41 protein-coding genes, 1 tRNA gene and 1 rRNA gene are annotated in these 53092 nt (G+C 36.7%); 38 read left to right on the top strand and 5 right to left on the bottom strand.

Annotation, left to right across the window (positions count from 1 at the left end; genetic code table 11):
* From rrf to tsaD, 7 genes are all read left to right on the top strand, one after another.
* Positions 1 to 68 (top strand): 5S ribosomal RNA (gene rrf, locus ACFQU5_RS20320); the annotation flags it as partial.
* Positions 69 to 501: 433 nt separating this feature from the next.
* A tRNA-Asp gene (locus tag ACFQU5_RS16985) sits at positions 502 to 577 on the top strand.
* 160 nt (positions 578 to 737) lie between these two features.
* Positions 738 to 1094 (top strand): hypothetical protein, encoded by a 357-nt coding sequence (locus ACFQU5_RS16980; protein ID WP_390290483.1) that lies wholly within the window; start codon positions 738 to 740, stop codon positions 1092 to 1094.
* A 143-nt stretch (positions 1095 to 1237) separates the two neighbouring features.
* The gene (tsaE, locus tag ACFQU5_RS16975; RefSeq protein WP_390290480.1) at positions 1238 to 1687 is read left to right on the top strand and encodes a tRNA (adenosine(37)-N6)-threonylcarbamoyltransferase complex ATPase subunit type 1 TsaE; all 450 of its coding nucleotides are present in this window, start codon (positions 1238 to 1240) and stop codon (positions 1685 to 1687) included.
* Positions 1687 to 2388: a tRNA (adenosine(37)-N6)-threonylcarbamoyltransferase complex dimerization subunit type 1 TsaB gene (gene tsaB / locus ACFQU5_RS16970; protein ID WP_390290477.1), complete on the top strand. Its 702-nt coding sequence runs from the start codon at positions 1687 to 1689 to the stop codon at positions 2386 to 2388. The genes tsaE and tsaB overlap by 1 nt, the downstream gene beginning before the upstream one ends.
* A 3-nt stretch (positions 2389 to 2391) precedes the next feature.
* Positions 2392 to 2841, top strand: coding sequence for a ribosomal protein S18-alanine N-acetyltransferase (gene rimI / locus ACFQU5_RS16965; protein WP_390290474.1), 450 nt, complete (start codon positions 2392 to 2394; stop codon positions 2839 to 2841).
* Entirely contained in the window at positions 2834 to 3850 is a 1017-nt protein-coding gene (gene tsaD / locus ACFQU5_RS16960; RefSeq protein ID WP_390290471.1) for a tRNA (adenosine(37)-N6)-threonylcarbamoyltransferase complex transferase subunit TsaD, read from the top strand. The genes rimI and tsaD overlap by 8 nt, the downstream gene beginning before the upstream one ends.
* A gap of 517 nt (positions 3851 to 4367) precedes the next feature.
* Here tsaD and ACFQU5_RS16955 read toward each other — a convergent pair.
* Positions 4368 to 6323, bottom strand: coding sequence for an ABC-F family ATP-binding cassette domain-containing protein (locus tag ACFQU5_RS16955; protein WP_390290469.1), 1956 nt, complete (start codon positions 6321 to 6323; stop codon positions 4368 to 4370).
* A 254-nt stretch (positions 6324 to 6577) separates the two neighbouring features.
* Here ACFQU5_RS16955 and ACFQU5_RS16950 point away from each other — a divergent pair, with 254 nt between their 5' ends.
* The 3 genes from ACFQU5_RS16950 to tatC all read left to right on the top strand — a co-directional run bounded on the left by ACFQU5_RS16950 (position 6578) and on the right by tatC (position 8363).
* On the top strand, positions 6578 to 7210 hold the full coding sequence (locus ACFQU5_RS16950; RefSeq protein WP_390290467.1) for a redox-sensing transcriptional repressor Rex: 633 nt from the start codon (positions 6578 to 6580) through the stop codon (positions 7208 to 7210).
* Positions 7211 to 7291: 81 nt separating this feature from the next.
* Positions 7292 to 7516 (top strand): twin-arginine translocase TatA/TatE family subunit, encoded by a 225-nt coding sequence (locus ACFQU5_RS16945; RefSeq protein ID WP_390290465.1) that lies wholly within the window; start codon positions 7292 to 7294, stop codon positions 7514 to 7516.
* A gap of 19 nt (positions 7517 to 7535) precedes the next feature.
* Positions 7536 to 8363, top strand: a complete 828-nt coding sequence (tatC, locus tag ACFQU5_RS16940; protein ID WP_390290462.1) for a twin-arginine translocase subunit TatC — start codon at positions 7536 to 7538, stop codon at positions 8361 to 8363.
* 58 nt (positions 8364 to 8421) lie between these two features.
* Here the strand turns inward: tatC and ACFQU5_RS16935 are convergent, their stop codons facing one another.
* Entirely contained in the window at positions 8422 to 9132 is a 711-nt protein-coding gene (locus tag ACFQU5_RS16935; protein ID WP_390290458.1) for a CPBP family intramembrane glutamic endopeptidase, read from the bottom strand.
* A gap of 299 nt (positions 9133 to 9431) precedes the next feature.
* Between ACFQU5_RS16935 and groES the strand changes: the two genes are divergently transcribed.
* The 22 genes from groES (at position 9432) to ACFQU5_RS16825 (ending at position 39765) form a co-directional block, all read left to right on the top strand.
* Positions 9432 to 9716: a co-chaperone GroES gene (groES, locus tag ACFQU5_RS16930; RefSeq protein ID WP_390290455.1), complete on the top strand. Its 285-nt coding sequence runs from the start codon at positions 9432 to 9434 to the stop codon at positions 9714 to 9716.
* A gap of 107 nt (positions 9717 to 9823) precedes the next feature.
* Entirely contained in the window at positions 9824 to 11455 is a 1632-nt protein-coding gene (gene groL, locus ACFQU5_RS16925; RefSeq protein ID WP_390290452.1) for a chaperonin GroEL, read from the top strand.
* 628 nt (positions 11456 to 12083) lie between these two features.
* Complete coding sequence (locus tag ACFQU5_RS16920) at positions 12084 to 12812, top strand: nuclease-related domain-containing protein (RefSeq protein WP_390290449.1); 729 nt, start codon at positions 12084 to 12086, stop codon at positions 12810 to 12812.
* 668 nt (positions 12813 to 13480) lie between these two features.
* A complete protein-coding gene (locus ACFQU5_RS16915; RefSeq protein ID WP_390290446.1) occupies positions 13481 to 15703 on the top strand; it encodes an FtsX-like permease family protein in 2223 nt (740 codons plus the stop codon).
* Positions 15704 to 15779: 76 nt separating this feature from the next.
* Positions 15780 to 16547, top strand: a complete 768-nt coding sequence (locus ACFQU5_RS16910; protein WP_390290443.1) for an ABC transporter ATP-binding protein — start codon at positions 15780 to 15782, stop codon at positions 16545 to 16547.
* Between the two features lie 765 nt (positions 16548 to 17312).
* Entirely contained in the window at positions 17313 to 18713 is a 1401-nt protein-coding gene (locus tag ACFQU5_RS16905; RefSeq protein ID WP_390290440.1) for a UDP-N-acetylmuramoyl-tripeptide--D-alanyl-D-alanine ligase, read from the top strand.
* Positions 18714 to 18726: 13 nt separating this feature from the next.
* A complete protein-coding gene (locus ACFQU5_RS16900; RefSeq protein WP_390290437.1) occupies positions 18727 to 20142 on the top strand; it encodes a Mur ligase family protein in 1416 nt (471 codons plus the stop codon).
* Positions 20143 to 20156: 14 nt separating this feature from the next.
* The gene (aepX, locus tag ACFQU5_RS16895; protein ID WP_390290434.1) at positions 20157 to 21764 is read left to right on the top strand and encodes a phosphoenolpyruvate mutase; all 1608 of its coding nucleotides are present in this window, start codon (positions 20157 to 20159) and stop codon (positions 21762 to 21764) included.
* Positions 21751 to 22881, top strand: a complete 1131-nt coding sequence (aepY, locus tag ACFQU5_RS16890) for a phosphonopyruvate decarboxylase (RefSeq protein WP_390290430.1) — start codon at positions 21751 to 21753, stop codon at positions 22879 to 22881. The genes aepX and aepY overlap by 14 nt, the downstream gene beginning before the upstream one ends.
* Positions 22874 to 24730: a 2-aminoethylphosphonate aminotransferase gene (locus ACFQU5_RS16885; protein WP_390290427.1), complete on the top strand. Its 1857-nt coding sequence runs from the start codon at positions 22874 to 22876 to the stop codon at positions 24728 to 24730. The genes aepY and ACFQU5_RS16885 overlap by 8 nt, the downstream gene beginning before the upstream one ends.
* A 1-nt stretch (position 24731) precedes the next feature.
* The gene (locus tag ACFQU5_RS16880; protein ID WP_390290424.1) at positions 24732 to 25139 is read left to right on the top strand and encodes an NUDIX hydrolase; all 408 of its coding nucleotides are present in this window, start codon (positions 24732 to 24734) and stop codon (positions 25137 to 25139) included.
* A gap of 17 nt (positions 25140 to 25156) precedes the next feature.
* Positions 25157 to 25870 carry an NlpC/P60 family protein gene (locus ACFQU5_RS16875; protein WP_390290421.1) on the top strand — a complete coding sequence of 238 codons (714 nt, stop codon included), beginning with the start codon at positions 25157 to 25159 and terminating at the stop codon, positions 25868 to 25870.
* A 134-nt stretch (positions 25871 to 26004) separates the two neighbouring features.
* Entirely contained in the window at positions 26005 to 27081 is a 1077-nt protein-coding gene (locus tag ACFQU5_RS16870; RefSeq protein WP_390290419.1) for a YheC/YheD family protein, read from the top strand.
* A complete protein-coding gene (locus ACFQU5_RS16865; RefSeq protein ID WP_390290416.1) occupies positions 27062 to 28435 on the top strand; it encodes a YheC/YheD family endospore coat-associated protein in 1374 nt (457 codons plus the stop codon). The genes ACFQU5_RS16870 and ACFQU5_RS16865 overlap by 20 nt, the downstream gene beginning before the upstream one ends.
* On the top strand, positions 28419 to 29765 hold the full coding sequence (locus ACFQU5_RS16860; RefSeq protein ID WP_390290413.1) for a YheC/YheD family endospore coat-associated protein: 1347 nt from the start codon (positions 28419 to 28421) through the stop codon (positions 29763 to 29765). The genes ACFQU5_RS16865 and ACFQU5_RS16860 overlap by 17 nt, the downstream gene beginning before the upstream one ends.
* Entirely contained in the window at positions 29762 to 31087 is a 1326-nt protein-coding gene (locus tag ACFQU5_RS16855; protein ID WP_390290410.1) for a YheC/YheD family protein, read from the top strand. The genes ACFQU5_RS16860 and ACFQU5_RS16855 overlap by 4 nt, the downstream gene beginning before the upstream one ends.
* A 252-nt stretch (positions 31088 to 31339) precedes the next feature.
* The gene (locus ACFQU5_RS16850; RefSeq protein ID WP_390290407.1) at positions 31340 to 31513 is read left to right on the top strand and encodes a hypothetical protein; all 174 of its coding nucleotides are present in this window, start codon (positions 31340 to 31342) and stop codon (positions 31511 to 31513) included.
* 39 nt (positions 31514 to 31552) lie between these two features.
* The gene (locus tag ACFQU5_RS16845) at positions 31553 to 32305 is read left to right on the top strand and encodes a YqcI/YcgG family protein (protein WP_390290404.1); all 753 of its coding nucleotides are present in this window, start codon (positions 31553 to 31555) and stop codon (positions 32303 to 32305) included.
* A 719-nt stretch (positions 32306 to 33024) separates the two neighbouring features.
* The gene (locus ACFQU5_RS16840) at positions 33025 to 35076 is read left to right on the top strand and encodes a methyl-accepting chemotaxis protein (RefSeq protein WP_390290402.1); all 2052 of its coding nucleotides are present in this window, start codon (positions 33025 to 33027) and stop codon (positions 35074 to 35076) included.
* Between the two features lie 63 nt (positions 35077 to 35139).
* Complete coding sequence (locus tag ACFQU5_RS16835; RefSeq protein ID WP_390290399.1) at positions 35140 to 37320, top strand: amidase family protein; 2181 nt, start codon at positions 35140 to 35142, stop codon at positions 37318 to 37320.
* 395 nt (positions 37321 to 37715) lie between these two features.
* Positions 37716 to 38324 carry a TetR/AcrR family transcriptional regulator gene (locus ACFQU5_RS16830; protein WP_390290396.1) on the top strand — a complete coding sequence of 203 codons (609 nt, stop codon included), beginning with the start codon at positions 37716 to 37718 and terminating at the stop codon, positions 38322 to 38324.
* Positions 38317 to 39765 carry a DHA2 family efflux MFS transporter permease subunit gene (locus ACFQU5_RS16825; RefSeq protein ID WP_390290489.1) on the top strand — a complete coding sequence of 483 codons (1449 nt, stop codon included), beginning with the start codon at positions 38317 to 38319 and terminating at the stop codon, positions 39763 to 39765. Before ACFQU5_RS16830 ends, ACFQU5_RS16825 begins: the two co-directional genes overlap by 8 nt.
* 115 nt (positions 39766 to 39880) lie before the next feature.
* Here ACFQU5_RS16825 and ACFQU5_RS16820 read toward each other — a convergent pair whose 3' ends face one another.
* From ACFQU5_RS16820 to ACFQU5_RS16810, 3 genes are all read right to left on the bottom strand, one after another.
* Positions 39881 to 41137: a right-handed parallel beta-helix repeat-containing protein gene (locus tag ACFQU5_RS16820; protein ID WP_390290393.1), complete on the bottom strand. Its 1257-nt coding sequence runs from the start codon at positions 41135 to 41137 to the stop codon at positions 39881 to 39883.
* A gap of 280 nt (positions 41138 to 41417) precedes the next feature.
* Entirely contained in the window at positions 41418 to 43100 is a 1683-nt protein-coding gene (locus ACFQU5_RS16815) for a methyl-accepting chemotaxis protein (RefSeq protein WP_390290390.1), read from the bottom strand.
* Between the two features lie 268 nt (positions 43101 to 43368).
* On the bottom strand, positions 43369 to 44283 hold the full coding sequence (locus tag ACFQU5_RS16810; protein ID WP_390290387.1) for a TetR/AcrR family transcriptional regulator: 915 nt from the start codon (positions 44281 to 44283) through the stop codon (positions 43369 to 43371).
* Positions 44284 to 44458: 175 nt separating this feature from the next.
* Between ACFQU5_RS16810 and ACFQU5_RS16805 the strand changes: the two genes are divergently transcribed.
* From ACFQU5_RS16805 to ACFQU5_RS16780, 6 genes are all read left to right on the top strand, one after another.
* A complete protein-coding gene (locus tag ACFQU5_RS16805) occupies positions 44459 to 46003 on the top strand; it encodes a DHA2 family efflux MFS transporter permease subunit (RefSeq protein ID WP_390290384.1) in 1545 nt (514 codons plus the stop codon).
* A gap of 273 nt (positions 46004 to 46276) precedes the next feature.
* Positions 46277 to 47488, top strand: coding sequence for an EAL-associated domain-containing protein (locus ACFQU5_RS16800; protein ID WP_390290381.1), 1212 nt, complete (start codon positions 46277 to 46279; stop codon positions 47486 to 47488).
* Positions 47489 to 47672: 184 nt separating this feature from the next.
* Positions 47673 to 48962: a glycoside hydrolase family 18 protein gene (locus ACFQU5_RS16795; protein ID WP_390290486.1), complete on the top strand. Its 1290-nt coding sequence runs from the start codon at positions 47673 to 47675 to the stop codon at positions 48960 to 48962.
* A gap of 191 nt (positions 48963 to 49153) precedes the next feature.
* The gene (locus ACFQU5_RS16790; RefSeq protein WP_390290378.1) at positions 49154 to 51385 is read left to right on the top strand and encodes a YcdB/YcdC domain-containing protein; all 2232 of its coding nucleotides are present in this window, start codon (positions 49154 to 49156) and stop codon (positions 51383 to 51385) included.
* A gap of 200 nt (positions 51386 to 51585) precedes the next feature.
* Entirely contained in the window at positions 51586 to 52059 is a 474-nt protein-coding gene (locus ACFQU5_RS16785) for a DUF2243 domain-containing protein (protein ID WP_390290375.1), read from the top strand.
* Positions 52060 to 52061: 2 nt separating this feature from the next.
* On the top strand, positions 52062 to 52880 hold the full coding sequence (locus ACFQU5_RS16780) for a cytochrome c oxidase assembly protein (RefSeq protein WP_390290372.1): 819 nt from the start codon (positions 52062 to 52064) through the stop codon (positions 52878 to 52880).
* The last annotated feature ends 212 nt before the right edge of the window (positions 52881 to 53092 follow it).

The raw sequence follows: 53092 nt of genomic DNA, 5'->3' as shown, positions 1-53092 counted from the left end.
GAAGTTAAGCTCTTTAGCGCCGATGGTAGTTGGGGGCTTCCCCCTGTGAGAGTAGGACGTCGCTAGGCAAACGGAAATCGCTGAGTATTCAGCGGTTTTTTTATTATTCCAAATTATAATAAAAGAGTATTCGTCCACCATTAGAAGTAATAGAGGTAAACCAAATCGAATGAATCAGCTTTACGGATACTAAAGATTTTCTGAGAAACGCTTTCAGGTGAATACAATTGAGCAAATCAAATAAAACTAGTTGGCAAAGAAGATGCTCCTTGGACGCAAAATAATCACAAAAAACTAACATGTGCCACCTAACCTGGTCTTATGGACAGGAATGATTTTTAAGTAAACCGAAAAAAATGAACATCTTAAGGAATTCTTACCTATTGTTAAAATTTCAGATTCCACCAAATTAAAAAGATTCAAATCCTAATATGTATAGTAAATATAAAAAAATATTGTAAATCTAACCAATAAATGATATTCTTATATAAGAATATCATTGGTCCCGTGGTGTAGCGGTTAACATGCCTGCCTGTCACGCAGGAGATCGCCGGTTCGATCCCGGTCGGGACCGCCATATTAAAATATATATACGCTCATGTAAAGCATTGCTTTATATGAGCTTTTTTCTTTTTATCAAAATTTGAAACTAAATATTTTACTTTTTTCATTAAAGTTACATGATGTTACTCCCGTATAAATATAGTGGTAGTAAGTCATTTCGTGGGGTGATTTTAATGAATAAAACTCGATTTCGAAGAAATTTATTAGCATTATTATTGATTGCGATAGCTGCTACCATGGTTCTCCTTTCACAGTGGTATTATAAAGTAAATAAATATTACGATATTGAAGATTTGAATTCATTTCGCTGGCAAATGAATATGAATATTGAAGAGTTCGAAAAACTTGAAAAAGGGATGTCTTATCTAGAGGTTGTGGAAGTTGCAAAGGGAAAAGGGGAGCCCATAGATGACGGGGTATATGTTTGGGATGATGAAATACTCATGACTCAAAGTTATGAAATACACTTTCAGGATGGGAAACTGGAAAAGAAGAAGGTAGTTGAAAAACGTGGTTATTCTACACGATGAAAACCTCAATTTTTTTTTTAAGGTGACCAGTATACATATCTTCAAGAATTAAGCATTATTTTAGAAGGGCAAGGTATAGACTTTGAACATTTAACTAGGTTTAGGTAAACTAATGGTAATGTGACTGTGAGAGGATAGTTAAAATGGAATTTGAAAAAGAAGTTAGGTCCTTAGAGGAAACACAAAGCTTAGCACAGAGTTTGGCTCAACTTTTAGAAGCCCAAGATACAATTACGCTTGAGGGTGATTTGGGAGCAGGGAAAACGACATTTACCCAAGCGCTTGCTAAGGGTCTAGGGATTACAAGAACAGTAAATAGCCCGACTTTTACAATCATGAAGCAATACGAAGGAAGGTTGCCATTCAACCATTTAGATGTTTACCGTTTAGCAGATAGTGATGAAGATCTTGGTTGGGAAGAAATCTTCTATGGCGAAGCAGTCAGTGTTGTGGAATGGGCACATTTAATAGAAGAATATTTACCTAATGAACGATTAGCCATTGAAATTTATCGGATTGATAACGATAAAAGAAAGTTTGTATTAAAACCAATCGGTAAGCGATACGAACAGTTGTGTGAGGAGTTATTTTAATGATTTGGTTAGGAATTGAAACAGCGAATTCACCTCTATCTATAGCCATTGTAAAAGATGGACAGATTATAGAGGAGATTGTACAAAACGAAAAACTAACGCATTCCGTTACAGTGATGCCGACAATAGAAGTGCTTTTACAGAAAGCGAATTTGAAGCCTGTAGATATAGATGCAATTGCTGTCTCGGAAGGGCCAGGTTCTTATACTGGCTTACGTATAGGTGTCACGATTGCAAAAACATTAGCTTGGACGTTAAAAATACCATTAGTCGGAGTGTCGAGCTTGCAGGTGTTAGCAGCCAATGGACAAACTTTTAATGGTGTAATCTGCTCGCTGTTTGATGCAAGAAGACAAAATGTATATGCAGCAGCCTATCATGGCTCTACATTAGAACCCGTGATAAAAGAACACCACAACTCCATCGAAGGACTATTGGAACAGTTAAAGAAATTGAATGAACCTGTGCTATTTGTTGGGATAGATGTGGAGACTTTTAGGGAAAAGATAATTGCTCAACTTAATAATCAAGCAAGTTTTGTACCGGTTTCACTTGCATTACCAAGAGCCTCATTATTAGTTGAGTTAGCACAAAAACAACCACTTCCAGGTGTAGGCGAAGTTCACAATTTTGTTCCGCAATATCATCGAATCTCAGAGGCAGAAGCAAATTGGATTAAGGATCAGAAGAAGGGGCAGTAAAAAATGATACTTTATCGTAAAATGACCCCAGAGGATGTCGAGGCTGTTTATTCAATTGAAGTAGCATCGTTTCCAACTCCTTGGACATTAGATTCATTTCATTATGAAATGAGAGAAAATAATTTTGCTTACTATGTTGTGGCGGAGAATGATGATAAAGAGATTCTGGGCTTTTGTGGGATGTGGCTAGTGTTTGATTCGGCTCAAATTACAAATGTAGCTGTTGTTGAATTGGCACGTGGTCTTGGCATTGGTGAAGGATTGATGAAAGAAGCAATACGCATTGCTAAAGAACGGGATGTTGATGTTATGAGTTTAGAGGTTAGAGTTTCGAACAATGTTGCACAAAATCTTTACAGAAAACTCGGATTTCAAGATGGTGGAGTTCGTAAAGGATATTATACAGATAATCAAGAAGATGCTCTTGTAATGTGGGTGAATTTAAATGAATAATCAATATATATTAGCAATTGAGACAAGCTGTGATGAAACAGCAGCTGCTATCATTCGCAATGGTACAGAAATTGTCTCCAATGTCGTAGCTTCACAAATTGAAAGTCAAAAGCGTTTTGGAGGGGTAGTTCCAGAAGTGGCTTCGAGACACCATGTCGAACAAATTACAATTGTGATAGAAGAGACTTTAGAAAAAGCGAATATGGAACCTTCTGATTTAACAGCAGTCGCGGTTACGGAAGGCCCAGGTTTAGTAGGGGCACTATTGATAGGCATTAATGCTGCAAAAGCCTTTGCCTTTGCACACAGCCTGCCACTTATCCCGGTGCATCATATTGCTGGTCATATTTATGCAAATGCATTAGTCGAGCCGATGGAATTTCCACTATTAGCTCTGGTTGTTTCAGGTGGCCATACGGAACTGGTATTAATGAAAGAGCATGGGAGTTTTGAAGTAATCGGAGAAACGCGAGACGATGCAGCAGGAGAAGCCTATGACAAGGTTGCACGTGTTCTGAACATGCCTTATCCAGGTGGACCACATATAGACCGTCTTGCACATGAAGCAGAAGAAGGGGTCCAATTTCCTCGAGCTTGGTTAGAAGAGAATTCATATGATTTCAGTTTTAGTGGTTTAAAGTCAGCGGTTATTAATTATAAGCATAATATGGATCAACGTGGGGAAGAAATTATCCCTCAAAAGGTTGCTAAAGGCTTCCAGGACAGTGTAATAGAAGTATTAACAACTAAAACCTTACGTGCAGCGCGAGAATTCCAAGTGAAGCAAGTGATTGCCGCAGGAGGGGTATCTGCGAACAAAGGGTTAAGAACAAGCTTGGAACAGGCTTTCGAAAAAGAAAATATCACTTTCGTAGTTCCCCCTCTAAAGCTTTGTACCGATAATGCAGCAATGATAGGAGCTGCGGCAGCCTATATGTATAATGTAGGAGTTCGTGGTGACTTAGCCATGAACGGTATTCCAGGTAAGGAATTAAAAAGTTGGATATAAGTTTCTGAGGGCATTCTAACTTTCGAATAACCCAAGAAACGAGTAGAAAGTTAAACGACATTTTCTATATTTAGAGCTGTTTCAAATCAATTTGAAACAGCTTTTACTTTTTTAATAAAATAAGTCAATCTAACTTAGGCGAGTTTTTTCTAAGATATTCAGTTATTCATCTTTTGTAAAATTTTTCTGAAAACTTATCCACAGGTTAACAATATTTCTTTAAAAATGTCAAGGCGAACATTCGTACTTATGCACAAATTGTGGATAACTTGGGGATAACGTGTGGTAAAACTATATATAGTATTATTTTTTACACACCGCATTGTGGATTAATAAAATTAAAACTGTGGATAATGTGGAAAAGTGTGTTGATATGTTGATATTACTAAATTGTTCATGTGAATAAATTTGTGGAGATATTTTATCGAAATTTGTCTATTGACCAAGATATATGTAAATTATTAAGTAATAATAAAAATACCATGTGTATATACACATGGTATTTTTAGGTTATCGATTAGGATGAAATAATATTCTCAAGCTCATCATTGAGTTCGAGCCATTGTAGTTCGAGTTCGTCGTGTCCTGTTTTAAGTGAATCAAGTTTTGTTTGGTACTTCATCACTTGTTCGTGATCCTTGAATATATCCGGTTCACAAAGCTTGGCTTCAATGCTTGAAATTTCTTCACTAAATTCAATCATTTTCTTTTCTAGTTCTTCAACTGTACGACGGATTTGTCGTTCGCGTTTTTTTGCATCTTTATCAATTTGAGATGTGGAGGTTTTTGATGTTGTTGTCTCGCTTAATTTTAAAGAGGCTTTTTCAGCTTCTGTTTTCATTTCTGCTAATTCTTCAAGTTCTTGTTTTTTTTCAAGATAATAATCATAGTCACCTAAGTATTCAAATGAACCAGTTCCTGATAATTCGACAACCTTTGTAGCAATACGATTGATAAAATAACGGTCATGGGATACAAATAGCAATGTACCAGGATAATCGATTAGTGCATTTTCTAAAACTTCTTTGCTATCTAAGTCAAGATGGTTTGTCGGTTCATCCAACACGAGTAAATTTGCTTTTTGCATCATGAGTTTGGCGAGAGCAACACGTGCTTTTTCGCCACCAGATAATGAACTAACTGGCTTTGTAACGTCATCTCCACTAAATAGGAAACGCCCCAGAATCGTACGGATATCTTTTTCATTTAATAATGGCCATTCATCCCATAATTCTTGAAGAACAGATTTATTACCAGACAACTTAGCCTGTTCTTGATCATAGTAACCAATTTGAACGTTTGCACCATATCGAATATCACCAGATTGAATAGGTAAATCCTTAACGATCGTTTTAAGCAAGGTTGATTTCCCAACGCCATTTGGTCCGACAAGTGCTATACGGTCTTCACGGAAGATGCGCATATTTATATTGTTTGAGATGCTTTTCCCTTCATAGCCAATCATTAATTTGTCAACAGATAAAACATCATTACCGCTTTGACGTTCGATTGTAAAGCCGAAGTTTGCGGAACGCTCATCACCATCAGGAGATCCCATCCATTCTGTTCGTTCAAGAACCTTCCTGCGGCTTTGGGCCATTTTTGTTGTCGAAGCACGGGCAATATTCTTCTGGATAAATGCCTCTAGTTTAGCTTTTTCATCCTGTTGCCGTTCAAACATTTTCAAATCTCGCTCATAGTTTTTTGCCTTTTCATCTAGATATGCACTATAGTTTCCAACATACTTTGTCACGTGGGTTCTTGATACCTCATAAACAATCGAAACAACCTGGTCTAAGAAGTAACGGTCATGGGAGACGATTAAAATTGCTCCTTCATACCCTTTTAGATAGCTTTCCAACCAGCTCAATGTTTCGATATCAAGATGGTTGGTAGGCTCGTCCAGTATTAATAAATCGGGCTTACTTAGTAGAAGCTTTGCTAATGCTAATCGGGTTCTTTGGCCACCGGAAAGGGAGAGAATCGGTTTTTCGTAATCCTCCGGGAAAAATTGCATGCCGTGAAGCACCGAACGTGTATCTGCTTCATATTGGTACCCTCCAGCATCCTTAAAGTCATGCTGTAATTGATCGTACTCCGCCATTACGCGTGAATAGTTTTCAGCATTCTCGTAAACTGCAGGATCAGCCATACGTTGTTCAAGAGTACGTAATTTTTTTTCTTGATTACGCAATGAGTCGAATATTGTCATCATTTCGTCCCAGATCGATAAGTTTGACTCGAGCCCTGCGTGTTGCTCTAAGTAGCCAATTTTCACGTCTTTTGGAATGATAATTTCTCCAGAGTCATAAGACATTTGACCAGCGATAATTTTGAGTAATGTCGATTTTCCTGCACCGTTACGCCCTACTAACGCAACTCGATCTCTATGTTGAACTTCTAATTTTACACCACTAAGTATTTCATCTGTTACAAAAGATTTATATAATTGATTTACTTGTAAAACAATCATTACTACACCTCAGTTCTATCTTTAGTGTAATAGATGAAGATTCCTTGCGCAATGCGGATGCTTTACTTATTTCTGCATGTTTAGTAAGATGAAAACGATTTTGAATTATATTAATTTCACAAGCGTTTCATTGAACCTGCACAAAGGAATATTGAGTTCCGAGAGATAAGGATATAAATTTAGTATGTAGATAATAATCACTTATACAGATCAGGTAAAACAGTCAGTTTGAGAAATAGATTGGGGGATAATGTGTGAAGCAAGACATGAAAATTCCTCAAGCAACTACAAAAAGACTTCCACTCTATTATCGTTTTTTGCAAAACTTTGCCAATGAAGGAAAGAGGAGAATTTCATCACAAGAATTGAGTGAAGCCATGAAAATTGATTCGGCAACAATTCGAAGGGACTTTTCTTATTTTGGTGCGCTTGGTAAAAAGGGATATGGGTATGACGTACTTTATTTGCTTGAGTTTTTTAGACAAACGCTTGATCAAGATGAAGGAGCAAATGTTGCGTTAATTGGTGTGGGGAACTTGGGAAACGCATTTTTAAAATACAACTTCCACAAAAATCACAATACAAGAATCGTAGTGGCATTTGACTCAAAAGCACCACACGATGGTATGGAGGTTAATGGGATACCTGTATATCATCCAGATCGGTTAGAGGAAATGTATCATGAATTCAACGCGGAATTAGCTATATTAACGGTATCTAGTCGTTCTGCACAAATCATGGCAGATCGCTTAGTTGAAATTGATGCAAAGGGAATATTGAACTTTACGCCAGTAAGGTTAAATGTTCCTGATTCCATGAAGATGATGAATATTGATTTATCCGTTGAACTAGAAGCGTTAATCTATTTAATACGCAATAGTGATTGACACAAAGTATTTAAAATTTATCCATTAGCAAATTCCGACAAGATGAGATAAAATGTACATATAATAGAGGAGGTGGCTACAATGGTTGTGCATTTAAATGCAATTTCACCATTTGCCGTAGTTATTATTTGTGTAGTAGCCCTATTAGTTTTTGGACCAAAGAAACTGCCTGAACTAGGTAGAGCGATGGGAACAACATTACGTGAGTTCAAAAAGGGAACTAGTGGGTTATTGGATGATGAAGAGGACAAGAAAAAGAGCGCCAATGTCATCGAGCAAAAAGATCTAGAAAAAGAAAACAAGTAAGTTAAGGATGTCTATTTCAATGAATCCAAAAGAACTCACTGTTATTGAACATATAGAAGAATTAAGAAAACGTCTATTCATTTGTGCCATTTTCTTTATTCTGTCCTTAATTGTGAGCTTTTATTTTGCAAAGCCGATTATTAAATATATTCAGTTAAGCGAACAAGCAGAGCAATTTACTTTAAACGCTTTCAATGTAGGTGACCCACTTACTGTGTATTTGGAAGTTACATTCATTGTCGCGCTGATTATTACTTCGCCGATCATTCTGTACCAGCTTTGGGCCTTTATCACACCTGGGCTGCATGAAACCGAGCGAAAAGCTACGCTAAAATACATTCCGTATGCCTTTTTATTATTCGTTGCTGGACTAGCGTTTGGCTATTATATTTTATTGCCAAACGTTATGAACTTCATGATGCAGCTATCTGATGATCTTGATATTCAACAAACAATAGGGATTAATGAATATTTCGGATTTCTATTTAAATTAGTGGTCCCATTCGGCATCATCTTCGAATTACCGGTTGTAATGCTGTTCCTAGCGAGATTGGGAATTATAAATCCTCAGCTTATGGTGAAATTCCGTAAGTATGCTTATTTTGTGCTATTCGTAATAGCGGTATTAGTAGCACCGCCAGATATAATCTCATATATTTTGATTTCAATCCCATTGTTTGTATTATATGAAATCAGTATTATAATCGCTCGGATCGGCTATAAAAAATATCTAGTGGCAGAAGAAATGCGCTTGAAAGAAGAAGAGGAAATCGCTAAAAAAATCCAGGTAGAAGACTTATTGGCTGAGCAACGCCGTCAAATCGAAGAAATGACAAATAAACAATAATAATAAAGCCTATTTTCGAAAGAGAACTCTTTTGAAAATAGGCTTTTTCTTATCTTAACTATTGAAATAAGTGAGCGTTCATCTGAACAATTGTCACAAAACCATTTAACAGCATATGGGCAATGATTGAAGTAAGTAAACGACGTGTTTTATAGTATAAAAATGCAAAAATAAACCCACTAATCGTATATAAAATGATGTGTGTAAAGTCTAGATGAATCAGAGCAAAAATGATAGAACTGATTAGACCGGCAACCCAGAAATTTTGTGTTTGGACAATAGAACCAAAGACGACGCGGCGGAAAACAAATTCTTCTAGTATAGGCCCTAAAACTACTGTAGCTAAAATCATAATAGGGGCAATTTCAGTAATTTGAATAATGGATTCAGTATTCGCCGAACCGTTTTGAATACCGAGTCCGTACTCAATCATAGCTCCTATCGTTTGACCAAGAAATACTAAGAAAAACCCAATAACGCCCCAACCGATTGATACAGGAATAGAAGCTTTTTCTCCTTTAAATATATTCCAGAAGTTCTTATTTTGAGAGATTAAGAATATACAAACTAAGAATGCAATTGCAAAAGAGATTGTAGACCACCATCCTGCCAAAGCAACCTCTTGATTTCCATCTTGCGGAAAATATTGCAGGAAGAATGACTTGAGAGGTGGAATTCTTAATAGGAAGCCAGATAATTGCATTGCTATGTAAGTGATTAAAACATAAAAGGCGGTTTTTTGTGTTTGAACTTTTGTAGAGTTACTCAATAGAAAAATTCCCTCTTTCTAAATCTAGTCTTTAAATTTTGTAATTCTATACCATTAAAAATCAAATTAAAGGTATATAAGGAAAAATAAGTAGCTAAACTATCACCGGCAAGTTTCAAGTTTACCTTATAATACGCTATGCATCTATTGTAGATGAATATGGATAGAAAACAAAATTTTTTGGGCTTGTGACTTGCAAATGGTAAAGTAATTCATTATTATAATAATTGTGTTAGCACTCATAAGTAGAGAGTGCTAATAAGATTATATAAATTATAACTTGTAGGAGGTTGTTTCACTTGTTAAGACCATTAGGTGATCGTATCATTATCGAACTAGTTGAGGTGGAAGAAATTACAGCATCAGGACTTGTACTTCCAGATTCAGCAAAAGAAAAACCACAAGAAGGTAATGTAGTTGCTGTGGGAACTGGTCGTGTACTAGATAACGGCACACGCGTCGAGCTTGATGTAAATACGGGAGATCGTATTATTTTCTCTAAATACTCAGGCACAGAAGTGAAATATGAAGGCAAAGAATATTTAATTCTACGCGAAAGTGATGTACTAGCTGTTATTGGCTAACAATTAAAAGTTAATCTTAAGCAACAAGAGCGCCATACATAATCTAGAGGGCGCTCACATGCTACTTTTGATTTTGAATAGAATAATTAAATTTGGAGGTAGGCAAAATGGCAAAAGATATTAAATTCTCTGAAGAAGCTCGTTCTTTAATGCTTCAAGGTGTTGATAAATTAGCAAATGCAGTAAAAGTAACATTAGGACCAAAAGGACGTAACGTTGTTTTAGAAAAAAAATTCGGTTCTCCATTAATTACAAATGATGGTGTAACGATCGCAAAAGAAATCGAGCTAGACAACCCATATGAGAACATGGGTGCAAAACTAGTAGCTGAAGTTGCTTCTAAAACAAATGAAATCGCTGGTGACGGTACAACTACTGCAACAGTATTAGCACAAGCAATGATTCGTGAAGGACTTAAAAACGTAACTGCTGGAGCTAATCCGGTTGGTATCCGTAAAGGGATGGACAAAGCGGTTGCTGCTGCATTAGTAGAGTTGCAAGCAATTTCTCGTCCAGTAGAAAACAAAGAGGCAATTGCTCAGGTTGCTGCAATTTCTGCTGCTGATGAGGAAGTGGGTGACTTCATCGCAGACGCAATGGAACGTGTTGGTACTGATGGTGTAATCACAATCGAAGAATCTAAAGGTTTCACTACAGAATTAGATGTTGTAGAAGGTATGCAATTCGATCGTGGATATGTATCTCACTACATGGTAACTGATACTGACAAAATGGAAGCGGTATTAGACAATCCTTATATCTTAATAACAGATAAAAAGGTTTCAAACATCCAGGAAATCTTGCCTTTGCTTGAACAAGTTATTCAACAAAGCCGTCCATTGTTAATCATTGCTGAAGATGTTGAAGGGGAAGCTCTTACAACATTAATCTTAAATAAATTACGCGGCACATTCAACGTAGTAGCTGTTAAAGCTCCTGGTTTCGGTGACCGTCGTAAAGCAATGCTAGAAGATATTGCTGTATTAACTGGTGGTCAAGTAATCACTGCTGAACTTGGCTTGGAGTTAAAAACAGCGGATGTAACAACATTAGGTCGTGCTGGTAAAGTAGTTGTATCTAAAGACAATACAACAATTGTTGAAGGTGCTGGCAATGCCGATGAAATCGAAGTTCGTGTAAACCAGATCCGTTCTCAAATTGCAGAAACTACTTCTGAGTTCGATAAAGAGAAATTACAAGAACGCCTTGCTAAATTAGCTGGTGGTGTAGCGGTAATCAAAGTTGGTGCTGCAACTGAAACTGAGTTAAAAGAACGTAAACTACGTATCGAAGACGCATTAAACTCAACTCGTGCTGCTGTTGAAGAAGGTATCGTATCAGGTGGTGGTACAGCTCTTCTAAACGTATATGGTGCAGTAGAACAAACTCTTGATACAGTAGATGGCGACGTAGCGACTGGTGTACGTATCGTATTACGTGCTCTAGAAGAACCAGTACGCCAAATTGCAAACAATGCAGGTCTTGAAGGCTCAATCATCGTGGACCGCTTAAAACGCGAAGAAATTGGCGTAGGCTTCAACGCGGCTAATGGCGAATGGGTAAACATGATTGAATCAGGTGTTGTTGACCCAGCGAAAGTTACTCGTTCAGCATTACAAAACGCTGCATCTGTAGCTGCTCTATTCCTAACAACTGAAGCAGTAGTAGCAGACATCCCTGAACCAGCAGGCGCTGGCGGCGGAATGCCAGATATGAGCGGTATGGGCGGCATGATGTAGGCCAACACGATGTTGGTCACTCGGACGTTGCCACACGATGTGGCGCTTTTAGTCCGAGTTCCGCTAACCGTCTTATCCCTTGATATATAAGGATTTGTATGTAAGGTGAAAGTGAAATGCTAACATTTTGCTAACATAGAGGATTTTATTAGAGGCTTCTCATTAGTTGTGAAAACTTTTGGGAAGCTTCTTTTTTCATTTCTTTTTAACGTAGTGGCTTTTTATGGGGGTAGCTTACGGGTATTAGTATATCCTCTAAATAATTTATGGTGGAGTACCTCGAGCTGAGAACTGTGTGTAAAAAATGTTTCGGATGCGAAATTATTAACAAACATGTATTTTAATCTAAACAGTAAAATTGTTAAAATGGATATAGGAGTATTCTGTATATTTATATTGACATTGGAGAAGAAGCAGTTGTTTCATACTTGAAATGTTGAAGAGGAGATTAATATAGTGGTGATTAACTTGAACACAAATGAAGCATACATCTGTGAATCTACTAACACACTTAAAAAAAGGTTTCCTCTAAGCGGTGTTAAAAACCTCGATTAAATAGTACGTAGTTTTCTAATGATAAAGATAGTGAACTATGAAAAATTTTAGAAACGATAAGGAGTAGTAAAACATGTTATCAAAAATTCTAAAGAAGTTTTTTGAAAATAACTCATCCACATGTCAAGATGCAACTACTGAAGCTGATGATAATAATAGAGAAAATAAAAATCTTGAAACATCTCAAAGAATTGGGAAACCGGGTGAATATAATTTTAATATTCACCCCGACCAACTTCCAGCAGAGTTTAGATATATAAAAGATATTTTGATTTCTAATAGTAATATAAAATCAGGTTATTCTCAAATTGACCAGGTTGTCATTACTCCTTATGCAATATTTATAATTGAGATCAAAAACAATTCGGGAACGATTAATGGTGACAAAAATAGAGAAATATGGAGTGTAAACGATAAGTTGCCAATGACGAATCCATTTAACCAGAATGACTGTCATATTGAGGGTATTAAATCGATTTTGGAAAAATGGGATAAAATACAATATGTATCAATGGTATCTTTTAATAAAAGTTGTACATTAAAAGTGAATGAAGAACTAAGAAAAATTCAATCAAATGATTTAGTTGTTTATGATACCGAGTTTTCGGAGTTTGTAACAAGAAAGATTAACGTTCTTAAACATCAAAATCCAGAACCAATACTTTCAAATAATGATATAGAAGATATTTATAATAAATTAATGTCTGCCAACATAAAAGATATGCAAATAAGAGGTATGCTTGTTGATAAGTTAGAAAATCTCAACAATATAGAGACTACTAGTAACGAGAGAAATTTATAAACATTGAGGGTTAGCTGCTCTATTGTTAACAATAGAAGCAAACGTTCCAGCAATGCCTGATATGGACGGAATAGGCGGCATGATGTAATTAGCAGCTCAGCAATGGAGGATAAAATGAATTAAATGTAGCTTCCCATGAGTAAGAAACTTGTGGGAAGCTTTTTTGTTTGGTGACATGAATATATACAACTTTCGTTTATATCTACATGGCTATGCCTATCCAATTTTGCTTAACCCCTGAGTAACAAGCTTTTTTCTTTTTGAGTGTGAGAGGATGATATTTCACTAATAAAATTTTGGAGTTCAATCGTACCTTACTACTACCAGAGGCCAGTGATCCACCCCATTCCCTCCATTTTGATTAATTTTTCCAATACTCTTCATAAATAAATTAATAAATAGGGCTGTAGGCTTACTAAAGAATTAGGCTCAAGTTGGTTTTTCTAATAATTTCCATTTATTATACTTACTCTGTAAGTTCAATAATCATACAGTTCAAATCTACAAAGAATCCTAATGGAAGGAGATAATATAATTTTGTTCTTAAAAATTGTAAAAAACGATTTCATCAGGAATAAGGTTTCAACTATATCAGTCTTACTATTCATAACGATGGCAGTTATTTTGGCAACTAGTGCAATTAATAATATTACCACTTTGATTCAGTGATGTCGAAACTTGAGGAACGTGCGGCACCATCCGATATTTCGCAGATGCATAGCGGAGAATATGACCAGGCAGAGATTGACCAGTTCACAGCCCAATACCGTAATCATATAGCGATGCAGGAGACGATGATTCTTCAAAATGTTGATGGAAGCAATATTCATTTTGGCCAAAATCAAACATTTGCTGGCACGATACAGGATATTTCATTTGTTGTTCAGAATAGGAAATTTGATTTTATATTGGATCTCGATAATGAAAAGCTGGATGTAAAGGCAGGATTCGTTGCTGTTCCCATCTATTTCATGGAACAATATGACTTGAAAAATGGTGAGAGAATCACGGTAAAAAGCGGCGGGTATGAAAAAGAGTTTGTCATTTCGGATTATGCAAGAGATTTTGAAATGAACTCTCCACTTACTTCTTCGAAACGGTTTGTTATTAATCAGAATGACTTTGATGAAATGTTTGAGATGCGTGCTGGGGAAATTGAGTTTCTGATTGAATTCAAAATGAATGAAAACGGGGATTCCAATGCTGTTCAGAATGCATATCTCGAAGCAGGTCTTCCTGCGAACGGTCCTACAATCGGAGGAAAGATGTTTCTGTTGTTTAATGCTATGTCAGATGTTGCAGTTGCAATGATTATCATACTTATCAGTATTCTACTGATTATAATAGCTTTGCTCTGTATTAGACTTACATTTTTGGCAACGATTGATGAAGATTTAAAAGAAATCGGGATTATGAAAGCAATGGGAATATCCAAAGAAGATATTAAGAAGGTATATCTAAGCAAATACAGAGCCATGTCAATAGTTGCAGGTATTATCGGTTATCTGCTTTCCTTTGCAACGGTAAATCTGTTAAACGGTAATATAAGGCTATACATTTCTTCGGATTTCTCAGGCAACTTAAAATACTTGCTATCGCTTATAGCTCCAATACTTGTATATTACATGATTGTCATGTACTGCAAGCGAGTATTGAAAAGAATCGATAAGATTTCTGTGGTGGAAGCATTACGGAGAGACTATATGGCGCGCGGAAAGAACAGAAAACATGATTTCCCACTGCTAAAGAATAAATTCTTCAGCACTAATATTTATATGGGGCTGCGGGATGTTGGGAAACGTTTCATATTATATAGGCTGCTGTTTGTTATTTTTATTGTATGTACTTTTATTGTCATACTCCCTGTAAATGTTTATAACACCATAAATTCACCAGAATTTTCTACGTATATGGGAATAGGAAAACAGGACATGAGAATCGATCTTCGAAGAACCGATCGTATTACAGAAGATTTTATAAAACTGTACAAAGAGTTAGAAAATGATAATGATATTAAAAAGTTCGCAACCTACATCACAAGTTCCTACCCGGTTAAGAACTCAGAAGGTTCCTGGAACCATATTAATATTGAAATCGGGGATTTTTCCGTATTTCCATTAAAATATTTAGAAGGCAGAGCACCAGAGGGGGAAGGAGAAATCTCGCTTTCTTTTGCTAATGCAACAAAAGACGGACTAAACAAGAAAGTAGGAGATGAAGTAACCGTCCAGGCTGACGGGAAAGAACAGACTTTGACAGTTACGGGTATTTATCAGGATATTACAAACGGAGGAAAAACAGCAAAGGCGCATTCGAGTCTCGGTGTAAATGTAGAGGCCGTACTTTGGTATATTGTGAGTATTGATTTGGCCAATGGTGTTGATCAAAGCGTGAAAATGGATTACTACCAGAATGCTTATAGCACGGCACAGGTAAATGATATCAAGGAATATACACAGCAGACGCTTGGAAATATTATAGAGCAGATGAGGACTGTAGTGATAGGAGGAATTGCCATCGCGATTATCATAGCAATATTAATCACGGCATTATTCCTTAGAATGATACTAAATAAGGATTTATCCCAGATTGCCATCATGCGAAGTTTGGGATTAACCTCAAAGCAAATTAGTCATCAATATATGGCAGGTACGATGATGGTTCTGGTAGTGGGAATCATGCTTGGCGTGGTAATCTCAAATTATTTAGGGGAGATCTCTATGAGCATGGCACTGAATTCTATGGGAGCTGCAAAAATTGAATTAGTTCACGTCGTTTGGCAGACTTGGCTGCTATGTCCGTTAGCGCTGATCGTAGTCGTTGGAATTACTATTTATGTGTGTTGCAAGGTAAGGGTAGAAGATGATATATCTAACGTTTTAAGGAGTTAGAACTGCCAAATAATGGCACGGCAGATGGCATGATACCCTCAAGGCGCTTTTGATTAAACACATTGGAGGAATATATTTGAGCAATATATTAGAAGCAAGAAATATGAACAAAAAAGTAGAATTAGGGAAAGGTCAGGAAATTCATATCTTAAAAGATATTAACTTGGATATTAAAGAAGGGGAATTCGTTTCGGTTATGGGACCATCTGGAAGTGGGAAAACTACACTCCTATACAATATAAGTGGTATGGATAGAATTACTTCTGGTAGTGTGGAATTTAATGGTCGTGAAATAGATAATCTAAAAGAAGAAGAATTGGCCAAGATTCGACTGAATTATATGGGGTTTATCTTTCAGGATATTAATTTATTAAAAAATCTATCATTGATTGACAATGTTATGTTCCCTGCTCTTATTAAAAAAAATGCGGATAGAAATACGGTAAATCTCAAAGCCAAAAAACTTTTACAAATGACAGGTATTGAAAAGCTAGCAGATTATACTGTTACTCAAGGCTCTGGTGGGCAGCTGCAAAGAGTTGCCATTTGCAGAGCATTGATAAATAATCCAGATATCATATTTGGAGACGAACCGACTGGAGCATTAGATTCCAAATCGACAGCAGAGATTATGTCAATTCTTGCAGAGATTAATAAAAACGGGACAACGGTAATGCTTGTTACGCATGATGTAAAGGTGGCGGCAAAAACAGAAAGAATACTGTTTATGGTAGATGGAAAGATTGTTGCACAAAAGAACATGCGTAAATACGATGCACGCCAAGACGATAGTAAGCAAAGAGAAGAAGATCTTCTGAAATGGTTAGTGGATAATGGGTTCTAATTTTTTATGAATAATTTAAGAAGTAAGTTCAAAGGGAAAAGTTAAGCATGTTTTTAAAGACGAAGAAAAGAGTAGGACCCTAATAAAGATATTACATTTCGATTTATTAATAATCTTGGTATTTTCACCTTACGGAAGGCATGATGTAAATCATATCTTACTCATTTCGAGAAAGTTATGGTAAAAAAACTTTCTAAAGTATAGGCTACTTCCTAAAATTTCTATAGGAGATAGTCTTTTATATTATATTGTAATTTGCATTTCAAGAATTTTGGGATGACAAATTTCAAAAGTACAACAGCATCCTTACACTTGTAGGTGCTGATGAATTATACGAGAACTAATCATTTTCACAAAGCCAGATTCACCTATTATAGTAAGATCTGTCCCTGCCATGCCAGTTCCTCAGCTTTTCTCCATTTTGATAATTTTATATTTTCCATTTAGTGTCCTTATTAATTGTCCTATGTTGAATTCACCCATTGATTAACAACAGCCTTCTAGACAGAATGACTTATCACCTCAATCTGATGGCTACTGGAGCTTGTCCGAAATCTAAGTTCAAAAGTTAAATTTTATTATAAAGCAAAAATAGAACTAGTCCTTTCATTAATTGTGACATATATTGGATTTTTAAGGTATATACATAATAATAATCTGCTTCTTTGAATAATGGAGAATGCCCATTTAAAATGAATCTTTTTCGAACACTTTAGATACGAAGTGAACACGACTCGAAATTGGCTGAGAAGAAGGGAGCGAAAAATGAAAGCTCTTTATCTAAACGAGATTATTTCCCAAATTGGTGGAATATGGATACAAGGAGAGGGCAATCCGCTAATAAAAGATGTTGTTACAAAACCTTCAAGGATTAGCCATCATACACTAATGCTTGATTTATATACAAAATCAAGAATAGATTCAAAACTCTTTAAAAAATATTCGCCAGTTGCAGTTGTAACAGAAAAACCAAATGATTTTTCCAAGCTCGGAGATGAAGTTATTGTCATAAAAGTGGACGACATAGAAGAAACCTACTGGAAATTCATTGATTACTATCGCGGTCTTTTTGATATCCCGATTATTGGAGTAACAGGGACTTGCGGTAAGACGACTACGAAGGAAATGATCAAACATATACTTGAAAGCCGCTATCCAGTTCTGGCTACTTATAAAAGCTTTAACGGAGGCCATCGAAATCACCGCTATCTACTTGGAATAGATGAAAATACAGGTGCATCTGTCATCGAAATGGGGGTTGACTCCCCGGGAGATATCCTCTTTTATTTGAAATATTTTCGCCCGCAAATTAGGGTGTTATTAAATATAGACGTGTATCATTTGGTAGGTTGTAAAACCCCGGAAGGATACTTAAATGCCAAAGCGGAAATGCTGCATGGTTTGGATCCGGTAAACGGCTGTCTTATCTTAAATGCGGATGATGAGAATATAAAAAAAATAGATAATAGCAAACTTGCAAATATTACTCAATCGTTTGGATTCAGTGAAGGCTGTCATTTTCGTGCGACGGATGTAACTTACGATCAGAGGGGAATCCATTTTACACTTCACCATCAAAAGCAAACCTATCCTGTATTTATCCCTGCATTCGGTGAACATAATGTCTATAATGCTCTTGCCGCAATTGCTGCAACATGGAATGCAGGAGTGCATATAATGGAAGCGGTAGATCGGCTATCTACATTTCAACAAGTAAAAGAACATTTGGAACTTAAAATTGGATTTGGAGAATCTACAATTATTGATGATACCTGGAATGTAGCTCCTCTTTCGATGGCTTCAGCTCTTAAATCAATGAAAGAAATGGCAGGTACGAAAAGGAAAATTGCTCTTTTGGGATATATGCCTCAGTTAGGAGACGGACTCTTCGCACAACAGCAGTACGCCAAGATGGGTGAGAAGGCAGTGGAAGCTCAAGTAGATATACTTGTTGTTGTAGGAGATGAAGCACAGGAAATTGGAAGAAAAGCATTGGAAATGGGAATGGACCAAAGTAAGGTGTACTTTTCTAACAATCCAAAAGAAATTTATCAAATACTTCATCCTTACTTAAATCAGGATTCCATTATACTCCTAAAAATTCCTCATCGGGTGATGGTCCTGGACACATTTAAAGAACTAAAGGAAAAAATAATCGTTACGTGAATGGAGGGACTGCATGAAAAGTTTATTTCTCCAAGATATTGTTGAACAAATAGGAGGAAATATTGTTCAGGGATCAGGAAACCCGCTCATTCAAAATGTAGTCTATCGGCCAAAAAAGATAGTAGACCAAACTGTACTGTTTTATCGATATCCGGATATGAAAGTTGAAAATAAAGTCATACAAAAATATGCATCTGTTGCAATTGTTACAGATAGGCTTGATTTGATAAAAAATTTACCCGAGGAAGTTATCTTAATCCAGGTGCCAAATATCGAAGAAGCTTACTGGAAGTTTGTACACTTTTACCGCCATCTTTTTGAGATCCCGGTGGTTGGCATTACAGGTACTTGTGGAAAGACGACAACAAAACAAATGGTAAAACATATTTTGAGAAAATACTACAAAGTTCACTCCACCTTTCTAAGCAATAATCAGCGATCACTTAATTTACAATATTTGCTTGGCATCAATGATGAAACAGAAGCAGCAGTCTTTGAAATGCCAGTAGCTTCTCCAGGCTATTTAACAAATACCATTCGCTATTTTCAACCCCAAATACGAATCCTTCTAAACATAGATGTCTACCACCTAACGGATAGTAAAACTCCGGAAGCCTATATGAAAGCCAAAGCTGAAATAATAAATGACCTAGATCCAAATACGGGAGTCATTATTTTAAACGCTGATGACGAAAACATTAAAAAGGTTCTTGATGTAAGTTCATTTAAGAATGTTGTCTTTATTGGGTTGTCTGAAGACTGCGACTATAAAGCGAAAGATATTAGATATTCCAATGGAGGAATGAAGTTTACTCTCGAACATCAGGGTCAATCCTATCCAGTCTTTGTTCCGGGTTATGGAAAGCCAAATGTTTATAATGGGCTTGCTGCGATTGCTGCGGCTGTTGCTGCAGGAATGAATGTAAAAGAATGCTGTGAGCGGCTTGCATCATTTGAACAAATGAAGGAACATCTCCAATTCCTTGAAGGGCAGGGGGGGTGCACCATTATTGATGATACATGGAATGCAGCTCCATTGTCCATGGCTTCTGCCTTGGAGGTTCTTCAGGAAACCTCAAACGCTAAAATGAAAATAGCTCTTCTAGGCTATATGCCTCAATTGGGAGATGGTAAATATGCAGAAGAGCAGTATGCCAGAATGGGCGAGAAGGTAGTCGAAACACAGGTAGACCTCCTATTTGTTGTAGGGCAGGAAGCCATTGAAATCGGAAGGAAGGCTCTTGGACTGTTAATGGATCCAAGCAAAGTTTTTTTTTGCGACAGTGGAACAGAAATCTACTCATTCATTAAACCTTATTTAAACAAAAAGACAACAATCTTATTGAAAATCCCACATCGAGTAATGGTTCAGGAATCTTTTAAAGAGTTGAAACGAAACCTCATCCCTAATAAAAATAAAATTGAATAATGAAAGGGAGAGCAATGAAAAAGACAACAAAACTGAAGGAATTAATAACTTCTGACTCATTGGAATTTATTATGGAAGCCCACAATGGTCTAACAGCAAAAATTGTGGAGGAAGCGGGTTTCAAAGGAATATGGGGGAGCGGATTGTCCATCTCGGCCTCTTTAGGAGTAAGGGATAATAACGAAGCCTCCTGGACCCAGGTGCTGGACACACTGGAATTTATGAGTGATGCCACCAGCATTCCTATTTTACTTGATGGCGATACAGGGTATGGAAACTTTAATAATGCAAGAAGATTAGTGAAGAAATTGGAATCAAGACAAATTGCTGGAGTGTGTATCGAAGACAAATTATTCCCCAAAACAAACTCTTTTATCAGCGGGGATACACAGCCTCTTGCAGACATAGAAGAATTTTGCGGGAAAATTAAAGCGATGAAAGACAGCCAGACGGATGATGATTTCGTGGTTGTTTCCAGAGTAGAAGCCTTTATTGCTGGTTGGGGACTGGAAGAGGCACTTAGGAGGGCAGAGGCCTATCGCCTTGCTGGTGCAGATGCAATCCTCATGCATAGCAATAGAAAGGATAGTAAGGAAATAGAGGCTTTTATGAAGGAATGGAGCAATAGACTTCCAGTTGTACTCGTACCCACAAAATACTATACTGTTCCAACTGATAAATTCAGGGAATTAGGTGCTAGTGTCATCATTTGGGCTAATCATAATTTAAGGGCAGCGATTAAAGCCGTCCAAGAAACTACCAAGCAAATCTACCAGGAAGTAAGTCTCCTCAACGTAGAGAAAGAGGTTGCTCCATTAGACGAGGTGTTCCGCCTACAAGGAGCGGATGAACTGAAGGTCGCGGAAAAACGATATCTGCCTGCCACAGGAAATAACGTTAACGTAGTAATATTGGCAGCAAGCCAAGGGGAAATGGAGGGGCTTACAGAAGAAATCCCTAAGACTTTGTTGGAAGTTGGAGGGAAAACCCTGCTCTTGACACAGATACATGAATTTAACAAAGTTGGTATAAAAAATATAAGCGTGGTCAGGGGTTTTGCGAAAGAAAAAGTAACCTCCACCAGTTTTTCGGTCATTGACAATGATTTGTTTGCAGAGACAAAAGAACTTTATTCATTATACCTTGCAAAGGAACAATTGAAGGAAAATACTATTATTAGTTATGGAGATATCATCTTTAAAAATTATATTTTGAATGACCTCCTTAATGATATGAGCGATATTACGCTCATCGTAGATGCTGATGTGGAAAACGCCGCAGCTAATGATAAAGATTACGTAACCACAAATATCCCGTACTCTAAAAAACTTTATTCCAGTACAGTTCAATTTGTCAAAATGTCTGGAGACTTAAAAGGAAAAGAAGTACACGGGGAGTTTATAGGTCTCTGGAGAGTAAATAAAAACGGTGCTGAAGTGGTGAAAAATGCATTGATGGAACTATCAGATAGAAAAGATTTTAAACAGCTGACAATGGCAGATCTTTTCAATCATATTAGTAAAAATCACCCGATTGGGGTGAAATATATAAAAGGTTCTTGGCTTGATATCGATACAATCATAGATTTAAAGCAAGCAGGTGATATGTTTGATCAGCACTAAAGCATTTGGAAATGAGTTGAAAAAGCTTGGCTTTGATTTTTTTAGTGGTGTTCCATGTTCCTTTTTAAAAAATTTAATCAACTACGCAATCAATGAATGTGATTACGTTGCAGCTACGAACGAAGGTGAAGCAGTAGCCATTGCTGCTGGTGCTTATCTTGGTGGCAAGAAACCGGTCGTTCTCATGCAAAACTCTGGATTGACCAACGCTGTCTCGCCATTAGTGTCTCTGAATTACCCATTTCGACTTCCGGTGCTTGGGTTTGTCAGCTTGCGGGGGGAGCCCGGGATTCCCGATGAGCCCCAGCATGAACTAATGGGCTGTATCACTACAGAAATGCTTGAACTTATGAAAATAAACTGGGTGTACCTTGCTGACGACTTGGACCTAGCCAAACAGCAATTGATCCATGCTAATTCATGTATTGAAAAAAATCAGTCTTTCTTCTTTGTTGTGAAAAAAAATACCTTTGAGAAAGAAATATTAATGGATCAACCACAACTAGTAAATGGTAATACTCAAAAGGTTGGTCAAACCAAAGAAAATCAACTTCCCACACGATTTGAAGCTCTAGACCTCATTAATTCTTTAAAGGATAAAAAAACCGTTCAATTGGCTACGACCGGTAAAACAGGGCGAGAGTTATACGAAGTTGAAGATGCAGCAAATAATCTGTACATGGTTGGTTCAATGGGATGTGTTAGTTCCATCGGTCTTGGTCTTTCCTTGACGAAGAAAGAGCATGAAATTATTGTGATCGAAGGAGACGGGGCATTATTAATGCGGATGGGCAGCCTTGCAACAAATGGTGCCTATGCTCCGAATAATATGCTACATATCCTTTTAGATAATAATGCTCACGATTCGACAGGAGGACAGCTGACTGTGTCCAACAATGTTCATTTTGTAGACATTGCAGCTGCCTGCGGCTACACCAAATCTATCCATATTCATAACCTTATAGAATTAGAATTCTATATAAAAGAATGGAAACGGGAGAAACAATTAACTTTTTTATATATGAATACCTCAAAGCAATCCAAGGAAAATCTAGGGCGCCCCAAGATGAAGCCGAATGAAGTTAAGGAGCGATTGATGGTGTATCTGAATGATTAAAAAGGCTGTTATTTTAGCCGGTGGAATGGGCACGCGCTTGGGAGAGAGAACAAAAAACCATCCGAAAGGCTTCATCAAAATTGATAATATATCCATCGTTGAACAATCCATCTTAAAATTAATAGAGGCAGGGATAGAAACAATTATCATCGGAACAGGCTATCTCTCCGATCAATACGATCAATTGACAATGAAATACCCTCAGATTCAATGTGTTCGGAATAATGATTATAAACATACGGGCAGTATGTATACTCTGTACAATCTAAAAGACCATGTTTCAGAAGACTTTCTTTTACTTGAAAGCGACTTAATATATGAAAAAAAAGCGTTAAGAATTTTAATCAAGCATACGGAACCCGATGTAATTTTGGCAAGTGAGTTTACTCATTCCAATGATGAAGTTTTTATTGAAACGGATGAAAATAATTTACTAGTGAATATGTCAAAAAACAGTCGGGACTTAAGGGATTTCAATTCAGAATTAACTGGAATGACAAAAATCTCGATAGAAACGTTCAAGGTGATGTGTAATTTTGCAGAGTCCGTCTTCCCGGAAAATAAGCAGCTTGATTATGAAACTGCATTAGTCGGTATTTCAACCCAAAGGAATATCTATGTTCACAAGTTACAGGATTTTGTCTGGTGTGAAATTGACAATGAAGACCATTTACTGCGCGCAGAGAAGTATATTTATCCAATGATCACACTCAAAGATAAAGATTTACCTCCGGTAAAGAGAAATGTTTTAATGAATCCGGGACCTGCTACCACAACAGATACTGTTAAATACGCACAGATAGTGCCGGATATCTGTCCTAGAGAAGAAGAATTTGGAGCAGTAATGGAGATGATTGCTGGAGAGCTTACACGATTAGTTGCTAACCCCAAAAACTATTCATGCGTTTTGTTTGGGGGATCAGGCACTGCCGCGGTTGAAGCTACATTGAGTTCGGTCATCGGAAATGAGGCCGTTCTTATAATCAATAATGGCGCCTACGGTAAAAGGATGTGCCAGATTGCTGAAGTATACAAGTTAAACTATATTGAATATAAAAGCAGCAGTTACGAGGCGATTGATCTTTTATCATTGGAAGAAACGATTCAACGTTCTTCAATGGAAATTTCTCATCTATGTGTTGTCCATAACGAGACAACAACAGGTTTGCTCAATGATCTAAATGCAATAGGCAGTCTTTGTAAAAAATATCAAATTCAATTAATTGTAGATGCAATGAGCTCATATGCAGCTATTCCAATTAATATGGATGTGACGAATATTAGTTATCTAGTAGCCTCTTCTAATAAAAATCTGCAAGGAATGGCTGGCGTTAGTTTTGTGATTGCCAGGACTGAGGACCTAGTTAAGACACAACACATTCCTGCAAGGAATTTCTATCTTCATCTTTATTCACAGTACAAATATTTTCTAGAAACAAAACAGATGCGTTTCACTCCCCCTGTTCAAACACTTTATGCACTTAGGCAGGCAATTATCGAAATAAATATAGAAGGTATTGAGCAGAGGTACGAAAGATTTTCAAAAGCTTGGGAAGTCCTCATTAATGGGATTACACAATTAGGCTTAACTTATTTAGTTCAAAAAGAACATCAATCCAAGATTATTACCGCTATTGTAGAGCCATCTATTAAAACCTATAACTTTGAGGAAATGCATGATTATTTTTATAGGAAAGGATATACGATTTATCCGGGTAAACCGGGTGTACAGGATACTTTTAGGGTAGCAAATATAGGGGATATAACCTATAAGGATATGGAATTATTTATTATAATGCTTGAAAACTATTTAAGAAGTATTGGATATTTTCCTGAAAGGAACGAATAGAATGGGTTTTCCAAAGCATAGATTAGCAGCATCCGTAGCTGTTATTAATGATCAGAACGAAATCCTTTTGGTCAAAAACTGGAAAAGAGGATGGGAATACCCAGGTGGTTACGTAGAGAACGGGGAATCGATCGAGTCGGCTGCCATTAGGGAAGTGAAAGAGGAAGCAGGGATAGATATTTCCATAACTAAGTTATGTGGATTGATTCAAGATGTTAAAAACAGCAGATGCACCGTTTTGTTTTTGGGGACTCCGATAGGCGGTAAATTGGCTGGGAGTGATGATGCCCTGGATGCAGGGTATTTTTCAATCGATGAAGCCCTCAAGAAAGTTACTTGGAAAACATATAAAGAAAGAATCCTTAAGTGTTTAAATACAGAAGAGCACCCTTTTATCATTGAATCTTAATATTAGGGGGCTAAAAGATGAGTGTCTCTTATGTCTCATTAACAACAGAAGAAGCCATCGCTAACTACAAAGCGAATTATGATATGTATTTCAAGAAGGAATTAGTAAAAGTGGATCAGTATCGAAAAAACGTTAAACATCTGAAGGGAAGTCTGGCTGACCAAATTGTAGAAAGAGCGATATGGTATATGAATCATGGCTATACGGTTTACGGCCATGGCTACAATACGTATCACTCCGACGCTGTAGTAGATTGTTCTGGGTTTACTAAATTAGTCTATGGCGACTTTGGTTTTGAATTAACAGGTGTCTCGAGAAACTATGAATCTATTGGAACTAAAATTGATGGTGTATATAGTAAACACGTGGATTCTGAAGATTCCAAAGATTCCCATTGGTACCTAGAAGGGGTGGAAAACCTTCGAATCGGTGACATATTAACCTGGTGGAAAAAGGAAAAGGGAATTCGTTTTATTGTCCATGTTGCTATATATATGGGGGAAATCAATGGTAATCCATCGGTAATAGGTACAACTTCGGGAACTCCTACAGCGCTCGGCATTATCAGCAGCTTTAGGCGATGGTATGGATCACATTTCTACAACGCACAACGTATTTTACCGGAAGGATCATGGACACCCGGAACCGTTATTGCCGGTCATGAAGATAGGGGTCCTGTTATCCCGGAAAGATATGTACTTCCCCCTCAAAATCCAATTGTCATGCCTTAACTATAGAGAACTAAAAACTAGCTTACTATTCCTGAATATTGCTATTTTAGAAGCTATATCTGTTTAAGTTTTATAGGTTCATAAATAATATAGATAGTGATTTAGTGCAGGTGGAAATGAAAGAGGTGAAGTTAGTGCAGAATTATACCGCTGATTTCGGTTTTATATACAATGATAAAAGGCAGCAGAAACTTATTTCACATTTAATAACCCAATTAATGCCATTATCAATGGAACACAAAAGGAAGATTGTACTATTTCCTATAGAGAATTTGGATTTGGATGGGGCGATTATCAGTGGAACAATAATAGAAGGAAACAATGTTCATAAAGGACAATGTGATATCCCTCCTTTTATTTATAATCTTGCCCTCCATTCAATCGCGGATAAAATGGATAAAATGAGAAGTTTAAGAAAAATGGAAAATACATTAATTATTAATCCGATTAATCGATTCATACAAGGAATTATCTTCGAAATGCTATCCTCTTTAACAGACTTACAACCATATCTTTTACCAGCGGTATCTTTAAACACTACTACCTTAATGGATTATCTCGATAAATATGATTCTTTTTTTATACTCCCGGAAAAATCATTCCACAAGCCAAAAGCAGTCACAATCAAAAAAAATCATGACGAATATATAATTTATATCGGAGCAAATGGGCAAAGGTGCAAAAAGGAAGACATCCTATCCTATATAAAAAAGATGACTCATAAAAAGAATCATCTCCTTATAAAGGGAATCGATCGGCTGAATAATGGAGAAGTCCCTTTGGAGATGAAGATTTTTCTGCAAAAAAATTGGGAGGCAAAATGGTCCATCACGGCAACTATAGCCAATCAAGGTATTTTCTCCAGATATGAATCTCCTTTTGAGAAAACAAGATATCCCTCTAACAATCTTTGTATCGAGGAGATTGAAGATTATACAAATTGCTTGGATGCTGTATCAAAGCAGATTGGGAGATTTTTAGATTATTATATTCCCTTCGTAGGTAGTCTTACTTTTGACTTTATTTTTGATGATACCCGTTCTCCCTACCTCATTTATGTAAGCGGATTTGAGCAGGATCAAAACATCATTGGGCAAATGGATTCGGAATCTCAAATAAATCTCCTCCAAAATGCTTTTTACTATCTATTATTTCTCATGAATAACTCTGGCATGGAAAAGGGTGCACACCATGAATTGGATAAAAGTTGAGCGAAGTGAGGATGCTTGGGAATCATCCCAAAATATTCTTTTTACTTCGCACGAATTGGCAAATAAGTTAAAATCTCAGACCATACTGAAATTTGGCCAAAAAGAGCTACCTATATTGGTGAAAGAACTGCCCTCCATACAAGAAAGCGATAGAGCTAATTTTTATCAACCTGCCATTATCCAGTTATCCGAAGAGATGATAGACGAACTACTAATCCAAACATCCGCCACCTACCAATTGGAATATTCCGAAACGACGATTAAGATAGGACCAGTTATAGGTTTATTGCTCGGTGATCAGCATTATTATTATCATCATCGCAGATTGAAAGAATTAACTGACGCTATGGGGATATATGAAAAAGTAGGAGGGCTGTTCATCGCTTTCCGTTATTGCTCCATTGATTGGGAAGAAAAGTGTATTTTCGGTCACTATTATAACGATGTTACGAAAAGATGGGAGTATGGGAAATTACCTATTCCAACTGTTGTCTATCGGAGAGGCTTTAATAAAAGGAATAATTTTGTCAATGAATACAAGGATGAGTTTCAATGGCAGGTTTTTAATGATGTTAGGTTTGATAAGTGGGAAATGTATTGTCAATTAAAGGATAATGAAAAGCTTAATCCTTTTTTACCTAAAACAGAATTATTAACGGTTGATAGTTGTCTTGCAATCCTTGAAAGACATCCAAAAGTAATCTTGAAACCTAAGAGCCTTTCTAGAGGAAGGGGAATAACGATTATTACTCTAAAATCTCCCGGAACATTTGAAATCGATGATTATCGATATTATAACGATTTTACTATTGCTGAATCACAATTTGAGGAATACCTTCAGGAAGGTAAATACCTAAATAACGAATATATTATTCAGCCATTTTTGAATTTGGCAAATATTGATGGAAGTCCATGGGATATTCGAGTTGTCATGCAAAAGAATGGAGAGAATCAGTGGATTTGCAATGGGATAGAATGTCGACTTGCACCAACCGGAAAGATGATAACAAACATTTCCAATGGTGGAAGGGCACTTCACTTAAAAGAGGCATTGGAACTAGCATTTGGTAAGGAAGTCGATAGTGACCGCATTAGTAAGGATATTCATGCTATTTCGATGGAATTTTGCAAAATGATGGATCTGACAGGATATCATTTCGCTGAATTTGGATTGGACCTTGCCCTTGATACTCATCAGCATTACTGGTTTATTGAAGCAAATGTTCGCCCAACCTTTAAAGGGTTTAAAGTATTGGATGAACAAATCTATAAACAGATATGCTATGAACCTATTCTATATTCCACATCCATCGCAGGTTTTAGCTGGGGGGGAAATGATGATACGAATAAATAAAATTATACCCGACCTACATGCAAACAACTGCTTGACCATACATCCGGATGTGGCAAAATATCATACCCTTTCTGCCAACAAGAAATGGTTCCTTCGTTTTGGCACCCAAGCATTAGAAATGAAGCTAAAAACATCATCTGTATTGGATGAAGACGAAATAAAGCTATCTGCTTCCATTATTGATGGTTTAAGCATCCCTATAAACTGCCGATTTGAAATTCGTCGGGAAAATAATGAAATTTTGTTGGGACCTTTTATTGGCATCCTGGTTGGGGCAAATAAAAGCTACTTAGATGAGAGTGTACAATATTTATCCAATTATTTATATGATTACGAACATATCGGAGGAGCGATTATTGCCTTTTCGCTGGAAGGTATTGATCCTCTTCGCTATACAATTGACGGATACCTATATAGCCCGGAAACAGAAAAATGGGAACCAGGCATTTTTCCTTATCCAGCTTCCGTTTTTAAAATCATCTATCTTAATAAAGAATGGAGGAATCATTTTCAAACGGTTTTCGGTCATCGCTATTTTAATAGTTATGTATTTAACAAGTGGGAGATGTATAAATGGTTAAGCCAAAATCCACAGTTAAACTCCTATTTGCCGAAGACCGTTATTTACAATAAACCGCAGGACATAGAAAACCTCTTGAATGAACACCATGAGATTTTTATTAAACCCGTTCACGGCAGTATGGGTGAAAGAATATATAGAGTTAAAAAATCTCAGGGAGCCAGCTTGGAATTAGAATTTCAACAAGCTGGAGAGCCTCAAAAAAGTAATTTTTCAAACGTTCATGAACTTGGTATTTTTTTAAAAAAACAATTCAAGGGTAAAACGTTTATATTGCAGCAATCGCTGGACTTAATAACCTATCAGGAGAAAAAAATAGATTTCCGGATTGTCATGGTTAAAAACCAGTCGGGTGATTGGGAAGATCTGTGTATGGTAGCCAAGTATGGAAAAGAAGGTAGTATCGTAACGAATATATTAGCAGGCGGTACTGCAGAGGTCGGAGAAATAACATTGCAAAAAATATTTGGACACTCTGAGGAGGAAGCTTTTCGTTTCCGTAAAGAAATTTCCCGAATATCCCATGAGGCATCCCAATGCATAGAAGAATGTGGTGTTCACTGTGGGAATCTAGGTATTGATATTGCAATAGATGCCTCTAGAAAGGTATGGATTATTGAAATAAATAATGTTAACCCAAGTCCATTGTTCGCGCTTGATATTAATGACAGGCAACTTTTTTATCAAATAAAACGCTTAAATATGCTTTATGCAAAAAGACTGGCTGGATTTCCGGAGATGTTGACATGATGAACTATTATATCAAAGAAATTTCTGAAGAAAGAAAGAATCTGCTATTCCTCCCTCCATCAATTTGGGAAAATATGAATCCGAAACCTCAGTGGCTGACTTTGCAGGCAGGAGAATGGATGACGAGAGTGGAGGTTGAGTTGAACGAAGATTTGCCTGAGAATACGGTAGGGGTTTCTACTATCGCTGAATTTCCATATAAATTGCCTGAACAAGTGCCGTTTGAGATGCAAATTCAAGAAGGCAAACTTCGAATCGGTCCAATCATTGCTATATTAGCTTTTAGTGAAAGCCGCGAGATGACTGCCGAGGCATTAGAAAAATATACTCGTTATTTAGCCGGTTATTCTAGCATTAATGGCCTTATTTATGTATGTTCAGCAACTGGTATAAATCATTCTTTAAAGACAATCGAGGGATATTGCATCCACCTGGAGGAAAAAACAAGTAAACCTGTTTGGATGATCGGCAAGTTTCCATTTCCCGACGTACTATACTGTCATATGGAATGGAATGAAGATGAATATAATCAAACGTTATCAGTTCTGCGGGGGAAAATACTGAATGGTAATTTGAGTGGTAAATGGCAATTGTGGAATCTATTCCAGTCCTCTATGCACCTCCGTGGGAATTGGCCATACACAGAGTTACTAAATAACGATCAGAAACTCGAAGATATGCTCAAGAAATTTGAATCGGTCTATTTAAAGCCTTTAGCATCCGGAAACGGAAAGCAAATTTTTAAGGTGGATAAAAAAGAAGGTGTATATCGCATTATTGATCGCATAGGCGAAGAGGAATGTTTATATTCCGCTGTGGAAGTAAATGATTTTCTGAAAGGCGTACTACGAGATACGTATCTCGTACAACAGGCCGTTCCATCGATTAAATATGTGGAACGATGTTTTAATTTTAAAGTCCATATGCAAAAAACTAGTAGGAGCCATTGGAAATGTGCGTATATTACTGCTCATTTCGGAGAAACGGGAGGCATTTCCGCTAACTTTAATCGGACTGGAATTGTCTTAAACAGCAGGGATGCATTGAGAATGGTATTTCAAATGGACGAAAGGCAAGTATTTAAAAAGGAACAAGAAATAATTGAACTTTGCAGCGCAGCTTGTAAAACGCTTGAGCATTCAGAAGGCAACTATGCAGAATTATCCATAGATCTTATCCTTGATGAAGATTTATCAGTCTGGTTAATGGATATCAATCATCACCCAGACCATCAATCACTGTTCTATTCTGATAGGCAATTATATTTAAACGTTCTGGCAACACCCCTGGAATATGCAAAATTAGAAGCTTGGTTGGTATGAACTTAGGTTTTGCAACTTTATAAAAAATTGGTTGTGTTAATATCTATCGTTTAATCATGCCGATAAAAAGAAGCTTCCCATTAGTTTTGAAAACTTTTGGGGAGCTTCTTTTTTTACGTGGAAATGAAGGTTTTTGGTAATTTAATTTCATTTGAATGACCAAGTCTTTCCTTGGGTGCAGTACAACGAAATTTTAAGAGACGGACCGTTTGTGAAATCCGTCATTCTTAAACTTCATACTTGCAGGGAAGGATGAGACCAGCAGCTACAACCTTTGCCCTTTTCTTTAAGAATCTGGACGTTTATAACCGTAGAAGATATTCTATTCAATTCAATATTCCCTCCAATATCATCGAATTCAAAGGAATTACTCACCACTTACAAGAGGGCAGCCCATTTGGCCATGGACATCTCTCATTTGGTTAGGCATTTGAATATACTGATGAGACACTGGAGGTGAACAACGTGAGAGGTTTATATTTGGATGCCCCCTCACATCGAGGTTTGCTAAGCGACTGGGAACGAACGGTACTAGAGAAGTTTTCTGCAAAGATGAGTGATAAAAACCAGCCCTTTCCTTGTATTCCTGCAACAATTGGTTTTTGGAAGAACCAATTGCGTTATGGTTTTATTGGAGACCCGAGGAAGAATGACACGTTATATGAGCTAGCAGAACTACTGAGCCAGTTCACCAGTGAATCTAGATATATCGGTTCCTACACCTCGCTAATTATTTTCTATCAAACACCCGAGGATCTCAGGGATACCTATACAGTGGAGGATTATGAGCAGTTATTTTGGAAGCAACTTAGCGGCTTGACGGCAATCGACTCCACCGAATGGCCATCAGATATCCCGATGGATCCCCACAATCCAATGTGGGAGTTTTGTTTTAATAGGGAAAAATACTTTATGTATTGTGCAACTCCTGCCAATGTCAACCGCCAAAGCCGGCATTTTGATGTAATGATGCTGGCCATTACCCCTCGATGGGTGCTGCAGGAATTTAATAAAAAGGAGAATTTTGCGCGAAACATTAAAGCTAGAGTCCGTGAAAGATTGGCCAACTACGATGGGGCACCTATCCATCCAGACTTGAACAGTTACGGTGCAGAAGATAACTTTGAGTGGAGACAATATTTTTTGCGAGATGATGATACTTCATTATCAAAATGTCCATATCATCGGGTGCTGAGATTTCTTAAGCATGAAAAATAAACAGCGCAGTAATTTCCCTCGTGCTTTAGACCTATAATAGGCTGAGCTCATTAAGAATTCCAGCAGTCGTTGCAAATTCCTTTTGCAGCATAGCTAACTCATGTTCAAAAATTGATGATATTGCATGGTGATAAACATTATTATTGTCTGTAATATCAAATGCCGCAATGACTTGTGAAAGTGTATGCTAATTTAGTCGATAACCTTGAGGCTTCTCAAAAGTTTGAGTAATCTTTTGAGAATTCTCTTTTTTTATTTCTTTCATCGCGTGAAGGTGGATATTATTGGTGATTTATCATTCAAAAGGTCCGATCTGTTCATAAATTCTTTATATTAATAATAAGTATTGGGTTTTTTGCCAAAAATTGTTGAAAAATGTAGTAATACATGAGAATATAAAAGTTGTGATTTTATACTCACCCCATCAATAAGGGGTTAGGGCGAGAAACCTATAATATGTAGTGTTGTTGTTATAACCCGATAGTCCTATACTCTAAACAATAATCAGCTACTTATTAAATCGGTTGATTAATACTTATATAAATCCTTTGGTTGGTCGATCTTCAATAGACTAGTTTTCTGGTTAATTTAGAACTACGTAGAAGGTTATAAGAATTGAAATGGATGGGAAAATTTTTTATAGAGTTTTAAAAATTAAAGCTATGCAGTAACAGGCAACTTATCCTTATTGCACTAAAACAATAGAAAGGTTTGACAATATGAATAAAAGAAGATTTTCGTTTAAAGCAAAAGTTTTAATTTATTCGTTATTAATCTCATTAGTACCGATTATCTTTATAGGATTTTTAGTAAATAAAACAGTCAGCGAAAAAACCGAGAAAGATTATATCAATTTTAGTGAAAGAGAAATTAAGCAAGTGGACAATGGGATTTCCATGTATTTTGATTCGGTTAGGGAAAATGTTAATTTATTAGCTACCAATCCTATTGTTAAAGATGCAGATTCAAGTATTACCTCCTATATGGACGTAGAGGGAGAGGAAGCAATTGACATGACCCCTTCAGCAAATGGGGGGAAAGAGAAAGCAATATATGAGGTATTTTCTCAATTTAGTGAGAGTCATCCTAATGCCGCTTATGTTTATATGGGTACATCGGATGGAGGTTATGTCCAATATCCCGAAGGTCCAGTGCCAGCTGGCTTCGATTCAAGAGATCGTCCTTGGTATACTACCGCTGCTGAAGATCCAGGAAAAGTAAAATTAACAAGCGCCTATGCTGCAACAGGGATAGAAGGAATTATCGTAAGTAATGTTGTTACGATTGAAAATGACGGGAAACAAGTAGGTGTGTTAGGCCTAGATGTAAGTCTAGATGGGCTAACAAATATGATTAAGGAAATTAGTATAGGAAAAAATGGTTATGTAATATTAGCGCAGGGAGATGGGACAATCCTTGCACATCCAAAGAATCCAGAATTAAACTTCCAACCAATTTCTGATCTGAAAGTTCCAGAACTAGAGAATTTAAGTAAAGATAGCTCATTTGAAGCAAAAATTGATGGCAAAGATTATGTGTTAAACACAGTATCTTCAAAAAATGAAGGATGGAAATATATCAGCGTAATCGAAAAAAGTGAACTTTTAGCGACGGCAAACTCCATCCGTACAAATATATTCATTATCGGTGGCATTATTGCGGTAATAGCCGTTATAGTTTCTATTTTGGTGAGCTTAGGTATAACTCGAAGAATCAAAAGTATTAGTGACGTATCATTAGCTATGTCAAATGGAGACTTGACTCAATTAGTTGAGATTAAGTCGAATGATGAAATTGGAGATATGGCCAAGAATTACAATATTATGTCTAATAGTTTAAAAGAAACCATTAAAAAGATTTCATTTGAATCTCAGGCATTATCTGCTACTTCTGAGGAGCTGGCGGCATCTTCTATAGAGAATCAAAAAGCCTCAAATCAGATATCTGATTCAATCCAAAGTGTTGCCACTGGAACAGACGAACAGAATGTCGCTATGGATAATGCTGTAGATATAATCAACGAAGTGTTTAAGCACGTTGATGATGTAACGGTGAGCATGAACAATGTAAGTCATTCTATCCATTATTCAGCAGAAACTGCTAAACAAGGTAGTGATGTTGTTGAGCAGACTGTAAAACAAATGGGTGAAATAGACAAAAACGTAAGCTCTTCTGCTGAAAAAATTGGCGTATTAAATGAGAAATCAAATGAGGTTAGCCAGATCAGTTTGATGATACAGTCAATCTCAGAGCAAACAAACTTATTAGCCTTGAACGCTGCAATTGAAGCGGCAAGAGCTGGTGAACATGGAAAAGGATTTGCGGTAGTAGCAGATGAAGTACGAAAACTTGCAGAGCAGTCGAGCCATTCGGCATTGCAAATAAATGAAATAATTATTGATATAAAAGATGGCATAAAGGATTCAATGAGCCTTGTAAATCAAGGGGCGAACTCTGCTAAAGAAGGAATAAAACTTGTAAATGAAAGTGGAAAGGCCTTTGGGGAAATTAAGGATTCGGTTCTTACTGTCACAGGAAAAATCTCGGAAGTCAGTATAGCAATGGAAAACATGAAAAATCATATAGGACAAGTTGTAGCCAATATAGAGGAAGTTTCGAAAACGAGTATAGAGGTAAACGAACATTCGCAAAATGTTGCTGCATCTTCCGAACAAATGAGTGCTTCAATGGAGGAAGTTTCATTAGCAGCTCAAGAGTTAGCTAGAATGTCAGTAGAATTAGAAGAAGTTATACAGCAATTTAAACTATAAAAATATAATATTTTTTTGATGATAATAATAGTTTAATAGAGAAAGAAATAGGGAGGAAACACTATGTTTAAGACGTTGTATCAGTATAAAACCCTGATTGCATTTATTTTAGTAATGACGATGCTTCCATTGGTAAGTGTTTCAGCAGAAGAAATGGAATTTGATGCATTTGAAAAGAGTATTAGTGAAATTTCTGATGCTTTAAATAACAACCAAATTACTTCTGAACAATTGGTCGAGTACTATTTAGAGCGTATAGAAGCTTATGACAAGCAAGGTCCAGCGATTAACTCAATCATTACAATTAATGATCAAGCGATCGAGCTTGCTAAACAACTAGATGAAGAAAGACAAGGGAATGGACCGAGAGGCATTCTTCATGGTATTCCAATTGTTGTAAAAGACAATATTGACGTAAAAGGAATGCCTACTTCTGCGGGTTCTGTTGCATTAAAGAATGCTTTTCCGAAAGACGATGCATTTGTCATTCAGAAGCTTAGGGAAGAAGGAGCAATTATCCTAGCGAAAACAAATATGTCAGAGTTAGCAGCATCTTATGGAAGATTAGGATACAGCTCTTTGGGTGGTTTAACTTTAAACCCTTACAATCTGAATCGTGATGCTTCTGGATCAAGTAGCGGATCTGCAGCAGCAGTCACAGCCAATTTTGCTGTATTTGGAATAGGTACGGATACATCTGCATCAGTCAGAGGACCAGCGAATGTTACTGGGCTAGTTGGCATAAGACCCACTCTAGGTTTAATAAGTCGCAGTGGGGTAGTTCCATCCTCTTTAAATTTCGATACGACTGGTCCGATAGCAAGATCCGTGGAGGATGCAGCTATTGTATTGAGTGTTATGGCCGGGGTCGATGAAAAAGACGATAAAACGTTGCCTGCAAAGGAACATATTATCGAAGATTATAGTAAATCCTTAGACAAGACTGCATTACAAAACGCAAGAATCGGCGTAGCTGTTGACCTCTTTGGAGATAATGCAGAAGTGGATGCGATTGCGCAAGAAGCTATAGCAAAAATGAAGGAAATAGGTACAGAGGCTGTTCCGGTGTCTTTCTCAGAACTAACACAATATTTATGGACACCAATTGTTGGACCGATTAATGATGCGGACTTTAAAGTTCAATTGGAAGATTACCTTGCAAAGCTCCCTGAAGGGCAACCAAAAACACTTGAAGAAATCATCAATATTAGTGAATCTCCTGAAGTTTTAAATTCGGCAACGCCAGTAAATCCTGGACGTGTAGAAGGGTATAAAACCTCTATGGAACAAGCAGAATTTAAAGACAGCGCGGAATATAATCAAATCATAACAAACGAAATGCCTAAAGTACGTGATGAAATTCAATCAATCATGGAAAGGGAAAATTTGGATGCGATTGTTTTCCCAACAATGTCTTGTCCAGCGTCACCGAGATTTGATAAGGAAGATCCAACATATGTATGTGAAGCCTATGATACTTATGCTGCAAGTTATGTAGCTTCGGCAACAGGATTCCCTGAAATTACGGTGCCTGCTGGAGCTACGAAGGAAGAGGTACCTGTTGGAATCTCTTTCTTAGGGTTGGCATACAGTGAACAAGCTCTATTAGATTTAGCCTATTCATTTGAACAAGCAACGAACGCTAGAACGTTACCAAAAGCAACGCCTAATTTCGAAGTAGATTTAGATAGTGAATCTACATTTAAAGATGTCATTTCCTTTGAAGATGAGATTGAGTATTTAACAGAAAAAGGGATTATTAAAGGTTATGCAGATGGTACATTTAAACCAAATAACCTAATTACTCGTATCCAGGCTCTACAGCTGATTTTAAGAGAAAAGGGAATTTCGGATTTTTCTAATGTCGTTAATCCAGGATTTATAGATGTGCTGCCTGGTGATTATGGATATGAAGAAATTGCTAAGGCTGTTGAACTAGGTATCATCAATGGAAAAGTAAACGCACAAGGTCAAAAGTATTTTGAACCAAACGGAAAGTTAACGCGATCTGAAGCTGCTAAGATCCTGGTTTTAGCTAATGACATAGAAGGAACTTATCCAGTTGATTTTAAGGATATATCAAAAGATTATTGGGCTTATGACTATATTTCCACACTGGTAGCAAACAATATTACTACCGGGTTTACAGATGGAACATTTAAGCCATTTATTAATCTATCACGTCAACATTTTGCTGCATTCATGGCGCGATATTTAGATGACCAATTTAAGCCATCGAAGTAAAAGTTGAAGATTTAAATTTACGGGTGGTATGACGTAAGTTCGGTTATCCCTAAAAAGCATAAATACCAAAGCAAAACCACTTTTCAAGACTATTCTTGAGAAGTGGTTTTTATGGTGCGCCCGATATGGGTAGTAACATTGTGTGTTGGAAGGAGTCTTCCAATAAGCGTACTTCAAGTAATTGGTATTGATGCCTGCATCTGTTTGGAAGAGCAGGGTGTTACCCTTTGACTATGAGGTTCACCAACCCTTTGCCAGCAATAAAATATTTTTTGCGTAGGGCAGATTTCATTGTAAAGATATTATAAATTTAAAGTCATTCTTATTGACTCATATAAAAAATTTCGTTAACATACTCTAGACCGGTTGCTATAATTTTTGGGGGTGAGCTCTGGATGAAGGAAAAACAAAATACAAGGGAAGTCATCTTGCAAACAGCAACTCGCTTATTCCAACGACAGGGATATAACGGAACCGGGCTTAATCAAATCATTGAAGAAAGTGGAGCTCCCAAAGGTTCAATTTATTATCATTTTCCAAACGGAAAGGAAGAAATTGCCATTGAGGCCATTTCAATGATGAGAAAGTATGTGTTCGAAGATGCTGAGAGGGATTTAACTGGAAAAAAATCGGCAGCCGAAGCATTCGAATATTATCTTCATAATGTTGCTGCTGTATTTGACACGAGAAGTTGTATAGACGGGTTATCAATTGGATTAATCGCATCGGAAACAGCATTTACACATGAGAACCTTCGTTATTCATGTGAGATGGTTTTCAAGGATTTACAGTCTCTACATGCTCAAATCCTAATACAGTATGGGTTTAAGAGGGAACAGGCGGAAGAACTAGGGATAACCATAGCGGCGATGATAGAAGGCGCGTGCATTTTATCGATTACATATCAAGATGGAAATCCATTGCGAAGGATTGCAAAGCAGTTATCCTTGCTATTAATAATAAGTCAAGAGACACAAGAGGAGAAACAAAATGGAAATGAGTAATACACAGCAAGTTAAATCGGGAGAGATCAATATTGGTGATTTACGGGTTGTCCCAATCATCATCTCATTTGTTGTTGCCGGATTTATAGGCTTGTTTAGTGAGACAGCCCTAAATATGGCATTAACAAATCTTATAAATGATTTTGGTATACAGGAAACAACGGCACAGTGGTTAACCACGGGCTATCTTCTAACACTAGGTATTCTGGTACCTGTTTCAGGACTCATCATGCAATGGTTTACTACAAGACAGCTATTCTTTACAGCACTAATTGCGTCAATTATTGGAACGTTAATAGCAGCTATTGCGCCGACATTTGCTGTTTTAATGATAGCGCGTGTAGTGCAGGCGGTTGGAACAGCTTTATTGCTGCCATTAATGTTTAATACTATGCTATTAATTATCCCACCACATAAACGTGGTAGCATTATGGGTATTATAGGTCTTGTTATTATGTTTGCACCAGCTGTTGGTCCGACTATTTCGGGTATTATTATTAATAATCTAACATGGCACTGGATTTTCTGGATTTCACTTCCACTATTAATCGGAGCCCTTATTTTTGGTTTATTCTTTATGCAAAATGTTGCAACACCAACCAAGCCCAAAATTGATTTTCTTTCTATTATATTATCGACTCTTGGGTTTGGAGGAATCGTATTTGGATTCAGCAGTGCAGGAGAAGGCGGCGGCTGGGGAAGTCCAACCGTTATTATCTCCATTATTGTCGGTGTAGCTTCCTTAATACTATTTTCAATTCGACAAACGAAAATGCAGCAGCCTATGCTTAATTTAAGAGCATTTAAGTATCCAATGTTTACAATTGGCCTCTTATTAATTCTGGTTTGCATGATGGTTATGCTATCAACGATGATTCTTTTACCGCTTTACTTACAAACTTCACTCGCACTTACTACGTTTGCAGCTGGTCTTCTTCTTTTGCCGGGCGGGATTATCAATGGGATTCTGTCACCAGTTATGGGTGGATTGTTTGATAAGTACGGACCGAAATGGCTCGTTAGAATTGGAATTGTCATCTTACTTGGAGCAATGTTTGGATTCTCGACTATAACAATCGAAACGAGCTCCGCTTTTATTATTGCTATGCATATCATTACGATGATAGGTATTTCCATGATCATGATGCCTGCGCAGACAAATGGCTTGAATCAGCTTCCGCGTGAGCTGTATCCTGATGGGACTGCCATTATGAATACGTTGCAGCAGGTTGCTGGAGCTATTGGAACAGCTGTCGCTATCTCTATAATGTCTTCTGGTTTAGAAACATTTACGCCAGAAGATCCAGCCAACCCGCTAAATCCTTTGCTTGCATTTACAGCAGGAGTTCAGGATGCATTCATCTTTGCCATTATTATGGCGATTATCGGTTTTGTCATTTCACTGTTTGTAAAACGTGTAAATGTGGAGCATCAGATGTAATTTAGTGAAACAGCCTTGCTATAAATCTAGCAAGGCTGTTTTTACTTTTATTCGACTTAATCATTCGTTAAAGATACAACGCACTCCTCTGCAAACGATTGGCATGATGTAACTTTCACAAAGACATGGTGGTAAAATATAGGCCTCTTTTTATAAAGCAGGAGAATGTTGTTAGCACGGGTATTAATTCAGTATTTTCTTTATTAACTATCATAGATTTAGCATTAATACGGATAAAATCTTCCACAAAATGAATAATGCTATTTGAAGTAAGAGCTTCTTTATTTTCTTCACTTAATTCATTATATGTTACATCATATTGGGAACCTGAATCACTGTTTTTCCAAGCTATGAATTGCATAGCGCGCGGTATATTCTCGAATATATTTTTTTGGAAAGTTGGGTTGATGGCACCACTGGCCAGTATGCCCCTGTTCGCGTTGTATTTACCGGGGTCAACATTTTTAATTATATTGTTCTCAATTATAGCATTACGCCAATTCAATACGCGAATTGCATCCTGACGCATTTTCTCTATTTTATTATTGCGGATGATGATGTGGTCATGATATCTCCCGCCAGAATATTTGTGTGTGCCGATTGCCCGGTCCAGGTCGTAGAAAACATTGTTTTCTATTGTTATATTGGAGTTAGGTGTTTTATCGAACTTACTCCACTTAGAGCTCCAGCCGTTCGTTAGCTTGTCAGGGGTATCGATGTTAATTGCTTCTTTTATTTTGGTTGGGGAAGGTTTTGAATTCATAAACTTATTATTGGAGATAACAGCATTTTTTGTTGCGTCCATCTCAATGAAATGGCCAGAATACATGTTTATAAAATTAATATTTTCAATCCTGATATTTTGATTATGGCCGGCAATAATCCCAATCCCATCCTTTTCGAAATTCAAGTCAATGGTCGCTGTACCAGAGCCGATAATGGAGATGTTTTTCTCACCCTCATATTTGCCATAGACATGTTCTTTTTTCCCGAGAGAAGGCCGGATCAACTGAAAAATGGATTTATTAGCATCAACTTTAGATGTACCAGTTTTATTTCCATTTACAATTTTTGCACCGTCTTCTAGTTTAATCGTTACATTTGAAGGGACGAACAATACGTTTGACACAGTATAAGTTCCTTTTTCTAATACGAGTGTACCTCCACCTGATTCTTCAAGCTGCTCAAGATATGAACGAATTAAAAAATAATGTTTCGTATACTTATTGTAATTCGATTGACTCATGAAATTTCTATTATATGTTTCGCTATTTGGTGTAATAGTAAATGTTTCTCCCTTGGCTTCAACTGAATCTGTAGGATAGAAAACCCATAAAGTTAATGCGACTAAGGTTAGTAAAAATTTTTGCATAATCCCTAGGCTCCTTCTAATCTTTGCTTTATAACTGTTAAAAATTAATAGGAATAAAATTCTATTGAATTACTAGATTTAATTTATTCACTACCTAACTATCTACCCCGAAAATAATTATATAATCGTATTGAAATTATTAAACTAAACTAATTCGATTGGTAGTTCGGATATCAGGGACTTTGTGGGCATTATCTTATCTGATGCTGGGGGTATTAGAGAATTTAGTTAACAGAGAAAAGAGGAAGATCTAATTAAATCTTCCTCTTTTACTTAGTTCTTATATTTTAAATTGACCAGTAATTTTATTTAATTGTTCGGATTGCCCTGCTAATTGTTCTGCACTTTCTAATATTTGTTCCATTAAACTTGATGTTTGTTCCGTAGAAGCAGTCGTTTCTTCAATACCGGCAGCTGATTCTTCTGATACACTTGCTATACTTGCGATAGCACCGTTCATTTTCTCACCTCGTGCAGACAATGCTTCCAAATCATTAGATATGATGGCGACCCCATTTGCCATACGATCTATTAGAGTAGAGATTGTATTAAATGTTCCAGACGTTTCTTTTATTTGTTGTGTTCCACTTTGTACAGCTTCAAAGCCAGATGTTAAGGAACTACTTACATTACCTGCTTCATATTGTACTGCAGAAATTATAGACGTAATATCTGATACACTGTGCTTAACTTCCTCAGCTAGTTTTCTCACTTCATCAGCAACTACCGCAAAACCTTTACCGTGCTCTCCAGCCCTGGCAGCTTCAATGGCAGCATTCAATGCTAGTAAATTTGTTTGTTCTGCAATTCCAGTAATCACATTAATCAGGGTAGTGATGTTAGTAACTTTCTCATTTAATCCTTTTACTCGTTCAACAGATTGTTTTATTATCTCTTCGATTTCAACCATCTTTTGTTCAGATTGAAGCATTAGCTGATTACCTGTATCTGTTGATGTTTTTACTTCTTCTGTTAAGTCTCTGACTTCGTTTCCGGATTGGTTTGTTTCGCTCATAAGCTTGATAAAATCTGTTACAGTGTCTGCGAGAGTAGCGGAATCCTGTGCTTGATCTTGTGCACCGGATGCTAATTCTTCCATTGTCTTTGCAATTTGATAACTACCTTCTCTGACTTCGTTTGATGAGACTGCAAGGGACTTGCTTTGACTAGTCACAATATCACTTGATACTATAAGGTTTTTCATAATATCCCTTAATTGGTTACCCATGCTATTTGTAGCATCCATAAGTTGAGCAGTTTCGTCCTTTGACTTAGTTTCTAAGTTGGAAAATTGTAAGTCTCCAGAAGCGATTTGATGCATACGCTTCATGACAATTTTTATTGGTTTAGTAATTGTTTGAGCACTCCATAGGGATAACAAAACCGCAGTTATAATAACAATTGCTGAAATAGCCAGTACTGTAATATTTACAGTATCAAGTGATTGAAGGACTGAATCTCCATCTTTAACAATTAAGTTTTCTCTCTTGGTAGAAAGTTCCTCAAATCCAATCATAATCTCACGTCCAAGTGGCTGTGCCTTTTCTTTCATTATTTGTATAGCTTTGTCGGGGTTTCCTTTTTCTAATTCAACAAACACTTCATCCGTAACGATTGTTCTCCATTCGATACTTTGATTGATAAGGATTTTTGCCTCTTCAGATGCGCCATTATTAAGTATTTGCTCTTGCAGAGACATACTGTTTTCCGTATACGTCATGAAAGACTCTTTGAAGGATTGATCTTCAGGGTAGAGCAAGTAGCCACGTGCTAGAGCGATTCGTTCAGCAATATTAAAAGCTAATTTTTCATCGGCTATTAGCAGGGGCATTTCCTCTTCCAGAATGTCTTGAACATTGTCATTGGAATTATTGATTGATAAGTAAGTAATGCTGCTTAAAATTAATATCAAAATAATAATTATTAAATTTATCAGAAGTAACTTATGTTTAATACTTTTCATTTGTTTCACCTCAAGTGTTATTCTTAAAACAATTCATTAAGACGTATATCGTCATATTTAGAATATAATTTAGATATAGACACCTAAAGTTAAATATTTATACAGTAATCCTGGTTTAGCTTAAATAATATTTTTCTATATAGAAAAAGCACCCGTGCAACAACGATAATGATTGCACAGATGCTTTACTTATTTAAATTCCTCTTTGCCAATACTTCTTGTTGTAGGTATGCTCCAAAGTATCCCAATTTATAAATCCCTCACTAAATCATCTATAAGGGGCATTATAATTTTTCTCTTCATTCTTTATTTGTAGATATCGCCATAGTGAAATGGATATTTCGTTTGCTTCTGCTTCATGAGAAGTGTCTTTAAAAGCATTTTTAAAAGCAGGTAGGACAGCTTCTAAAATATACGTTTTTTCCTCTTCTGTTTGCAGTTCATTTAGTAAGTACTTTGCATATTCGACTCCGCTTTCCATGTCATCAGGAGTTAGTTTTTCTGTAAAACCGTGCAGTTGTTGAAGCAGTGTACTTTTTGTAATTTGTGTTTCCTCTGCTTTTTGATGAAGAGCTTGGAATATATCGGAAGTGATTAAAACGCTATTCGTTTTCTGTAAATGAACAAGGATTCCTTCAACATGATTTAGTACATTTTTTACCACATCTTCAGGTGTAGCCAATTGTTTTGTGACCATGGCAATAACGCGAAAAGAGTTTTGCATCATGGCAATGGCTTGTACCGCACACTCATATGAGAATTTACGAATATTTTCTCCATATATATCAACCAATCTAGAAGCAAGCCATTCAATCTCGTGGATTAGATGCTTTTCTAGTACTTGTTTTAATTCTTGATCTTTATTTCCTGATACGGCTTCAAATATTTGCATTAAGTTTCGCTTACGATGGACATAGGCTATTAACGCCATTTGTTTAAGTAGTACATTTATATCATTAGGGTTCGTATTTAACGCTACTTCTAATCGGGTACTAATGATCTCTTCTCTTGTTTCATCAAGGATGGCAATTAAACATTGTGTTTTCGAACTAAAGTGATTATAAAATGTTCCTTTAGACACATTAGCCGAAGATATAATGTCGATAATAGATGTATCATTAAAACCTTTCTCTAAAAAAAGTTGCCGTGCTGCATGTATGATTTGTCGTTTCCTTTTGTTCATAACGTCACCTGACTATCCCTTGTTTTGAAAGTTTTATACCGTAAGTATAATTTGAAAACACTTTCATTTCAACATTTTAAACTATAATTATTTTTTTGTTGAAAAAAATAGACTAACGGTATAGAATGTATTTCGAGGGATGAAATGATTAAAGAGAGAGAGTGAAAATATAAATATGAGCAATAATAATTATCAAACACTGGAAAAGCCCCCGTATTTAATGATTGCGGTTCTTTTTGTGGGCGCTTTTGTTGCGTTTTTGAATAATACTTTACTAAATGTTGCACTTCCAACCATTATGGTTGATTTGGGTGTAACGTATTCAACTGTACAGTGGCTGGCAACAGGTTATATGCTAGTGAGTGGGGTATTAATACCTGCCTCTGCATTTTTGATTACTCGTTTTAAAACTAGACCATTATTTATTTTTGCAATGTCCATTTTCGTAGTGGGTACAATAGTAGCTGCGATTGCTCCAAGTTTTGGAGTCTTATTAGCCGGGCGTATGATTCAAGCTGTGGGTTCATCTGTAATGGCCCCAATTTTAATGAACGTTATGTTAATTAGCTTCCCAGTAGAAAAGCGCGGAGCAGCGATGGGGATGTTCGGGTTAGTAATGATTGCCGCTCCAGCAATTGGTCCGACTTTATCTGGCTGGATTGTAGAGCATTACGAATGGCGAGTACTTTTTGAGATGATCATACCAATTGCCGTTTTAAGTTTATTATTTAGTATTTGGAAATTAGAAAATGTACTTCCAAACAAAAAAGTTACATTAGATTACTTCTCACTAGTTCTTTCAACAATTGGATTCGGTGGAATACTTTACGGATTTAGTAATGCCGGAAATGATGGATGGACGGATCCAATCGTACTGACGACAATCATCGTCGGGGTTATTGGAGTTACACTATTTGTTTTACGTCAACTAAAACTTGAAACACCTGTGTTAAGTATGGAGATTTTCAAATCACCATTATATGCATTGTCAGCTATCATTAGTGCAGTACTTTCGATGGCAATGATGGGCGGTATGATTTTAACGCCTGCTTATGTACAAAATGTACGCGGAATTGAACCATTCGAATCAGGATTAATGATGTTGCCAGGTGCCATTGTAATGGCGATCATGTCACCAATTACAGGGCGTTTATTTGATAAAGTTGGACCGAAAATTTTGGCGATTACTGGTTTAACAATTACTGCAATTTCAACATATTACTTACACGAGCTGGATTTAAATTCAACTCACCTATACATTATTATGATTTATACACTTCGTATGATTGGGATCTCAATGGTTATGATGCCAATCATGACAAACGGTTTAAACTCTTTACCAGCTCGTTTAAACCCACATGGTACAGCATCAAACAATACAATCCAACAAGTTGCCGGGTCAATTGGTACAGCGTTGTTAATTGCGATTATGAACAAGAGAACAACTGCAACTGGAGAAGAGTTAGCTGCACAAGCACAGGCGAATGCAACTGGTCCGATGACACAAGAGCAAATGGCAACAATGAAAGCACAAATTACACAACAAGCATTGCTTGATGGAATTCAGTATTCATTCTTAATTGCAACAGGTATTACGGTTGTTGCATTAGTTCTATCACTATTCTTGAAGCGTTCGGTAAGTCCGGATAGCAAAACAACTACGAATAATTCGGAAAAAAAAGGAACAATCGAACCAGCTAGTGCAACATTAAGTAAGTAAAATCGTTATATATTACACCTATCACTGTGTACTTAAATATAAAAAAGAGTCATTCCAGCGAGTTGGAATGGCTTTTTTGCATGCAAAATTTTAAGCTCAAAAAATGAAATAGTTGTTTTGTGAAATATGGCGAAGGTTTTGAAATAACCTTTACTCGAATATAATGATAGTGTAGAGCGCTGTCCAAATTGTTTGGATTGTCTCATCTTTTCCAACATATGAATTGGTGTATAATGGGGATATGAAAAGTAGTAAGTCATGGGGGTTTTGTGGATGGATGTACTTGATTTTCTTGATAAGTTAGATGAAATCAATATTTTATTCGAACCAATTTATAGTGCAGATGAGCATGTGATCGTCGCCTACGAAGTAATTGGCCAGATTAAGAACAATGGGGAATCGGTGAATGTACTGGATTTTACATATGATGATGCAATACCAATAGATATCCGTACTGATTTGGAACATGCCGTTGTCAAAAAAGCAATCGAATTAGCAAAAGAAGAAGTTTCTCAAAATCATGTCAGACTTTATCTTCCATGTAATCCTAATTTGTTAATGGAGGATTTTGGTGATGGATATTTCCGATTATTAAAAGAAATCTTGGGTGAAGAGTTATTGCGATTTATCTATCTTGTCATACCTGAGCATAAGTACCAAGGGGAAACAGAGCAACTGCAGCATCCAATTCGTTATATTAAAACGTATGGGGTAAAAATTGCGTTAGATCATATAGGTTCCGAGAGTAATCTTGACCAAATTTTAATGTTCGAACCAGCTACGTTAAAAATTAATGTCAGCCAATTAAACTATAATGCATGGGGAGCACAAAACCATGTGTTTACAACGATTCAGTCGTTAGCAGTGAAAATTGGTGCAGCTTTAATGTTTGATAACATCCAGACCGATTACCAATTACATCATGCATGGAAAAGTGGAGCAAGATTTTTTAAAGGGGTATACTTACAAAAGCCGGCAAGTGAGTTCATTCCGAAAGATACATTAAAGGTCCGTTTCCGAAATGAATGTAAGCAATTTATTTCTGCTGAAAAAAGATTGCTTGAAAGTAAATTTAAAGAAATGAAGAATTTAGGGAAAAAGATTACATCAATCGTCGAGATTACCAAGCCAGATGGCAAAAATGTTGAAAAACTCCTACAGTTAGCCAAACAGTTAGAGGATTATGCATTCCGTTTTTATATTTGTAATGATGAAGGCTTTCAGATTTCTCCCAATATCGTTCGTCATAATGGAAAGTGGGATGTTGAAGAGTGTGCGGTAGGTAAGAACTGGAGTTGGCGACCTTATTTCTTATTTAATATTATCAAAATACGAAATACGGAAAAGGGCAATTTATCGAGTATCTATAGTGATATTGAAACGGGAGAAATGACTCGAACGTTCTCAATGGCATTAAATGATCACGAATACTTATTTGTGGATATCACCTATGATTATCTATATGAACATAATATTGTCAACTAAATGACGATTCCTATTTATAGTTTTGGCTATGAATAGGAATTTTTTATATTTAGATTTAACGTGTAAGTGCTCCTTAATATTTTTTCCGAGATTCTTATTTTTTCAAAAGTATGTTATGTAAAGAGTAATAGAAACATAAAATACTAGGTGTAATTACCATGAACGATAAAAGGGAGGAAATGAGATTCAAATACATGTGGTCCAGAATGGACAGTCTCTTTTTGGTATCGCACAAGCCTATAACACAACAACTGAAAGAATCATCACAGCTAACCAAATAGAAAATCCGCAGCGTTTAGTCATTGGGCAAGCATTGGTTATTCCGATTACTGGCAGTTTTTATTGGGTGCAACAAGGAGATACGTTATATTCGATTGCTCAGCGTTTCGGTTTAAACGCAAACACGCTAGCACAAGTCAATGGCATTAATGTAAACACTCCTTTAAGTGTTGGAACACGGCTATACATCCCACCTATGCAAAAACGAAGTACAGAAGTCAATATTTATATTGAACCAACGGGTGACGCTGTTAGTCAGGAATTATTGAATGAAGCAAGAAGTGTAGGGCGGTATTTAACGTATCTAGCACCATTCAGCTATGAAGCAAGAAGAGATGGAAGTCTTGACCCACTTCCCATTGAGGGAATACCACAGGTGGCAAGGGAAGCTGGAGCCTCTTTAATGATGGTAGTATCCAATCTTGAAAATGGTCAGTTCAGTGGTGAATTAGGTAAAGCCATTTTACAAAGTACGGCTGTTCAGGATGTGCTGCTTGAAAACATAGTAGAAGAAGCACGAAGAATTGGCAGTGTATCAGATATTCATTTTGATTTTGAATTTCTTCCAGGTGATCAACGGCAAGCCTACAATAATTTCTTAAGAAGAGCAGTGGATTATTTACATGGAGAAGACTTCCTGGTTTCGACTGCACTGGCACCGAAAACAAGTGCTGAGCAGGCTGGACAATGGTATGAAGCCCATGATTATAAAGCACATGGAGAAATTGTAGACTTCTCTGTACTTATGACGTACGAGTGGGGTTATTCAGGTGGACCGCCTATGCCGGTATCTCCAATTCCACAAGTAGAAGAGGTAATCCAATATGCTTTAACAGAAATGCCTGCAAATAAAATAATGATGGGGCAAAATTTATATGGCTATGATTGGACGCTGCCGTTTGTTCAGGGGGGGCAATATGCGCGAGCTGTAAGTCCGCAAAGAGCAATTGAACTAGCACAAACAAATAATGCAGTTATTGAGTATGATTATACGGCACAGGCTCCACATTTTAATTATGTGGATAATGAAGGGAAATCACACAAAGTATGGTTCGAAGATGCAAGATCCATCCAAGCAAAGTTTAATCTAATGAAACGATTGAACTTGCGAGGAATAAGTTACTGGAAGCTTGGATTCCCATTCCCGCAAAACTGGTTATTGATTGGTGAGAATTTCAATGTGGTGAAGCGTTAAGATAAAAGTTTTTGAAATTATAAATAAAATAAATGAACTATGTGAAAAGGGCAGTTTAGAAAGGTAAGCTGCCTTTTTTTATGCAAAAGTAATTAATGAACCGATGAAAAGTTAAGATAAATGGAAATTCCTATTTTTAATTTCGAAAGATTATCATACAATATTTGGTAGAAATAATTAGGAGGGATATTTTGTTAAAATTAAATAAAATTGGTATACCTATTCTAACAGTTGCAATGTCTCTAGGAGCAATGTCTGTAGGGAATGCCGAAACAATTGAAAAACCATTCGCAAATAGTTTGCAAATCGAAGTAGCTGCTACAGACAATGTAATCTCGAAAAACGAGATAGTAAAAAAGTTTAAGGAGCTTTTTCCGAAGAAATTTGATTTTCTCTCTATAGAAGATTTCTATCTGAGTACGGGTCATTATTATCCAGAAGATGAAACCATCCGATATGATCTAAGCTTTACGAAATTAATGCAAGGTAAAGAAATATACGGAAGTGCCACTTTTAAGGGAGATAACTTGGAATTGGAAAGTTTTCATTTTGAACCAATCAACAAAACAGATGCCCTATTCCCAGCGAAAGTAACGAAAGAAGATGCGCAAAAAATCGCACAGGATTTTATGAAGGAATTTTCGGGTGGGGAACAATACCAACTAGATAAGAATAATAATGAATATTACTACTATTATTCAAATCAATTGTTAACAGAGCCAGTACACTATTATTTCTCGTTTATCCGTACAGAAAATAAAATCGAAGTCGCGGATCAAAGGATGGAAGTGGTAGTACTTGGAAATGGGGATATAGTTCAATATTATCAAAATCAAACTAGCGATGGAAAAGGTACATTTGAAAAAGCAGAAAACCTACTGAGTGAAGAAAAGGTATTAAGTAAAATAAAAGAAAAAATTAATCTGCAATTACAATACCAGGTAAACTATGACTACAGAACAGATAAACCTACTGTACAACTAGTTTATACACCAGTAACTCAGTATTCTGGCGTCAATGCGTTAACTGGTCAATGGCATACGAATAATGGTTTTACAGAGAATCTGCCAAACAATCAAAAGGTAGAAAAACTGGTGCAACAACCATTAAAACCAAGACAAGAGGCTATTTCAGTTGAAGATGCAAAAAAGATTGCTACACAATTGTTAGCAATTGATTCTGATGACATTAAGTTACGATTTGATAGCATTGAAGAAAGAACAAATGGCGATGGCAAAGACATCATTATCATTAACTACTCTTATGAATCTCAAAATGGTGGGTATGGGACAAGCCTGGAGCTAGACAAACAAACAGGTGAAATAGTTCAATATCACAATTTAAAAAATGAAGTTTTAAGGCAAAATGGAGAGAAACCAAGCACTGATAAAAAATTAACTAGTGAGGAAGCATTGTCAAAGGCAATAGCATACTTAAAGGAATGGGTACCTTCATCTTTGCATAATTATATTAAGCCTATTGCACAACCATATACGGACGAAGATTATGGTGTTTATAATTTCGCATTCCCTAGAATCGTTAATGGAATTGTGGTCGCAGGAAATGATATTAGTGTAGGCATTAATTTTGATGGGTCATTAAATAATCTTAGTGTGAATGCTCTTGATATAGAGGAATGGCCAACAGCTGATGGAATTATATCGAAGGAAGAGGCGAAAAAAGTTTTCGATGAGTCTCTTAGTCTGCAATTACAATATGCGAAAGAAAATAGTTCAGAGGAAACGAAGCACTACTCCCTTGTGTATACTCCCCTTTATAATGAAAAGTCGTACACTTCAATCGATGCAATTAGTGGTGAGTGGACAAGTATGTTTAGTGGAACAGAATATCCTGTTGTAACAGATGATAAAGCAGAAGAAGAACTAAACTACCTTATTCAAAATAATATACTGGAAATTGATGAAGGTAACTTCAATGCAAGTTCACCAGTAACGAGAGGAGAAGCCTTAAAGGTTCTTCTTAAATCAATCTCATACGTTTATGAAAGAGACTACCCACAACAGGAAGAGACTCATCAAACATTTGAAGATATTCGTCCAGACAATCAATACTATCATGTAGTGGAACAGGCAGTGAGAATGGAAATTGTGGATACTGAGCAAAGTCAGTTTATGTCTTCCGAGAATATTACTCGTGAAGAGCTTGCAGTGTGGTATATAAGAGCGCTTGGTCTAGAACAAGCTGCAAAACACATGGAAGTCTATCAACTTAATGAACTAAAAGATGCGAATGATGTAACCTATAAGGGTTATGTTGCCTTAGCAAATGCAATCGGTATTCTTCCTTCACAGGATGGATTATTCAATCCGAAAAAATCAGTCACTTATTCCGAACTTGCTATATCAACGATTCAGTTAGCACATAAAATCCACGAAAATGGCAACGCATACAGATATTACTGATCGAGTAACAGGAGCCGGCATATTAGCTCTTTATCATATTAAGGGAAAAATCCTGATTATTTTTAAATAATTTTAGCGAAAGAGGGTACTCGAAGAACGGGTACCCTTTTAATTTTGATTATTGTTAGCATAACTTATAGTTTTTGCCATAGGTGGATAAAATGAGACGAGTAGCAAGATTATACTTGAGGGTGAATACAATGAAAAAAAGAAAAAGTAGCAAAGATGAGCCATTTAATTTTTGGTCAGGCATTTTATTTGGATTAGGGTTAGTTGCTTTCATAGATGAAGTAGTTTTCCATCAACTTTTGCATTGGCACCATTTCTATGATAAATCTACAACTAGTATAGGGCTGGTTTCAGATGGGGTTTTTCATGCCTTTAGTTGGTTCGCCACAGTTGTGTCTCTTTTTATGTTGGCAGATCTTCGAAAGAGAAATGTATGGGATAGAAGGGGTTGGATAGGAGCTGTTATTTTAGGTGCCGGTGTTTTCCAATTATATGATGGCATCATTCACCATAAACTCATGCGTCTGCACCAGATTCGTTATGTCGACGATGTTATATACTACGACATCGTGTGGAATGTAATTGCTGGATTTATGATTGTCATTGGGTTGATTGCAGTAGCACAGAAAAAAACACCCGAGCCAAAGAAAAAAGCGGGTGAATAGCAATGCATCATCATGGAGCCGGAATCGGAGTAAATAGTTTTCTCGATTTGCTGAGCTATGCTTTACCAATCGTATTCATTGTCGGTTATTTAGTAATGGTTAATAGATCGAATAAAAAATATAAGAAATGGCCAGGAACACGAATTGCTTTCTGGATAATGGGCGTTTTGGCTGTCTCATTGGCTATCGTTGGCCCCATTGCTGAACTAGCGCATACAAGTTTTGTTGCACATATGATCACTCATTTACTGCTGGGTATGTTAGGCCCATTACTTTTAGTACTTGCTGCACCGACGACACTTCTTTTAAGAACTGTTTCTGTCACAAGTGGGAGATTTTTGAGCAAACTGTTAAAAAATAATTATGTTCAGTGGGTTACCCATCCTGTTGCAGCAAGTTTTCTGAATGCAGGGGGACTGTGGATTCTCTATGCTACCGATTTATATAGTTTGATGCATTCTTCTATGTGGCTGTTTGTACTTGTTCACGTTCATATATTTTTGGCCGGCTATGTTTTCACTCTATCCATAATCTATGTAGAAGTGACACCCCATCGTACTAGTTTTCGATTACGGGCAATTCTTTTAATTATGTCGATGGCTGCCCATGGGATTTTATCAAAATGGATATATGCAAATCCGCCAGCTGGAATCGATGCTGCTGAAGCACAACAAGGTGGAATGCTCATGTATTATGGTGGGGACGCAATTGAAATTGTGTTGGTCATTATATTATGTTATCAGTATTTTAGCAGGAACAGGCGAACGACAAATGGCAGTAGTGCCACGGTTTCTATAGTTAAGACGACTCCGGAAGGATAATCATTCGATGCTTTTTAGCGAGAAGGACGAATGAAAGTGAAATTGGATGAGGGTGCCTTTCGTGGTCGGAATGAAGGACATTTTGATAATGAACCGGGAGTGAAATATCTTTCATAGGTGTGATGAAGGACGTTTTGGTATTGGTGCGAGAGTGAAATGTCTTTCATAGGTGTGATGAAGGACGTTTTGGTATTGGTGCGAGAGTGAAATGT

The sequence above is a fragment of the Ureibacillus sp. GCM10028918 genome (genome assembly GCF_042666115.1).
Lineage (GTDB): Bacteria > Bacillota > Bacilli > Bacillales_A > Planococcaceae > Ureibacillus.
The sequence above is the reverse complement of the archived record's forward strand: the minus strand, read 5'-3'. Positions and strand labels throughout refer to the sequence as shown.

What these genes read in the sequence shown, in the direction of transcription:
- ACFQU5_RS16980 (WP_390290483.1), top strand. Translation starts at nt 738, where the DNA reads ATGAATAAAACTCGATTTCGAAGAAATTTATTAGCATTATTATTGATT.
- tsaE (WP_390290480.1), top strand. Translation starts at nt 1,238, where the DNA reads ATGGAATTTGAAAAAGAAGTTAGGTCCTTAGAGGAAACACAAAGCTTA.
- tsaB (WP_390290477.1), top strand. Translation starts at nt 1,687, where the DNA reads ATGATTTGGTTAGGAATTGAAACAGCGAATTCACCTCTATCTATAGCC.
- rimI (WP_390290474.1), top strand. Translation starts at nt 2,392, where the DNA reads ATGATACTTTATCGTAAAATGACCCCAGAGGATGTCGAGGCTGTTTAT.
- tsaD (WP_390290471.1), top strand. Translation starts at nt 2,834, where the DNA reads ATGAATAATCAATATATATTAGCAATTGAGACAAGCTGTGATGAAACA.
- ACFQU5_RS16955 (WP_390290469.1), bottom strand. Translation starts at nt 6,323, where the DNA reads ATGATTGTTTTACAAGTAAATCAATTATATAAATCTTTTGTAACAGAT.
- ACFQU5_RS16945 (WP_390290465.1), top strand. Translation starts at nt 7,292, where the DNA reads ATGGTTGTGCATTTAAATGCAATTTCACCATTTGCCGTAGTTATTATT.
- tatC (WP_390290462.1), top strand. Translation starts at nt 7,536, where the DNA reads ATGAATCCAAAAGAACTCACTGTTATTGAACATATAGAAGAATTAAGA.
- groL (WP_390290452.1), top strand. Translation starts at nt 9,824, where the DNA reads ATGGCAAAAGATATTAAATTCTCTGAAGAAGCTCGTTCTTTAATGCTT.
- ACFQU5_RS16920 (WP_390290449.1), top strand. Translation starts at nt 12,084, where the DNA reads ATGTTATCAAAAATTCTAAAGAAGTTTTTTGAAAATAACTCATCCACA.
- ACFQU5_RS16915 (WP_390290446.1), top strand. Translation starts at nt 13,481, where the DNA reads ATGTCGAAACTTGAGGAACGTGCGGCACCATCCGATATTTCGCAGATG.
- ACFQU5_RS16905 (WP_390290440.1), top strand. Translation starts at nt 17,313, where the DNA reads ATGAAAGCTCTTTATCTAAACGAGATTATTTCCCAAATTGGTGGAATA.
- ACFQU5_RS16900 (WP_390290437.1), top strand. Translation starts at nt 18,727, where the DNA reads ATGAAAAGTTTATTTCTCCAAGATATTGTTGAACAAATAGGAGGAAAT.
- aepX (WP_390290434.1), top strand. Translation starts at nt 20,157, where the DNA reads ATGAAAAAGACAACAAAACTGAAGGAATTAATAACTTCTGACTCATTG.
- ACFQU5_RS16885 (WP_390290427.1), top strand. Translation starts at nt 22,874, where the DNA reads ATGATTAAAAAGGCTGTTATTTTAGCCGGTGGAATGGGCACGCGCTTG.
- ACFQU5_RS16880 (WP_390290424.1), top strand. Translation starts at nt 24,732, where the DNA reads ATGGGTTTTCCAAAGCATAGATTAGCAGCATCCGTAGCTGTTATTAAT.
- ACFQU5_RS16875 (WP_390290421.1), top strand. Translation starts at nt 25,157, where the DNA reads ATGAGTGTCTCTTATGTCTCATTAACAACAGAAGAAGCCATCGCTAAC.
- ACFQU5_RS16865 (WP_390290416.1), top strand. Translation starts at nt 27,062, where the DNA reads ATGAATTGGATAAAAGTTGAGCGAAGTGAGGATGCTTGGGAATCATCC.
- ACFQU5_RS16860 (WP_390290413.1), top strand. Translation starts at nt 28,419, where the DNA reads ATGATACGAATAAATAAAATTATACCCGACCTACATGCAAACAACTGC.
- ACFQU5_RS16855 (WP_390290410.1), top strand. Translation starts at nt 29,762, where the DNA reads ATGATGAACTATTATATCAAAGAAATTTCTGAAGAAAGAAAGAATCTG.
- ACFQU5_RS16850 (WP_390290407.1), top strand. Translation starts at nt 31,340, where the DNA reads ATGAGACCAGCAGCTACAACCTTTGCCCTTTTCTTTAAGAATCTGGAC.
- ACFQU5_RS16840 (WP_390290402.1), top strand. Translation starts at nt 33,025, where the DNA reads ATGAATAAAAGAAGATTTTCGTTTAAAGCAAAAGTTTTAATTTATTCG.
- ACFQU5_RS16835 (WP_390290399.1), top strand. Translation starts at nt 35,140, where the DNA reads ATGTTTAAGACGTTGTATCAGTATAAAACCCTGATTGCATTTATTTTA.
- ACFQU5_RS16830 (WP_390290396.1), top strand. Translation starts at nt 37,716, where the DNA reads ATGAAGGAAAAACAAAATACAAGGGAAGTCATCTTGCAAACAGCAACT.
- ACFQU5_RS16825 (WP_390290489.1), top strand. Translation starts at nt 38,317, where the DNA reads ATGAGTAATACACAGCAAGTTAAATCGGGAGAGATCAATATTGGTGAT.
- ACFQU5_RS16820 (WP_390290393.1), bottom strand. Translation starts at nt 41,137, where the DNA reads ATGCAAAAATTTTTACTAACCTTAGTCGCATTAACTTTATGGGTTTTC.
- ACFQU5_RS16815 (WP_390290390.1), bottom strand. Translation starts at nt 43,100, where the DNA reads ATGAAAAGTATTAAACATAAGTTACTTCTGATAAATTTAATAATTATT.
- ACFQU5_RS16810 (WP_390290387.1), bottom strand. Translation starts at nt 44,283, where the DNA reads ATGAACAAAAGGAAACGACAAATCATACATGCAGCACGGCAACTTTTT.
- ACFQU5_RS16805 (WP_390290384.1), top strand. Translation starts at nt 44,459, where the DNA reads ATGAGCAATAATAATTATCAAACACTGGAAAAGCCCCCGTATTTAATG.
- ACFQU5_RS16800 (WP_390290381.1), top strand. Translation starts at nt 46,277, where the DNA reads ATGGATGTACTTGATTTTCTTGATAAGTTAGATGAAATCAATATTTTA.
- ACFQU5_RS16785 (WP_390290375.1), top strand. Translation starts at nt 51,586, where the DNA reads ATGAAAAAAAGAAAAAGTAGCAAAGATGAGCCATTTAATTTTTGGTCA.
- ACFQU5_RS16780 (WP_390290372.1), top strand. Translation starts at nt 52,062, where the DNA reads ATGCATCATCATGGAGCCGGAATCGGAGTAAATAGTTTTCTCGATTTG.